The following is a 43,183-nucleotide window of genomic DNA, read 5'->3' as shown; positions in this document are numbered from 1 at the left end:
CCCGGTTCGACTGGCTTACCGATTCCGACCCCCCGGGGGGGTTGCTGTCCCGCTGAGCGTGTGTGGTATATCGTATTGCGGGCTGCCGGGCTGTAAAAACAAGGCGGCGCGCCCCGCGACGGCCGGGGGCGCTGCCCCCGGACCCCCGAGGTATTTAGCACAAAGAAGAAGGGGAGGAAGAATTGGTGGGATGAAGGGAAATTTACATTTAAATACAATGCTATTTCATGCATTTTCTATGTGGAATCTAGGATTGAGATCGCAGTCATAGCTGGATTCGTTACGCTGCCGTTTCGACGGCCGCGACGATCTCATCGATGATCTCGTGCAGGAGAGCTTCGTCCTCTGCCTCGGCCATGACCCTGATCAGCGGTTCGGTTCCCGATTTTCGGATCAGCACACGACCTGAACTGCCCAGCCGCGCCTCGACCTCTGAAATGACCGAGCGTACGGCGGCGGCGGCCAGCGGATCCGTGCCGGCGGCATAGCGGACATTTTTCAGCATTTGCGGCACCGGATCGAATTGGGACACCAACTGGCTGGCGGATTCGCCGCTGTCGGACATGGCAGCCAGAAATTGCAGCCCCGCGATCAGCCCGTCGCCAGTGGTCGCGTAATCGGTCATAACGATATGTCCCGACTGCTCGCCGCCCAGATTATAGCCGCCTTCACGCATCCGTTCGACCACATAGCGATCGCCCACACGGGTGCGTTCAAGCCGCAGGCCAAGCCCGTCAAGATAGTGCTCCAATCCCAGATTGGACATCACCGTTGCGACCAGGGCATGTCCTTTCAGGCGGCCCTGCTGCGCCCAGCGCGAGGCAAGAAGCGCCATGATCTGATCGCCATCGGCCAGATTGCCTTTTTCGTCGATGATCTGCACCCGGTCCGCGTCGCCATCCAGCGTGATCCCCAGATCCGCGCCATGTTCGAGAACCGCCCTGGCGCAGGTTTCGGGATGGGTGCTTCCGACTTTGTCATTGATGTTGAAGCCATTCGGCTCGACGCCAAGCGGAATCACGTCGGCGCCCAGTTCCCACAGGACCTCGGGCGCGGCGCGATAGGCGGCGCCATGGGCGCAGTCGACGACCACTTTCAGCCCGTTCAGCCGCTGTCCGCCGGGAAAGGTCGTCTTGGCATATTCGACGTAACGCCCACGCCCGTCATCGATCCGCTTGGCGCGGCCGATATTCGCGGGCTGCGCGGGCGTGATCTCGCCCGAGACGATATTCTGAATTTCGTCTTCCGCGTGATCGGAGAGCTTGAAACCGTCCGGGCCGAAGAACTTGATGCCATTATCCTCGGCCGGATTATGACTGGCCGAGATCATGATGCCCAGATCGGCCCGCATCGAGCGGGTCAGGTAGCCCACTGCAGGCGTCGGCACCGGCCCCAGAAGAAGGACATTCATCCCTGTCGAGGTCAGCCCGGCGGTCAGGGCATTTTCCAGCATATATCCCGAAAGCCGCGTATCCTTGCCGATGACCACCCGGTGCCCGTTGCGCCCGTCCCGTCGAAAGAACCTGCCTGCCGCCGCGCCAAGGCGCAGGGCCATTTCCGCGGTCATCGGGTGGGTATTGGCGCGCCCGCGCACACCATCGGTTCCGAACAGCTTTTCGCTCATGTCTCTGCCTCTGTGTTTTGCCCCACCGCTTGCCACAGGCGCAGGCCCTGTGCAATCTCGGCGACGTCATGGACGCGGTGCATCTGAACCCCCTGCGCGATTGCGGCCAATGTCAGTGCCAATGTGCCCGGCATTCTGTCCGCCGGCCGTTCGGCCCCACCAATCGCGCCGATGAAACGCTTGCGCGACAGGCCCAGCAATATCGGGCTGCCCAGACCGTGAAACAGCGAAATCCGTCTTAGCAGGGCAAGATTATGGTCCTGGGTCTTTCCAAAGCCGATTCCGGGATCGACGAAAATACGGTTTCGCGGTATCCCGGCGGCCTCGGCACGGGCCAACCTTGCTTCCAAGGCGTCATAGACGTCCAGCAAGACATCGTCATATCGCGGATCGTCCTGCATGGTTTCAGGCCGCCCCTGTGCATGCATCAGACAAACCGGACAGCCGCTTTCCGAGATCACGGAGGCAAGCACGGGATCGAAATCAAATCCCGAGACATCGTTGACCATCGACGCGCCGGCCCCGAGCGCGGCGGCGGCAACCCCGGATTTGCGCGTATCCACGGATATGGGGATTCGCGCGGATAATTCCCGGATGGCAGGGGCGACACGTGCGATTTCATCTTCAACGGGGATTTCCTGTGCGCCGGGGCGGGTCGATTCTCCTCCGATATCAAGGATATCCGCACCCGCCGCGATCAGGGCGTTACCCTGATGAATCGGGTCGTAGCTGCCGCCATCCGAAAAGCTGTCCGGCGTCGCATTGACGATTCCCATCAGGCGGGGGCGGTCGAAACTCATCCCCATCATCGGCGGGCGGGCGGTGGTCAGCGTTTCAAGGATATCCGCCGGAACCTGATCGCAAATTTCCGGAGCCCGGCCACGTTCAAGCCGTTCGAGTTGCGAGAAACCGACCGGACCTCCGGCCAAGGGCCAGCGCCCGCCGGTATTCAGGGGGATTGGACGATAATAGATGCGCCGGGTTTCCATGATTTTCAGACTTGCTGGCCCGACCCGGAAGCACGGCGCAGCGGGACAGGGAAACCGGCAGGAGGTTCGGGCAGGGGCGTGTCGTCGGGCAATGTCACCAGGACGGCTTCCGCGCCAAGCCGGTTGGCCAGCCAACCCGCCAGATGCACTGGATCGGCCTCGATTTCCGGGATATCCGCCGCCAGCCTTGCCGGCGCCCAAACGACCGGACGCGCGGATCTGATCGCGTCATCCAGTTCGGTTCTGCTTTCTGCGACCTCAAGCCCAAGCCGGCCCGACAGGGCCCAGGCCGCCTGATCCAATGCCAGCATGGCAATTCGCCGCCTGTTCTGGCCTTCGGGAAGGGGAAGGCCGGGCGCATCGGGAACCAGGATAACCGCGCCGTCCGGGAAATCGCCCGATCCTTTCCACAGCACCACCGAAACCGGCAATTCTGCCTGCCCTGCGGTCATCCTGCCAACGGTTCGACAGATCGTGACGCCCAATGCGCCGGGAATCCGGTCCAGTTTTTCGACCGAAACTTCGATCCGGGCGGCGCGGGGATGCGCCAGCACTTCGGCGGCGATCTTTTCGGCCAGGGTCTCGACAAGGTTGTAACGCTGATCGGCCAATGCGGCGGCGACCGCCTGGGTCAGCACGTCATAAGACAGAACGCTGTCCACCTGATCGTCGCGACTTGTCGTCTGGTCGTGAAGTTCCACGGTGATATTGAAGCGCAGCCGCTGGGGCTCGCCCCGTTCGGACTGGAAGGCTCCGATATCGGCAAGAACGACATGGTCGCGAAGATGTATGCGGTCACAGGTTTCCATGATCGCCATTCACCCTAAATCCGCCTCCGGCGCAAGCCAGAGTTGCGTTGCGCGTCAGTTCGAGGCGATCAGTTGCTTGGGCGAATAAAAGATATGGCGACCGATTCTGGCGGTCTGGAAAAAGCGATGGGACCAGTTCGGCCGGACCGATGTGCTATGAAAATAGGTCGCGCCGTTGGTCAGCCCGCGCGGCGAGCCGTCAAGCGCCTCTTCCGCGACGGCAAGAACCCGGCGATAAGTGCTTTTGTTGCGGATCGTTTTGCGGCCGCCGATCGTATAGCTGAATTGGCTGGGCTGATTCACGACATCGCAAACACTCGACGGGAAGTTTTTGCTTTCGACGCGGTTCAGGATCACTTCCGCCACAGCGGCCTGACCGTCCCGGCCTTCGCCACGCGCTTCGAAATACAATGCTTCCGCAAGGCATTCCAGATCGGCGGAACTATAGGACGGGCCGGGCGTCGGCGGGTATATTTCTTCCGGCCCGCCCTCGATGGCGACAGGCTCGGCATCGGTATAAAGCAGCGGTCTGGGACGCGGCATATCCATTGGATTGGAAATGCTGCCGAACGGATCCACCTCTGCTGTAAACAGCGAGGCGCGGGATACCGAGGTCTTGATTCCGGAAACTGATTGCTCGGCCGAGAATAGCGAGGCATTTCCTTCAGAGGCAACGACGGGCGCGGCAGGCAGGGCGACAGCAACAGTTACACAAACCCCCATAAGCCGTTGAAGCAGCTTTGGCATTGTTAGTCCTGAATTTTATTGGCCCGGTGGGTGGGCAGAACGGGCAAACGACCGAGAGCAGACGGCCATTCAAATCAGAAATTGAATAGGCTTTTGGTTGTTGACAAATCCATATCACATACCCGTTAACGCCAAATATCCGATGCTGCAGCGCGGAAGCGGCGGAAAATCGCTGGAAAATACGTGGTAAACAGCTAGAATCAGCCATTCCCCGGCCCAAAAATGGCCGAATCGGAACTATTTTTGCGGCCCGGATGCCCGAATCGATTCGAAATCAAACGAATCGGTTTGCTTCTTCGCCCGGGGACAGCGAATCGAGGCTTGCGCAGCCGCCAGCCGGGCGATCGGTACCCGGAATGAAGAGCAGGAGATGTAATCGAAACCGGCTTCGTGACAGAAAGCGATGGATTCCGGGTTCCCGCCATGTTCGCCGCAGACGGCGACAGTGATATCGGGGCATTTGCGTCGGGCGCGCTCGGCGCCGATCAGCAGAAGCTCGCCCACGCCGTCCTGATCGAGAATGTGGAACGGGTCTTCGGAATAAACCTGCTGCTGAACATAAATGCCCATGAAACGACCGGCATCGTCGCGGGACAGGCCATAGGTCATCTGGGTCAGATCGTTGGTCCCAAAGGACAGAAAGGCCGAATGCGCAGCGATATCGCCGGCCCGCAGCGCAGCCCGGGGTGTCTCGACCATGACGCCCAGACGATAGGCGAAATTGGCGTGCCGGTCATTCCGGACGGCGGCGGCAACCGCATCGACGCGATTCTGGACCAGTTCCACCTCGCGCATCGCCGAGACAAGCGGGATCATGATCTCGGGAATGACGACGGCTCCCTTGCGGCTTGCGTCTATCGTTGCCTCGAAAATGGCACGCGCCTGCATTTCGTAGATCTCGGGAACGGCGATCCCAAGGCGCACTCCGCGCATTCCGAGCATGGGGTTGAATTCCTTCAGGGATTCAACCCGACGGACCACGGTCGCAAGCGGCAGATCAAGCGTTTCAGCAAGTTCCCGCAACCCGGTCCGGTCATGTGGCAAAAATTCATGCAATGGGGGATCGAACAGACGAATCGTCACGGGAAGCCCCGCCATGATCTCGAAAAGATCGGTGAAATCCTTGCGCTGCATCGGCAGGATCCGCTCGAGCGCGAGTTTCCGATCCTCGGGATTGTCGGCGAAGATCATCTCGCGCATTGCGGGCAGGCGTTCCGAATCGAAAAACATATGCTCGGTCCGGCACAGCCCGATGCCGCGAGCCTCGAACTTGCGGGCCGTGCGGGCATCTTCCGGCGTGTCGGCATTGGCGCGAACATCCATGTCGCTGACCGCATCCGCCCATTCGAGCAACTGGTTGAAGGCGTCGTCCAATGCCGGTTCCAGCATCGGAGGAGCCCCGGCCAGAACATCGCCGGACGTGCCGTCAATGGTGATCTCATCGCCTTCGTTCAGGACAAAGCTGCCAGTGGTCACGCTGCGATTGCGCAGATCGATATTCAGGGCCGAGGCACCAACGATGCAGGGCAGGCCAAGCCCGCGTGCAAGCACGGCGGCATGGCTGGTCATACCGCCCCGTTCGGTCAGGACCGCGACAGAGGCATGCATCCCGCGAATATCTTCCGGCAGGGTTTCACGGCGAACCAGAACGCAGGACTCTCCGCGTGCGGCGAAAGCCTGTGCGACCTCGGCGGACAGCACTATCTTGCCAGTCGCCGCGCCCGGGCTGGCATTGATCCCGCGGGTGATCACGTCGCGTTTGCCATGAGGGTCGATCTGGTGATGCAGAAGATCGGTCAATGCCCGCGGCTCGACCCGCATCACCGCCTCTTCGGGGGGAATGATGCCGTCACGGGCAAGCGCCACCGCAATCCGCACCCCCGCACGTGAGCTTCGGGGTACCCGCATCGCATCGATCAGCGAAATCTGACCATTCGTCACCATGAACTCGATCTGCATCTCTTCACGCAACCTCTCGCGGGCGGCGACGCCGAAGCGAACAAGATCGGCAAAAATTTCCGGTGCCGTCTCTTCAAGAGATGTGCCGCGCTCATCGCGGGTCAGAAACAGCGTTTCAGCCCCGGCGCCGACGGTTTCACCGTGTTTCTGGCCGCGAAAACGGCCGGTGACCCGGGGCTGGCCGGTTACAGAATCGGTGAACTGGATCGTGCCCGATCCGCATAAACCCGGCCCCAGGGCCAGCCGCATCTGTTGGACCACAAGGCCCAGGGGCGCGTCAGCGGGCGCGCCTTTGGCCTGTCGCAAAAGCCGTGCGGTCGGGCCGTCCCATGCGCGCGACATGGACCGCAGCACCCCGGCAAGCTGACGTTCGGGCTTTTGCGGGAAGGGCTCGTCCATCTCGTCGCGGTAGTTCCGCAGGGCCTCGGCCAGCGCATTCGCGCCCGACTGCGAGAACATGTCCGGATCGAGACGGGCGATATTGATGGCGTAGCTCTGCACGAAAGACAAATAGATCGCATCGGCATTGTCCTGACCGATCCGTTTGGCCAGCCGGTCATGTGTCTCATCGTTTATGCCGACATTCAGGACGGTTCCCGGTCCGCCCCATTCCGGGTTCATCGCCGAGGGCCGGACGCTCACCAGCCCGTCTTCCTGAGCAAACAGCGTGTTCAGCGGTTCGAGATCGACAGCTTGCCCCGAGGCGATCATCTGCACGACCGTATGGGGCAGGGCAAAACTGGCGGGGACCGGCAACTCCATCCGGATCAGCCTTTGCAGGCATTTCGCGCGCCAGCCGTGGCGGGCGCGATCGATCTTTGCCGATGGCGTGATCCGGGTCAGAATTGTCGTGGTCGGGTTATCCATGGTAGCCGAAGATAGGCGTCAGGGCCGTCTTGCCGCAAGTGCGAAAAGCGGGCAGGGGGCCGCTTTGCTTCATCCCGATGCTGAAATGCCGGAACGCAGATGGACCGAATGCAATTCGGCCCGCAATCCCGCCGGAAAAAGACTAGTCTGCCGCCGCGTAAAGCGCGGCGACACCCGGCAGATCCTTGCCTTCCATCCATTCAAGAAACGCGCCGCCCGCGGTCGAGATGAAGGTGAAATCCCCGGCGACTCCGGCCTGGTTCAATGCCGCCACGGTATCGCCGCCACCGGCGACGGAAACCAGCTTGCCCTCGCGCGTTGCCTCGGCCGCCGCCTGCGCAGCGGCGTTGGTCGCCCGATCGAAAGGCGCGATCTCGAAGGCGCCCAGCGGGCCGTTCCAGACCAATGTGCGGCAATTGGCGAAGATCTCGCGGATCGCGTTGACGGTTTCAGGCCCCGCATCAAGGATCATCGCATCCACAGGACATTGATCCACCGGCAGAACCTCGCTTTCGGCTCCGGCCTTGAACTCCCGTGCGACGACGATATCGGTGGGCAGATGGATCGTGCAGCCCCCGGACTCGGCTTTTTCCAGAATGGCGCGGGCAGTGTCCGCCATATCACGCTCGGCCAGTGATTTGCCGACCTCGACGCCTTTGGCAACAAGGAATGTATTGGCCATGCCCCCGCCGATGATCAGGTGATCAACCTTCTCGATCAGGTTCATCAGCAAATCCAGCTTGGTCGAGACCTTGGCGCCCCCGACCACGGCGGCGACAGGACGCTGAGGATTGCCAAGTGCCGCGTCAAGCGCCTTGAGTTCGGCCTCCATCAGGCGTCCCGCTCCGGCCTCGAGAAGCCGTGCAAGCCCTTCGGTCGAGGCATGGGCGCGGTGCGAGGCCGAGAATGCGTCATTGATATAGGCCCCGCCCAGCGCGGCCAGAGATGCCGCGAAGATCTGGTCGTTCTTTTCTTCGCCTTCGTGAAAGCGGGTATTCTCAAGCAGCGCGACATCGCCCGGCTCCAGCGCCGCGACGACCCGTTTTGCCGGCCCGCCGATACAATCATCCGCGAAAGCCACTTTTTGTCCCAGCGCTGCCTCAAGTGCCGGAACGATCTGTTTCAGGCTCATGCTTTCCACGGGTTTGCCCTTGGGGCGGCCGAAATGGGCCATCAGGACAGGAATGCCGCCTTTGGCCTGGATATCCTTGACGGTCGGGACGATCTTGTCGATTCGGGTGGTGTCCGTGACCCGGCCCTGATCTACTGGCACATTCAGGTCCACGCGGATCAGCACAGCTTTTCCGTTCAGATCCATATCGTCGATGGTTTTGAATTCGGCCATGTCGGGTCCTTTTCGCAAGCTGTGAGGCGTCATGGCGCTTGTCACGCATGATCGCGTTCGCGTCAACAGGTCCAAAGTCTGACGGGATTGTCAGTGAATGCCACGTTGCTCTCGGGCCGACATCCGCCTAGACCTAGTTCCAGACAGCTAAAGGAGCACCCAATGGCCGATATCAAGGATCCCGAGAACACTATCATCATCGAGCTGAAGGACGGCCCCGTGGTGATCGAACTGCTGCCCGACGTGGCGCCCAAGCATAGCGAACGGATGAAGGAACTCGCGCGCGCCGGCAAATACGACAATGTCGCGTTTCACCGGGTGATCGACGGTTTCATGGCGCAGACCGGCGATGTCGCACATGCGAATATGGAAAGCGACTGGAATCCCGGCCGCGCGGGCACCGGCGGCTCGGATCTGCCGGATCTGCCGGCGGAATTCTCGAAGCTGCCGCATGATCGCGGAACGTTAGGAGCCGCGCGTTCAGCCAATCCCAACAGTGCCAACAGCCAGTTTTTCATCAATTTCGGCGACAATCATTTCCTGAACGGTCAATACACGGTCTATGGCCGAGTGATTGAGGGCATGGAGCATGTCGACAAGATCACCCGTGGCGAGCCGCCTGCGCAACCCGACCGCATGATCTCGGTGAAGGTGGCTGCCGATGCGTGAGTTCCTGCTTGTTCCCGCCGCGCTTGCCCTGACCGCAAGCGCCGCCATGGCCGAGGGATTGCCCGGCGTCAGCGACGGTCCGGGCCCGAATATGGTGATTACGGTGGCCGCCGCGGATGGCACCGAGAAAGGCACCATCACGCTGGATTTGTATGAGGACAAGGCTCCGAACCATGTGGCGCGGCTGATCGAACTGGCCGAGTCCGGAGCCTATGACGGGGTGGTGTTTCATCGCGTCATCGATGGTTTCATGGCCCAGACCGGCGATGTCGAATTCGGCAAGCAGGACGGCGACACTGCGCGTGCGGGGATGGGGGGATCGGATTTGCCCGATCTCAAGGCCGAATTCGGTGACGTGTCCTTCCAGCAGGGAACCGTGGGCATGGCGCGCTCGCAAAACCCTGACAGCGCCAATAGCCAGTTCTTCATAGATCTCGCCCCGGCGACCTTCCTTGATGGCGAATATACCGCCGTGGGTCAGCTGGTCGATGGCTGGGATGTGCTGAACGATATCAAGAAGGGCGATCCCGATGCGAATGGGGCTGTGGACGACCCCGATTACATGCTGAGCGTCACGATCGAGAAATAACCGGGAAAGACGCAGGCCGGAGGTTCTCTCTGGCCGTTGTCCCGGCCATTCCGGCGGGAAACTGGCCGTTTTTCGCCCGCCGGAATGGATCGAAAAACTGTTAGCGAAAACAAGATTGTCAGTGCTGCTCTGCATGTTATGCAGCCCGCAATCAGGATAGGAGCATTTGATAATGATGACCGATACGGTGCGTCGCATTCTTTCGAATTACGAAGGTGAAACTCCGGGCGTAAAGGCGCAGCTCGCGCGGATGCTGATGACCGGTAAGCTTGCCGGAACCGGCAAGATGATCATTCTTCCCGTCGATCAGGGCTTCGAGCACGGACCGGCCCGGTCATTCGCGCCTAATCCGGGCGGATATGATCCGCATTACCATTATCAGCTTGCAATCGATGCGGGGCTGAACGCCTTTGCCGCGCCGCTGGGCATGATCGAAGCCGGGGCCGATACTTTCGCGGGCCAGATTCCGACCATTCTCAAGGTCAACAGCGCCAACAGCCTGATGTCAAATACCGCGGGCAAGAATCAGGCTCTGACGGCAAGCGTGGATGACGCGCTTCGGCTTGGCTGTGCGGCGATCGGATTCACGATCTATCCGGGCTCGGACATGGCGCTGGATATGTTCGAGGAAATCAAGGAAATGCGCCGGGAGGCCGCCGCCAAAGGCGTGGCGACCGTGATCTGGTCCTATCCGCGCGGCGAGGCGATCTCGAAAGACGGAGAGACGGCGATCGATATCGCGGCCTATGCGGCGCAGATGGCCGCGTTGCTGGGGGCGCATATCATCAAGATCAAGCTGTCCACCGATCATCTGGAACTGGGCGAGGCCAAAAAGGTCTATGAAGCGCAGAAGATCGATATCTCGACCCAGGCCAAGCGGGTCGAGCATTGCATGCAATCGGCCTTTGCCGGTCGCCGGATTGTCGTCTTCTCGGGCGGCGCGGCGAAAGGGGCCGATGCGGTTTACGACGATGCCCGGGCCATTCGTGACGGCGGCGGCAACGGATCGATCATCGGCCGCAACAGCTTCCAGAGATCGCGCGAGGACGCGCTGGATATGCTTCAGAAGCTGGTCGATATCTACAAGGGTGCCTGAGACGGCGACCCGGCTGTTCCGCCCTTCTCGGGGTGCGGCAGCGCTTATGCCTGACGGCACGAAATAAGGGGGCGCTTGCGCCCCCTCTTGCATTTTCGGCGCAGTTTTCAGCCCCGAGGATGTTTCGTGAAGAGAAGCTGCGCTTCAGCTGCGCAAACCGGTTTCTTTCAGAAGTCCTTTGCGCTTGGCCTCGTAATAATATCCGCGCGCATACCACATTACGGCCTTGTCGTGATTGCCATTGGCGACCAGATAGGCGCCGCGCAGGTATTTTACCGCATATTTCAGATTGGTGTCGGCATCGAGAAGCCCACTGGCCGGGCCGCGATAGCCCATCGTGCGTGCCGTTTGAGGCAGGATCTGCATCAGCCCGTAATAGGGGCCGTTCCGGGCCCCGGGCCGATGCCGGGATTCGCGGATGATGACGCGGTGAACGAGTGACGGAGGCACCCGGTAATATGCCGCCCAATAATTGATGCGCGAGCGGAGATAGGGCGTTTCATTGGGGTAAAGCCCCGAATGATCCCGCGTTTCGGTTTTCTGCCTTGCATTGCCTCCACAACCCGCCAATGCAAGACCGGCAAGGATCACGCCACGCCGGCCTATGCGCCGATAGGGCGCATCAGACATGAATTGCCCCGTCACCACAGGCCAGAGCGGCTTCACGAACAGCTTCGGAGGTTGTCGGATGGGCGTGGCAGGTCAGTGCGATATCTTCCGCCGAGGCGCCGAATTCCATGGCAACGCAGATTTCGTGAATCATCTCTCCGGCATTCGGGCCGATGATATGGCAACCCAGAATGCGATCGGTTTCGGCGTCGGCGATCAGCTTCACGAAACCTTCGGGCTGCATCATCGCTTTGGCCCGGGCGTTGCCCATGAAGGGGAATTTTCCGATCTTGATCTTGCGTCCTGTTTCCTTCGCCGCTTCCTCGGTCAGGCCGACATTGGCCACTTCGGGCGTGGTGTAGATCACGCCGGGGATGACGTCGTAATTCACATGACCATGTTTGCCCGCGATGATTTCGGCGACCGCCATGCCCTCATCCTCGGCCTTATGGGCCAGCATCGGGCCGGGAACGCAATCGCCAATGGCATAGATGCCTTTGACATTGGTTGTCCAATGCTCATCGATCTTGACGAAACCGCGATCGGTCAACTCGATACCCAGATTGTCCAGCCCCAGCCCTTCGATATGCGGGCGGCGGCCAGTGGCGACAAGGACGCAATCGGCCTCCAGTACATGTTCGTTGTCGTCCTTTTTCAACGCATAGGTGAGCCGGGTCTTGCCCTTGAGCGCCTCGGCCCCTTTGACCGCAGCGCCGAGGATGAATTTGAGCCCCTGTTTGGACAGGATTTTCTGGAACTGTTTCTGCACTTCGCCATCCATGCCGGGTGTGATGACATCGAGATATTCGACCACCGTCACCTCGGCGCCAAGCCGGGCATAGACCGAACCAAGCTCAAGCCCGATCACGCCAGCGCCGATCACCACCATGGATTTCGGGATCTTGGGCAGCGACAAGGCGCCGGTCGAATCGACGATAAGCCCCGCATCGTTATCGACCTCGACCCCTTTCAGAGGCGCGGGGCTGGAACCGGTCGCGATGACGATATTCTTCGCGTCATGCACCGTATCGCCGACCTTGACGCGGCCAGCCGACTCGATGCTGGCCCAGCCCTTCAGCCAGTCGATCTTGTTCTTCTTGAACAGGAATTCGATTCCCTTGGTATTGGTGCCGACCGTCTCGGATTTGTAGCCCTGCATCTTCGTCCAGTCGACTTTGATCCTGGCGCCGGTAAGGCCCATCTTGTCGAAATTCTCATGACTCTCATGCAGCATATGGCTTGCATGCAGCAAAGCTTTCGAAGGAATGCAGCCAACATTCAGGCAGGTGCCGCCAAGTGTCTCGCGCCCCTCGACACAGGCGACCTTGAGCCCCAGTTGAGCGGCGCGGATCGCGCAGACATAACCGCCGGGACCGGCACCGATCACGATCAGATCATAGGTGGACATGGCACACTCCTTTTATCATTCGGGTCGGGCGGTTCCCTGACCGTATAAATTCGGGGCACCGCATCAATCCGGTGCCTTCACTATCATCGGCCGGGTCGCCACGCATCCGAATGATCGCGCAATCGGCAATTCGTGGCTTCGGAGACCGGCTGGCATATGCGGCAAATATTCGTTTACACCGTCTCGACAAAGTGGAAATCCGTGGCCGTGACGCCTGCCTGGCTGTTGAACACATCTGCAGCGCCGTTCAGATAGGCACGCGCGGCCGCAGCATCAGCGACGTCGTATAAAGCCCATATATTCGAGTTGTCTTCCCGCCATAATTGCAGCAGCGACAGGCTGTTATGCCCGCGATCCTCCGCATCCGCGTCGAACGCGGACTTGAACCTGTCGTAGCCGGAACTGATCCGGTAATGCGCAAGCAATTGCATGATGTCATTCTCCTGTCATGGCAACGCGGATGACATGTCGGTCCGCATCCGTAATCTCGAACAGACCACGCCGTGTCAGCATTCCCCAGTTTCCCCGCATGAAATCCAGTTTTTCGCTGAGATCGGAGATCTGGACTTCCTTGGCTTTCATCCAGTCGATATCACGACGAAAAACCGTTTTCCCGGTTTCCATCGGAACCTGATAGGGCTCGGCATCGGTGACGCGGCCGATTGCAGTGAATTTCTTGAGCGGTTTTCTGTCGGACAAGGTGGCACGCGGCGAATAAAAGATCAGCCAGTCGCCGGGATTGAAACGCAGGAGGGGCCCCAGCTTACCCTGTTCCATCATGACAAAACCGCCGCTGACGCCCTGACGGACATCGTCACGACTGACAACGCCGATCCAGTTCCGAATCTGTTCGGGTTGAACCAGTGCGGCCTGTTTTGGAGTGGCGTCTGCCGTCGTTTCAGTCATGAAAACCTCTGCGCCGGGACGGTTATCCCGCCCCGGTCCTTTCGCGTTCTAGAGATCCATCAGCAGTCTGCGCGGATCCTCCAATGCTTCCTTGACCCGGACAAGGAAGGTCACCGCACCCTTGCCGTCAACGATGCGGTGGTCATAGGACAGCGCGAGATACATCATCGGCCGGATCACGATCTCGCCGCCGACAACCATCGGACGCTCCTGAATCTTGTGCATTCCCAGAATACCCGATTGCGGCGGGTTCAGGATGGGCGAGGACATCAGTGAACCGTAAACACCACCATTCGAGATAGTGAAGGTGCCGCCCTGCATCTCGGCCATCGACAGCTTGCCATCGCGGGCCTTGACGCCCAACGCGCCGATTTCCTTCTCGATCTCGGCAAAGCTTTTCTGGTCGGCGTCGCGCAGGACAGGAACCACCAGCCCCGAGGGAGTGCCAACCGCCACGCCCATATTGACGTAGTTCTTGTACACGACCTCGGTGCCGTCGATCTCGGCGTTGACTTCGGGCACTTCCTTAAGCGCATGGCAGCAGGCCTTGGTGAAGAAGGACATGAAGCCCAGCTTGACCTTGTGCTTCTTTTCGAAGGCTTCCTTGTATTCGTTGCGAAGCTGCATGATGCCGGACATATCGGCTTCGTTATAGGTGGTCAGCATCGCGGCGGTATTCTGCGCGTCTTTCAGGCGGCGCGCGATCGTCTGGCGCAGACGGGTCATCTTGACCCGTTCCTCGCGGGCGGCATCCTGTGCCGGGCGTGCTGCTGCCGGGACCGCTGCTGCGGCAGCGGTGGATGCGCCTGCAACATCCTGTTTCATGACCCGGCCATCACGACCCGAACCTTGAACCTGATCCCGGCTGATGCCCTTTTCGGCCATCGCCTTTTTGGCCGCCGGAGCATCTTCGACATCCTTGCCCGAGCCGGTCGTGCTACCGGTGAAAACGTCCGCAGGGGCAGGGGCAGGGGCTGAGGCCGCGCTGCCTGCACCTTCGGTAATCACCGCCAGCTTGGCCTTTGCGTCGACAACTGTCCCTTCGGGTGCAAGGATCTCGGCCAGAACACCGGCAGAGGGGGCGGGAACTTCCACCGAAACCTTATCGGTTTCGAGTTCACATAGCATTTCATCTGCCGCGACGCTGTCGCCAACCTGTTTGAACCAGGTGGCGACGGTGGCCTCGCTGACGCTTTCGCCCAGTGCGGGCACCATGACATCGATTGCGGCACCGCCTCCGGCAGGTGTTGCATCCGGCGCGTCCGTATCGGTTTCTGTCGTATCTGCCTTTGCCGCCTGCGGCTTGGGCGCATCGGCTTTCGGAGCATCACCGGCTGCCCCTTCGGTGATCTGCGCCAGCAAGGCGTCGGGGCTTACGGTCGTACCCTCTGCCGCGACGATTTCCGACAGAACACCTGCGGCAGGGCTTGGCACCTCGACCGTCACCTTGTCGGTTTCCAATTCGCACAGCATTTCATCGACCGCGACGGTATCGCCGGGCTTCTTGAACCAGGTGGCGATGGTTGCCTCGGTAACGGATTCTCCCAATGCGGGGACGCGAACTTCGGTGGTCATCGGATTATCCTTCGATATTGAGCGCTTCGTTCACCAGCGCTTCTTGTTCAGCTTTGTGGCGCGAGGCAAGCCCGGTTGCGGGCGAGGCAGCTGCATTGCGTCCGACGTAACGGGCACGGTTGTGCTTGGCTCCCAGACGCTCAAGCACCCATTCGATGTAAGGCTCGATGAATGACCAGCCGCCCTGATTCTTGGGCTCTTCCTGGCACCAGACCATCTCGGCCTGTTTGAAACGACCCAGTTCCTTGACCATCGCCTGCGCGGGGAAAGGGTAGAACTGTTCAAGTCGCAGCAGGTAGACATCCGTAATCCCCGCCTCATCCCGTGCCTTGAGCAGATCGTAATAAACCTTGCCCGAGCAAAGGACGACGCGGCGGATCTTGTCATCCGCAGCAAGTGTGGTCGGAGAATTGCCGCGTTCCGCATCATCCCAAAGAACGCGGTGGAAGGTCGAGCCGGTCTGGAACTCCTCGGCCTTGCTGATCGCCAGCGGATGGCGCAGCAGCGATTTTGGCGTCATCAGCACCAGCGGCTTCCGGAAATCGCGATGGATCTGGCGGCGCAGGATGTGGAAGTAATTGGCCGGGGTCGTACAATTGGCAACGATCCAGTTGTCTTCGGCGCACATTTGCAGGAAACGCTCAAGCCGGGCAGAGCTGTGCTCGGGACCCTGACCTTCGAAACCATGCGGCAACAGCATCACAAGGCCGGACATCCGCAGCCACTTCTTCTCGCCCGATGAAATGAACTGGTCGAACATGATCTGCGCGCCGTTGGCAAAATCACCGAATTGCGCTTCCCACAAGACCAGCGCATTCGGTTCGGCCAGCGAATAACCGTATTCAAAGCCCAGAACCGCATATTCCGACAGCATCGAGTCGATGACTTCGTAACTGGCCTGACCTTTTTCGATATGGTTCAGCGGGTAATAACGCTCTTCGGCGGTCTGGTCGATGATGGCCGAATGGCGCTGGCTGAACGTCCCCCGTGAACTGTCCTGACCCGACAGCCGCACGGCATGCCCTTCGGTCAGCAGTGAACCGAATGCCAGCGCCTCGCCGGTCGCCCAATCGAAACCCTCGCCGGTTGCGAACATCTTCTTCTTGGATTCCAGCAGCCTGCCGACGGTCTTGTGCAAGTTTATCTTGTCGGGGATCGTGGTCAGTGCCTTGCCGATCCGGGTCATCAACTCGGGTGCGATACCTGTCTGGCCGGGGACATACTCGGCCCCCTCCCGCTCCATGCCGGACCATTTTCCGTCCAGCCAGTCGGCCTTGTTCGGCTTGTAATTCTTGCCGATTTCGAACTCTTCGTTCAAATGCGCCTGGAAGGTGGCCTTCATATCGTCGATTTCGCCTTCGGGGATCAGCCCGTCAGCCACCAGCCGCTCGGTATAAAGCTGCAAGGTCGTCTTGTGAGACTTGATCTTGGTATACATGGCCGGGTTGGTGAACATGGGCTCATCGCCCTCGTTATGGCCAAAGCGGCGATAGCAGATGATGTCGATCACCACGTCCTTGTGGAATTTCTGCCGGAACTCGGTCGCCACGCGCGCGGCATGAACCACGGCTTCGGGATCGTCGCCATTCACATGGAAGATCGGCGCCTCGACCATCATCGCGATATCGGTGGGATAGGGCGATGTGCGGCTGAAATGCGGAGCGGTGGTGAACCCGATCTGGTTATTTACCACGATATGCATGGTGCCGCCGGTCTTGTGACCGCGGATTCCGGAAAGTTGCAGACATTCCGCGACCACGCCCTGACCCGCGAATGCCGCATCGCCATGCAGCAGGATCGGCAGAACCGCCGTCCGGTCAGGCCCGTCGGAAAGCTGATCGCTTTTCGCCCGCGCCTTACCCAGAACAACCGGGTTCACCGCTTCGAGATGGCTGGGATTGGCGGTCAGTGACAGATGCACCTTGTTGCCGTCGAATTCACGATCCGCCGAGGCGCCCAGATGGTATTTCACATCGCCGGAACCGTCCACCGCCTCGGGTTTGAAGCTGCCGCCCTGAAACTCGTGGAAGATCGCGCGGAACGGTTTGCTTAGCACATTGGCCAGCACCGACAGGCGACCACGATGAGGCATGCCGATGACGATCTCTTTCACGCCAAGCGCACCGCCGCGTTTGATGATCTGTTCCATCGCCGGGATAAGCGTTTCACCGCCATCCAGACCGAAGCGCTTGGTGCCCATATACTTGACATGAAGGAATTTTTCGAAACCTTCGGCCTCGACAAGCTTGTTCAGGATGGCGCGGCGGCCGACCTTGGTGAACTGGATTTCCTTGCCATAGCCCTCGATCCGTTCTTTCAGCCAGGCAGCTTCCTCGGGGTCGGAAATATGCATGTATTGCAGCGCGAATGTGCCGCAATAGGTGCGCTTCATCAATTCCGCAATCTGGCGAACCGAGGCGATTTCAAGACCCAGCACATTGTCGATGAAGATCGGCCGGTCAAGATCACCAGGACCGAAACCATAGGTAGCTGCTTTCAATTCGCCATGATCGGGAATGTCGCGCAGGCCCAAAGGATCCAGATCGGCATGCAGATGGCCGCGGATCCGATAGGCGCGGATCAGCATGAGCGCGCGGATGGAATCCAGCACTGCCTGCTGCATTTGCGCGGCCGAAAGATCGATGCCTTTCTCGGTGGCTTTCTGGGCGATCTTCTTCGCGGCGGCATCGGCTTCGGGTTTTGTCGCCTCGGGCCATTCGCCGGTCAGAGCCGAGATATTCTCGTCCGTGGCGGCCGGGGGCCAGTCCGTCCGCGCCCAGGACGCACCCTTTGCCTCACGAAGGGCGTCGTCCTGAGGGTCGCCAAGTGCCTGAAAAAACGCGCCCCAGGCTTGATCCACCGCTGCGGGATCCTTGGCCCACTGGCCGTAAAGCTGTTCCATATAGGCCGCGTTATGGCCCTGAAGAAACGAGGAATCGTGAAAATCTGAGTTTTTGGGCTGATCGGTCATGGCTTATCCCCGGTTCAGGGCTGGGAGGGTTTCAGACACAGTAGATATCGATAATTGCAGCGCCGTAATCGGCATAGGGGTCAATGCGGGGAATATTCTCGATCCGCTGGACCGAGCGGCTTTCCAGATTGCAAAGCGCCCGCGCAGCAGCCTGGCCGGCAGAGGCGGGTGCACGGGCGGGATGGTAAATCAGCCGCCAGCCATAATCCCGGCGGGCGACAGTTCGGACGGATTCCGGGGGCAGAGTGCTTGCCTCGTGCAGATTGGTTCTGGCCGGGATGCCGCCCGGAAGAATCAGCTCCTCCGATTTGCCGGCGCCACAAGCGGATAGCGCCAGTACCGTCGCGAATGACAGTGGCGCGATGGAACCGGAGCAGCTTCCAGCCCGCATTGCGGCGGAACTGATTGGCTGGGCATTTGCATCCTGTTCTTCCACGTCGTCCCCTCGCGCGGTACTTACGCCCCGTCCCCATACTTAAGTCGAGGGTCGGGACTGTCAATTCATCAACGCGTTAGCGTCCAATGGCCTTCAAAACCGCTTCGCCGAGTCCCGCAGGACTGTCGGCAACCACGACGCCGGCCTTCTTCATGGCTTCGATCTTGGATTCGGCATCGCCTTTGCCGCCCGAAACGATGGCGCCGGCATGGCCCATGCGGCGACCCGGAGGCGCAGTACGTCCGGCAATGAAACCGGCGACCGGCTTCCATTTGCCTTTCTTCTTCTGATCGGCCAGAAACTCGGCGGCTTCTTCCTCGGCAGAACCACCGATTTCGCCGATCATGATGATCGACTCGGTTTCGGGATCGTCAAGGAACATGGCCAGCACGTCGATATGCTCCAGCCCCTTGATCGGGTCACCGCCGATTCCCACGGCGCTTGACTGACCCAGACCGACATCAGAGGTTTGCTTGACGGCCTCATAGGTCAGGGTGCCGGAACGGGATACGACCCCGACCGAGCCCCGTTTGAAGATATTGCCGGGCATGATGCCGATCTTGCATTCATCGGGCGTCATGATGCCGGGGCAGTTCGGGCCGATCAGAAGGGAGTTACTGCCCTGAAGCGCGCGTTTGACGCGCAACATGTCCAGAACGGGAATGCCCTCGGTGATGGCGACGATCAGCGGCACTTCCGCGTCGATGGCCTCAAGGATCGAGTCGGCGGCAAAGGGCGGCGGCACATAGATCGCAGAGGCGGTCGCGCCGGTCTCCGCGACGGCTTCATGCACCGAATTGAAAACGGGCAGGTCCAGATGTTCGGTTCCGCCCTTGCCGGGGGTCACGCCGCCGACCATCCGGGTGCCATAGGCGATCGCCTGTTCGGTATGGAATGTCCCCTGCGAGCCGGTCAGGCCCTGGCAGATGACTTTGGTGTTCTTGTCTACGAGAATGGCCATGTTTGGCTCCTGCGATTCAAGGTTACTGTGAGATCGTGTTGGGTGTCATGGGGTCAGGTGGCGTATTTCGACACGCCGGTTTCTATCCCTTCACCGCCTTCACGATCTTTTCAGCTCCATCCTTCAGATCATCTGCAGAGGTGACATTCAGCCCGCTTTCGCTGATGATCTGCTTGCCCTTGTCGACATTCGTTCCCTCCAGCCGGACAACCAGCGGAACCTGCAATCCGACCTCTTTCACCGCAGCCACGATACCCTCGGCGATGATGTCGCAGCGCATGATGCCGCCAAAGATATTGACCAGAATGCCTTTGACATTGGGATCCGAGGTGATGATCTTGAAGGCTTCGGTCACCTTCTCCTTGGTTGCGCCGCCGCCGACATCAAGGAAATTCGCGGGTTCTGCCCCGTAAAGCTTGATGATATCCATTGTCGCCATGGCCAGTCCCGCGCCATTCACCATGCACCCTATCTCGCCATCAAGGGCGATATAGTTCAGGTCGAATTTCGAAGCGGCGAGTTCTTTGGGGTCTTCCTCTGTCTCGTCGCGCAGGGCCAGGATATCTGATTGGCGATACAGGGCATTATTGTCGAAGCCCATCTTGGCGTCGAGGCATTTCAGATTGCCGTCGGTCGTGACGATCAGCGGATTGATCTCAAGCATCTCCATGTCCTTTTCGATGAACATGCGATAGAGATTGCGGATCAATGCGACGCATTGCTTGACCTGCGCGCCCTTGAGGTCAAGGGCGAACGCCACGCGGCGGCCATGAAAGTCCGACAGCCCCGATGCGGGATCCACGCTGAAGCTGACGATTTTTTCCGGGGTCTTGGCCGCCACTTCCTCGATATCCATACCGCCTTCGGTCGAGGCAACGAAACTGATGCGCGAACTGCCGCGATCGACCAGCAAAGCAAGATATAGCTCGCGTTCGATATCAGAGCCATCTTCGATATAGATGCGGTTGACCTGCTTCCCCGACGGGCCGGTCTGATGGGTAATCAGGGTGCGGCCCAGCATCTGACGGGTCAGTTCTTCCGCTTCGGCCACCGATTTCGCAAGACGGACGCCGCCTTTTTCGCCGGCCTCGGCCTCTTTGAAGCTGCCTTTGCCGCGGCCACCCGCATGAATCTGCGCTTTCACGACCCAAAGGGGGCCATCCAGTTCACCTGCTGCGGATTTCGCTTCGTCCGCCTTCACGACGACGCGACCGTCACTGACCGGCGCACCGTATTGGCGCAGCAACGCCTTGGCCTGATATTCATGTATATTCATTGCGACCCCCTTGTCGGTTCAGCAGAGTTGCGGCAAGTCTTGACACAGCTTTCCTGCCGGATGAACCGTTTTTCTGGGAAAAATGGGTAAAACTGCATATATCATCGCTTTTGTGATCACCGGTTGAATGCGTGTGATCACAAATTTTGAAAATGCATCTTTTCAGCGGGCCCGCGGTTCGAGCCGTCGGGGCAATCAGTTGAAAAGAACCATGTACAGCCCGGCGCGCCCGCTGAACATTTCCGTGAAATCTTCCCAGGAGCCGCGATCCACCATCTCGCCCGGGCGCGTATAGGGCAGGGCGGCGCTGCCCTGAATCCAGGAAACCAGATCCACCGGTTTCGGATCGTCAATCCACTTTTGCAGATCGATCCCGTAACCGGGCGCGAACCGCCAGAACGGGATGAGCCTTTCACCCCGCAGCACCAACTCGGCATCGTCCAGCACCGCCAGCCATGCCTGACCGGCGCCCTTGGGAACGTCAAAGCCAAGCGCGGCCTGCTGATTGTCATTCGGGATCCATTCGCGGGAATTATCGGTCTCTTCGGCGGCCTTGGCCCAGAAATTCCGGTTGGCTTCAATCATCCGGACAAGATGTTGCTGCGCTTCCTCGATTTTTGCCTTTTCGGGCTGATTGCGCAGGGTGTGAATCACCACCGCGACCATGTCCACGATCGGGCCAAGCTCCATGGCGTCGGGTGACATGTACTCACCGGCCCCATCGCCCGAGGGCGTCGAGAATTGCTGATGCAATGCTTCGGCCAGTTCGATATTCTGTGCCAATGCCGGCTCGGGATCGAATGCCAGCAGCAGTGTGCATACAGCTTCGATCAGATGTGTGTAGGCACGCAGCCATTCGCTATCGGCCGCATCGAAGCGAACCTCGCCGTCGACACCCTCGGGCATAGGGATCATCACGAGTTCAAACAGACCTTCGGACGGGCCGCGATCGCCACTCCCGTCGACATCGAACCACAAATCCGGCAGGCGAAGGATAAGGGCACCCTCTGCCTCGGGCAGCACGTCGCGGGTCGAACGCATCGCGTTGACGATCTCATCCGCAATCCGGTTCAGGAAATCCGGCTGCATCGGCTCGGGCGACGGGTTCGGTGGCTCCAGCTCCGTGCCCAACACCGGAGCAGGAAAGATCGAAGATGTCGCCCCGATCCGCCAACGTTCCTGATAGGCTTTTTCGATCCCCGCCAGAAATCGCACCGCGGCAAGCGCCATGTTCCGATCCGCCGATACAGGCGCGGATTCAAGTTCCGCCATGGTGGCCGCCAAACCTTGTTCGGCGATCAGGCCGCTGGTCGTCGTATCATCCGCAAAGGCGGGCATGGCAGATAGTAATAATACGGCAAGGATGCGGCGCATGACATGATCTCGCAAATGAAAACGGCACGTCGATCGTGGCGTGCCGTTCCGAATTGCGCAAGGCCGCGCGTTATGCCAGTGAGTTGTCGATACCCTTACAGGCATCAACCAGACCTTTGACCGCGTCGACCGATTTGTCGAACATGGCCTGTTCGTCCTTGTCCAGCTTGATGTCGATGACCTTCTCGATGCCATTCGCACCGATCACAGTCGGCACGCCGACATAAAGCCCCCTGAGCCCGAATGCACCGTCCACATAGGCCGCGCAGGGCAGAACCCGCTTCTGATCCTTGAGATAGGCCTCGGCCATCTCGATGCCGCTGGTGGCGGGAGCATAAAAGGCGCTGCCGGTTTTCAAAAGGCCGACAATCTCGGCGCCGCCGTCACGGGTCCGCTGAATGATGGCGTCCAGTTTTTCCTGCGTGGTCCAGCCCATCTTGACCAGATCGGGCAGCGGGATGCCGGCAACGGTCGAGTAACGGGCAAGCGGAACCATCGTGTCGCCATGACCGCCCAGAACGAAAGCACTGACATCGCGCATCGAGACGCCGAATTCCAGCGACAGGAAGTGACGGAAACGCGCCGAGTCCAGAACGCCCGCCATACCGCAGACCTTATTATAAGGCAGGCCGCTGAATTGGCGCAGCGCCCAGACCATCGCGTCCAGCGGATTGGTGATGCAGATGACGAAAGCGTCAGGGGCATGGGCCTTGATTCCTTCGCCCACGGCTTTCATGACCTTGAGGTTGATACCCAGAAGATCGTCACGGCTCATGCCCGGCTTGCGCGGAACGCCCGCCGTCACGATGCAGACATCCGCACCGGCGATATCGGCATAGTCATTGGTGCCATTCAGATTGGCATCAAATCCTTCGGCGGGGCCGGATTCCGCGATGTCCAGCGCTTTGCCCTGGGGCGCCCCTTCGGCAATATCGAACAGGACGACATCGCCCAGTTCCTTCATGGCAGCCAGATGTGCCAATGTGCCGCCGATCTGTCCCGCACCGATAAGTGCGATTTTGGGTCGGGCCATGATTAACCTCCGAAATGGTGGGTGAATATTGCGGGGTGGTTAGAACCTCCCGAAGCGAATCGCAAGCCTTACACAGCGCGATGCGGCGATGCCTTGCCTTTCCCGGACGATAATATCGATATGTTGAGTTTTGGTTACGACAAGGAATTCGTGCCGGAATCCCGGCACGTCTTACAGCTGTTCCGGTGGGCGCCTATCGGGTAATGCCGCATTGCAGCGAAAAACTCCTTGCCATTTGTGATGCCTCGAGGCAGTTTCGCGCAAGAAAATTGCCCGGAGAATTTTATGGCTCGTGCTTACCGTTCCGTTCTTTACATGCCTGCGGCGAATCCCCGGGCAATGGAGAAAGCGCAGCAATTGCCCGCTGACGCGATCATCTTCGATCTTGAGGACGCGGTCGCGCCCGCCGCGAAAATCGCCGCCAGAGAACAACTGGTCGCCGCGCTTGAAGCGAATGATTACGGTCCGCGCCTGCTGATTTTGCGCATTAACGGTCTGGATACGGAATGGGGATCCGAGGATATGCGGCTTTGCGCCGGGCCGCTGGCGGGAAAGATCCATGCGGTGCTGATTCCCAAGGTCAACGGAACCGCAGATCTGGATCGGGTGGCAGAGATTATTCCGGACATGCCGCTTTGGGCGATGATGGAAACGCCTCTGGGCATGTTGAACGCCTCCGATATCGCGACGCATCCACGACTGGAAGGGATGGTCATGGGCACCAATGATCTGGCGAAGGAAACCGGCAGCCGCTTCCGCGCCGACCGCCTTCCGATGCAGGCAGGGCTGGGGCTTTGCCTGCTGGCGGCGAAGGCACATGGCCGGATTATTCTGGACGGTGTTTTCAATGCCATTCAGGATGAAGACGGTCTACGCTTCGAATGCGAGCAGGGCCGCGATATGGGCTTCGACGGCAAGACCCTGATCCATCCAGCCCAACTGGCCATCGCAAATGATTCATTTGCCCCGACAGCCGAGGAAATCGATCTCGCCCGCCGCCAGATCGAAGGATTCGAGCAGGCTTTGACCGAAGGCAAGGCCGTGGCCGTCGTTGATGGCAAGATCGTCGAGAACCTGCATGTCGAAACCGCCCGCAAGACGCTTGACCGCGCCGAGGCGATTGCAGCCATGGCGGGATGATGACAAAGTGAATGGGATTTACATCCAGCGAAAGGAAGCCAGATGCTGATCCTGATTCTTGGCGTAGCCCTGTTCTGGGGCGCACATCTGTTCCCACGCCTTGCCCCCGAACAACGAACCGCCATGGGCAAAAGGGGCAGGGGGCTGATCGCCGGCCTGCTATTTCTGTCGGTGATCCTGATGGTCTGGGGCTATAAGCTTTCGGACGGGCCCTATTGGTGGGGCCGCAGCGCGGCATTGGTGGGGATCAACAACCTGATGGTTCTGGTCGCCTTCTACCTGTTTGCCGCAGCGGGCATGAAAACACGCGTCACCGCATATATACGACACCCGCAACTCGTCGGATTCTCGCTTTGGGCGGCGGCGCATTTGCTGGTGAATGGTGATTTGCCGTCTTTCATCCTGTTCGGCGGGCTGCTGCTTTGGGCGCTTGCTGAAATTGCGGTCATCAACCGCGCCTCGGAATGGGTGCCCAATACCGGACCCTTTCCGGTTCGCAAGGAAATCATGGCCGTTGTCGGTGCAATCGTCGTGATGGCCGTCGTCGCGATCATTCACGGCTGGATTGGACCCCAGCCCTATGGAGGTTGATATGAGCAGGATCTACCGCTTGCTGACCGAAGACGATACGTCGGCTTTTTGCCACAAGGTCAGTGCGGCTTTGGCCGGGGGTTGGCAATTGCACGGCAGCCCTTCGATCTCTTTCGATGCAGGGCGGGGCGTGATGCGCTGCGCTCAGGCCGTCACCAAGGAAATCGAGGCCGAATATCACCCCGAAATGAAACTGGGACAGCAATGACAAAGACAAATCCGGGCCGTTTTTTTGAAGATTATCAGCTTGGTCAGGTGATCCGCCACGCCGTTCCGCGCACGGTCTCGGGCGGCGAACGGGCGCTGTATCATGCGCTTTATCCGGCGCGGCATGCGCTTGCCTCTTCGGATGAATTCGCACGGGCTTGCGGGCTTTCCGCTGCGCCGCTTGACGACCTGATCACCTTTCACATCGTTTTCGGCAAGACGGTCCCGGATATCAGTCTGAATGCCATCGCCAATCTGGGCTATGCAGAGGGGCGCTGGCTGCGGCCCGTCTGGCCAGGCGATACGATCCTCTCGGAATCCGAGGTGATCGGCCTGAAACAGAACTCGAACGGCAAATCCGGTGTGGTCTGGGTGCGCACACGCGGGCTGAACCAGTCGGGCGAGGCGGTGCTGGAATATGTCCGCTGGGTGATGGTGCGCAAACGCGACATTGCCGCACCGGCCCGAGAGACAGTGGTGCCAAAGCTTTCGAAAGCCGTCGAGCCTGCCGGTCTGGTCGTTCCGGATGGTTTGGATTTCACCAGATATGATTTTGATCTTGCCGGAGAAAATCACAGATATGCTGATTATGAAATCGGCGAGAAGATCGATCATGTCGACGGTGTGACCATCGAAGAGGCCGAGCATATGCTGGCCACACGCCTGTGGCAGAATACAGCCAAGGTCCATTTCGACGCGACCAATCGCGAGGACGGCAAAAGGCTGATCTATGGCGGCCATGTCATCAGCATGGCGCGCACGCTGAGTTTCAACGGGTTGGCGAATGCCCAGATGATGGTCGCGTTGAATGGCGGCGCTCATGCCAATCCCTGTTTCGCGGGGGATACGGTTCGTGCGTGGTCCGAGGTTCTGGACAAGTCCGAAACATCCGCACCGGGCGTCGGCGCGGTCCGGCTGCGGCTTGTGGCGACCAAGGGCGACAGTAGCGGTTTCGTCCTGAGAGGTGAGGACGGGAAGTATCTGCCCGAGGTGCTGCTGGATCTGGATTACTGGGTCTTGATGCCGCGCTGAGTCGCCGTCTTTGCTTCTATCCGATGAATATGCTGACAGAATAGCTTGGGAAGCGATGTTGTGATCACGCAGCGGCATTGTGTGATCACAAAGCGCAAATTCCGTTAAAATTAGGACCAAGGGCTGGCATATGCAGGTGACAGATGGCAAGAAAGAAGCCAGACACATTGCCAATTGCCAGCCCGAGCGGCCAGCCAAGCGCCTGCGACGGGACAAGTTCGAACCGACAGAGGAGGCCCGTATCATGGCCGATGTGAACCGAGGTAACAGGCCGCTATCTCCGCATCTTCAGGTCTACAAATTGCCGATCATGGCGGTGACCTCGATTTTGACGCGGGTGACCGGGCATGCATTGGTTGCCGGTATCCTGCTTCTGGTCTGGTGGCTGGTCGCCGCCATTAGCGGAGAAGGCGCCTTTGCGGTGGCGAACTGGGTCATGACCTCTTGGCTGGGCTTTCTGATCATGCTCGGGTCGGTCTGGGCGCTATGGTATCACACGCTCGCCGGAATCCGGCATTTGTTCTATGACGCGGGCCATCTGCTTGAACTGGACATGGCCCGGAAAGCGTCCTGGGCGATTGTCATCGGCTCGGGCGTGCTGACTCTGTTAACCCTGTTGATTTTCTTCATTTAAGGAGGGAGAGGATGCGTTACATCACCCCCCGCAAGGCCGCCATGGGGCTGGGATCGGCCCATTCCGGCACCTCTGATCATTGGGCCATGACAGTCAGTGCATGGGCGCTGCTTATCCTGACCCCGCTGTTCCTGATCACCGTCGGCTCGGCGCTTGGCCTGCCGCGCGACGAGGTGATCGCGCATTTCGGGCGTCCGTGGCCGGGTATTATCACGGCGCTGTTCGTCGTGGTGGGGATGGTCCATTTCATAAAAGGTACCCGGATCATGATTGACGATTATTTCCAGCATGCCGCGCGCAAGGCGGCGATCATCTTTTCCGTGATCTTCGGCTGGGCCGTTATCGCGGCGGCCATCTTTGCCCTTGCGAAGATGGCGCTTGTCTCGATCGGGAACTGAGGGAAATCATGACTGCATACGAAATTCAGACGCATGAATATGACGTGGTCGTGGTTGGCGCGGGCGGCGCCGGGTTGCGCGCGACGCTTGGCATGGCCGAACAGGGGCTGCGCACGGCCTGCGTGACCAAGGTCTTCCCGACCCGCTCGCATACGGTGGCCGCACAGGGTGGTATCGCCGCATCGCTGTCCAATATGGGGCCGGACAACTGGCAGTGGCATATGTATGACACGGTCAAGGGCAGTGACTGGCTGGGCGATACCGACGCGATGGAATATCTTGCGCGGGAAGCCCCGAAGGCGGTTTACGAACTCGACCATTACGGCGTGCCGTTCTCGCGCACCGAGGAAGGCAAGATCTATCAGCGTCCCTTTGGCGGCCACACGACCGAATTCGGTGAAGGTCCCCCGGTACAGCGCACCTGCGCCGCCGCCGACCGGACCGGCCACGCCATCCTGCACACGCTTTACGGCCAGTCGCTGAAGCATAATGCCGAGTTTTTCATCGAGTATTTCGCGCTTGATCTGATCATTACCGATGGCCATTGTACCGGCGTGATCTGCTGGCGGCTGGATGACGGAACCATCCATGTCTTCAATGCCAAGATGGTGGTGCTGGCGACGGGCGGTTATGGCCGCGCCTATTTCAGTGCGACATCCGCGCATACCTGCACCGGCGACGGTGGCGGAATGGTGGCACGGGCCGGGTTGCCCTTGCAGGACATGGAATTCGTACAGTTCCATCCGACCGGCATCTATGGCTCGGGCTGCCTGATCACCGAAGGCGCGCGGGGCGAAGGCGGTTACCTGACCAATAGCGAGGGTGAGCGCTTCATGGAGCGTTACGCGCCCACCTACAAGGATCTGGCATCGCGTGATGTCGTCAGCCGCTGCATGACGCTGGAGATTCGCGAGGGCCGAGGCGTCGGGGACCAAAAAGACCATATCTTCCTGAACCTGATGCATCTGCCGCCTGAAACCCTGGCCGAACGGCTACCCGGCATTAGCGAATCGGCAAAGATTTTCGCCGGCGTCGACCTGACCCGCGCACCGATCCCGGTTTTGCCGACGGTGCATTACAATATGGGTGGTGTCCCCACCAATTACTGGGGCGAGGTTCTGAACCCGACCGAATCCGATCCGGATGCGATCTTCCCCGGCCTGATGGCCGTGGGCGAAGCGGGATGCGCCTCGGTGCATGGCGCGAACCGGCTTGGTTCGAACTCGCTGATCGATCTGGTTGTGTTCGGCCGCGCCGCGGCGATCCGCGCCGGACAGGTGGTCGACCGGGAATCGGCAATTCCGGCAATGAATGACGAACAGGTGGGCAAGGCGCTTGACCGTTTTGACGCGATCCGCAACGCCTCTGGCGCGGTGCCGACCGCCGCGCTGCGCGATGAGATGCAGCGGACCATGCAGGCCGATGCGGCGGTGTTCCGTACCGATAAGACACTTGCCGAAGGCGTTGAAAAAATGACTGGAATCGCCGCCAAACTCGACGATCTGCATGTCACTGACCGGGGCCTGATCTGGAACACGGATCTGATGGAAACGCTTGAACTGACCAATCTGATGCCGAATGCGCTTGCCACGATCCACGGGGCCGAGGCGCGCAAAGAAAGCCGTGGCGCCCATGCACATGAGGATTATCCCGAGCGGGATGACGCCAATTGGCGCAAGCATTCTCTTGCATGGGTCGATGGAAACAAGGTTAAACTAGCATATCGCCCCGTCCATCTGGAGCCTTTGACCAAGGAAGAGGAAGGCGGGATCAACCTGAAAAAGATTGCTCCAAAGAAAAGGGTTTACTGATGCGTTTCATGTCTTTTACCGGAATTGGTGTTGCTGCGCTTGTCCTTGCTGGCTGTGCGGTGACGACTCCGATGCCTGGAACCACTCCGACGTCCCCCGCAACTCCGGCGACGCCCACCACGCTTGACGCCGCCTCGCGGCAGATTGCGCGCAACGTCATCAATTCCGAGATGGAAAAACGCCTGCCCGGCGCAAATGTAGCACCCTATACCGATTGCGTCGTCAATAACGCGACCACCGCTGAATTGATCGATATTGCACAGGCGTCGCGTGCCGGGGCCGGTGGAACGGCAAACAGCGTTGCGTCGATCGTATCGCGTCCCGAGACCACGCAATGTATCTCGAGCGCGGCGCAAACGGCCTGATGATACCGGGGCGACACGCATGCGGATTGATGCTCCTGCTTGCGGCAGGGCTGTCCGCATGCGGCCCCGTTCCTGTCGAACAGGCAGAGAGAAGCTGCATGCGTTCCGCCGAACTCGCCAGCCGGCCACGCGGTGAAGTCGCTATTGGCGCCATCGGCGGCGGGGGCGGGGGAACCCGTGCCCTTGGCCGTGTCGAACTGGAGGTTTCGTCGGATTATATAATGGGCCGTGACCCTTCGGATGTGTTCAACCGTTGTGTATCGCGCAAATCCGGCCAACTTCCGACACGATCACTGGCCGATCAGCCGGGCTGGCGCGGATAGGAAATATGGCAAAACTACGGAAAGCGACAGGGCCAGCAGGCAAGCGCCGTCTGATCGTGCATTGCGGCGTTCAGAAAACCGGCAGCACGTCGATTCAGCGGTATCTGATGCAGAATGCGGATTTACTCGCCGGTGATCTGATCGTGCGCACTCCTGCCGAAGGATCACCGATGCGGCCGCTGGGCCGTGCGGCTATTGATTTCAGCTTTCATCCCGATTCAAGTGACTCCAGGCAGACATTGAAGGTTGCGCTGGATGATGTGCTTGAAACATTGCCCGCGGATTCCCGGCCGGTCTTGCTCAGCCATGAAAATCTTGCGGGCGCGATGCCTGGAAATGGCGGTGAAACACGGCTTTTCCCCGCCTTGCCCCTGATACTCGCCATCGTCAAGCAGCATGCCACGGAATTCAACGTCGATTTCGTTTACTATACGCGCCGCATGTCAACCTGGCGGCCAAGCGTCTGGGCGCAGGCAGTGCGGACCGATGGCTATACCCGGACCGAAAAGGATTTCATGGCCGAAACCTCTGATCTGCCCGGATGGAAGGATCTGTCGGACAGGCTGACTGCATCGGTTGGCGCCGATTGCGTGACCCGCTTCAGGCTGGAGGATGAAACCGATCCCCTTCGTCCGGGCCTGCAATTGCTTCGTCATGCGGGCCTGAGCGATGACAGCTTGAATGCATTGCAAGCTTTACATGCCCCCTCCATGTCACGCCTGAATGGATCGGCGACTGAATTCATACGGCATATCAATGCGCTGAATATAAATCCTCATGCTCGACGGAAGGTGATCAACCTGATCGTGAACGAGCAGAATCTGTTCAATTCTGACCACCGGTCCGAAGGCACTCTTTGAAAGGAGCAACCCATGGTCCAGTTCACCCTGCCCAAGAACAGCCAGATCCGCGTTGGCAAGACCTGGCCCCGCCCGGAAGGCGCGACGAATGTGAAGAAGTTCCAGATTTACCGCTGGGATCCCGACACGGGGGAGAATCCGCGGCTGGATACCTATTTCGTCGATCTGGACAAATGCGGGCCGATGGTGCTGGACGCTCTGATCAAGATCAAGAACGAGATCGATCCGACCCTGTCTTTCCGGCGCTCTTGCCGGGAGGGGATTTGCGGTTCATGCGCGATGACGATCGGCGGTGGCAATCATCTTGCCTGCATTTATGGCATCGATGAAATCAGGGGCGATATAGCGATCTATCCGATGCCGCATATGCCGGTGGTCAAGGATCTGATTCCCGATCTCACGCATTTCTATGCGCAGCACGCCAGTGTGAATCCCTATCTGATCACCAAATCGCCCACGCCGGGGAAGGAATGGAAACAATCCATCGAAGATCGCAAGAAGCTGGACGGGTTGTATGAGTGCATCCTGTGCGCTTCATGCTCGACCGCATGTCCGAGCTACTGGTGGAATGGCGATCGCTATCTGGGACCCGCCGCCTTGCTGCATGCCTATCGCTGGATCATCGATTCCCGTGACGAGGCAACGGGCGAACGGCTGGATGAGCTTGAGGATCCGTTCAAGCTGTATCGCTGCCACACGATCATGAACTGCACGAATACCTGCCCCAAGGGGCTGAATCCGGCCAAAGCCATCGCGTCGATCAAGCATATGATGGTCGATCGGATGATCTGAATGGGGGTTCCCAACGCTTTGTTCGGGAATAACCGGGGATGAGAATCCGCTAACCGGCCCAGTTGATGGGCCGGTTTCCCTGTTTGATCAGCCAGTCATTTATGCGGCTGAAGGGATGGCTGCCGAAGAAACCGCGGCGGGCAGAAAGCGGCGAGGGATGTGCCGTGGAGATAGTCAAATCCTGATCCCGGGGCAGATCGCCGACTGCTTTTTGTGCGTGCCCTCCCCATAACAGGAACGCAAGCGCGGCATGGCCTTGCGCCTCGATAATAGCCTGTCGCGCCAGTTTCTGCCAACCCCACCGGGAATGGGCGCCCGCCGATCCGGCAGGGACCGACAGCGAGGTGTTCAACAGCAGAACACCCTGCCGCGCCCAATGCGTCAGATCACCGTTCGCGGGCATGCCGCCGATATCGTCCTGCATTTCAGCAAAGATATTCCGCAAGGAGCGGGGCAGGGAGATATCCGGCGCAACCGAAAAAGCAAACCCGTTGGCATGGCCTGGGGTGGGATAGGGGTCTTGCCCAAGGATCACCACCCGCACCTGTTCAGGGCGCAGGGCTTCCAACGCCGCGAATAGAAGCTCTGGCCCCGGCAGCCAGTCATCCATATGCGCAAGCCGGTCACGAATGACCGGCCATTCCTGCGTGAAAAAGGGCAGGTGGGCCCAGGCGGAAGGAGGTTTCACGCTTCGGGCGGGCCGGTGATTTCGGCCAGACGGGTCAATCGCGCTTTCGCCGCGCCGCTGTCAATGGACTGGGCGGCAAGCGATACCCCCTCGGCCAGATCATGCGCCTTGCCTACGATGAGCAGCGCCGCAGCGGCATTCAGCAGCACCGCGTCACGATAGGCGCTTGCCTCGCCATTCAGCAGTGCGCGGAAGGCGGCTGCGTTATCGGCAGGCTCTCCGCCAAGGATCTTTTCGAACGGATGGCGTGGAAGGCCGGCATCGTCGGGCGTGATGGTGAACTCGGTGACTTCACCGTTTTTCAATTGTGCGACATGGGTTTCGCCGGCGATACTGATTTCGTCGGTGCCGTCGCTGCCATGCACCAGCCAGGCCATATCCGAACCAAGGTCACGAAGCACCTCGGCCATTGGGCGCAGCCATTCGGTGCTGAACGCGCCGGTCAACTGATAGCGGACAGATGCCGGATTGGTCAGCGGTCCCAGCAGGTTGAATATTGTTCGCGTGCCCAGTTCCGCGCGCGGCGGCCCCACATGCCGCATCGCAGGATGATGCATGGTCGCCATCATGAAACAGATCCCCGCCTGATCCAGTGCACGTTGTGCGGTGACCGGGCCGCCCATGACATTGATCCCCATATGGGTCAGGGCATCCGCTGCGCCGGATTTCGAGGACAGGTTGCGATTGCCATGTTTGGCGACCGGCACGTCCGCGCCCGCGACGACGAAAGCGGTCGCGGTCGAGATGTTCAGCGTGCCCTTGCCGTCGCCGCCGGTGCCCACGATGTCGATTGCTCCTTGTGGCGCATTGACCCGGTTCATCCGCGCACGCATGGCGCGCGATGCCGCAGCGATTTCCTCGACGGTTTCGCCCCGGACCCGCAGCGCCATCAGCAGCCCGCCGATCTGGGCCGGGGTGGCGTCGCCGTCGAACAATGCGGAAAAGGCAGCCTCGGCTTCGGGGCCGGTCAGGGGACGCGTGGCAGCGATGCCGATCAAAGGGCGGATATCGGTCATGCGGCTTTTTTTCCGGGACGGCAGCGGGCTAGGAAGTTCCGGATCATTTCATGGCCATGTTCCGAGGCGATCGATTCCGGGTGGAACTGCACGCCTTCAATGGGCAAATCCTCGTGAACCAGTCCCATGATCGTTCCGTCATCCGAGGTTGCGGTGACGCGCAGGCAATTGGGCAGGCTGCCGGGCTCTACCGTCAGTGAGTGATAGCGGGTCGCTTTCAGCGGCGAGGGAAGATCGCGGAAAACGCCGGTACCGTCATGGCTGATATCGTCCACCTTGCCATGCAGGATACGGTTCGCGCGCACGACCTTGCCTCCGAATGCTTCGCCGATGGCCTGATGGCCAAGACAGACGCCGAAAAGCGGTATTTGCCGTTCGGCCGCGGCGCGGATCAGATCAATGCAGATTCCCGCCTGAGCCGGATCGCACGGCCCGGGAGAGATCACGATACCGTCAGGGTTCATCGCCAAAGCCTGTGGCACGTCAAGCGCGTCATTGCGCCGGACCGTGACCTCAGCACCGGATTCGCCCAGATAATGCACGAGGTTCCAGGTGAAGCTGTCGTAATTGTCGATCAGAAGGATCATTGTCTTGCCTTGGCTTCGGAGCGGTTTCCCCCCGCATCGGGGTCCGTTATAGATGTGCCGATATGCGTCGGAGGGTCAAGCCCGGCAGGAGGATGAAAAGGCGAATGGCAGGCGGATTCTGGAAAGGTTTGCTGCATGGTGCGGCCGTCAGCGTGGTCGGGCTGGGGGCTTTGTCCCTGCTGCCCCCTGTGCCTCATAAGGACAAAGCGCCGGAATCTGACGCGGGCAGGGGTGCTGGACTATCCGAATCGGCTCCGAGTCCTGCCCGGCAGAACCCGGAAGCGGAAATCGAGGCGGTGGCGCCCGATGACGAAACCGGTGAAGCAAGCGAAACTGCTGAACAACCGGATTCCGTTCCCGTAGATCAGGCAGATACCCCTGACGAAGGCGATGACGGCGGCGCGCCCCGGGCGGCAACGGTGGAGTTGCCTTCCGGTTCGGAATTCGGGCGCGGCAGTGATGCGGCGCCACAACCGCCTGCGGCTCTGCCGCCACATGCGGCCCGGGATCGTCCGTCGCCACTTGCGGCCACGGCACCTGCTGACGAACCTGCAACGGCCCGCGAACTGCCCGCCGATTTGCAACCCGATGCGGGGATACCGGCGCAATCTGAATTGCCTGAACCCGAAGCCGCGCCGGAATTCGGTTTACCGGAAGCGCAGCCCGCCCCATCCGGAGGAGAGGCACCGGGCCTAGCCGGGCTGGAGGCACCGGACAGCTTGCCCGAAACCGCGCCGCCGCAATTGGAAGAACCGCAGATCGAAGAACAGGATGGGCCTGCCGATCAGGATCAGTCTTCCGATATAGCCGGGCAGGATGCGGGGCAGGAAAATGCGATGCCTGCTCTGCCCGCGCCATCGCTGGATCTGTCGACGCCGCCGGACCTGTCGGAGCTTCGCGCTTTGGAACGGGATTAGGATGAAACCGATCAATCCGCATCTCCTCGCGACATTCGCACCACCCGTGATGCAGGCACGTCGCTGGCTGACGGGCATTACCTTTCCTTCGGATCGTCCATTGATCAATGTCAGTCAGGCAGCCCCGGTGGAGCCTCCGCCCAAGGGTCTGCGCGAGGCAATTGCCGATGCCGCATTGAATGAGACGACTGCGCATCTTTACGGACCGGTCATGGGCAATCCCGAATTGCGGGATGCGGTAGCGATGGAATTTTCACGCAGTTACGGCGGCGCGGTCACAGCCGATCAGGTGGCGATTACGCAGGGCTGCAATCAGGCATTCTGCGCCGCGATCAGTTCGCTGGCGCGAGCCGGGGACGAGGTGATCCTGCCGGTGCCGTGGTACTTCAACCACAAGATGTGGCTGGACATGCAGGGAATCGCAGTGCGCCCGTTATCTTGCGGGCCGGATATGCTGCCCGATCCCGCTGCTGCGGAAAGGCTGATCGGCCCGAACTGCCGGGCCATCGTGCTGGTGACGCCGAATAATCCATCGGGCGCGGAATATCCGGCTGCGCTGGTCGGGAGATTTTACGAACTTGCGAAACGGCACGGACTGGCCCTGATTCTGGACGAAACCTATCGCGATTTCGACAGCCGCAGCGGCGCGCCTCATGATCTGCTGACCCGGTCCGGATGGGACGAGACGGTGATCCAGCTCTATTCTTTTTCCAAGGCTTATCGACTGACGGGGCATCGTGTGGGCGCCGTGATCACCTCGGCGGAACGCTTGGGCGAGATCGAGAAGTTTCTGGATACGGTGGCAATCTCGGCCTCGCAGCTTGGCCAGATCGGCGCATTATGGGGAATGCGAAATCTTGGAGATTGGCTGGCGCAGGAGCGGATCGAGATCCTTGATCGCAGAAATGCGACGAAGCAGGCGATCCTTGGCCTGCAGGGCTGGAAGTTGAAATCAGCGGGGGCGTATTTTGCCTGGGTCGAACATCCCTATGCGGAATCTTCCGCTGATCTGGCGCCGCGCATGGTGGCCGAACTTGGCGTTCTGGCGCTGCCGGGAACGATGTTCATGCCGGAATCGGACCCCTATGGCGCACGGCATTTTCGTCTTGCCTTTGCCAATATCGACAGCGCCGGAATAGCCGAGCTTGCAGCAAGGCTTGAAAACTTCACCCCCTGAAGGCTTGTGGCCGGGGCATGCGCGTCATAAAGACGGCATGATACGATCTACAGGGAAAGCTGCCGTATGACGAACCTGCGCGCCAAGGGAAAATCGACCATCGTCTGGATTCTGATGGGCCTTCTGATTCTCGGATTGGGTGGTTTCGGCGTCACAAGCTTTACCAGCGGCTCAAGCGATATCGGCTCGGTCGGGAAAACCAAGGTCGATGGGGAAGACTATGGCCGCGCGATGCGTTCGGAACTGAACAACTATTCGCAGCAGGCCGGAGAGCGGTTGACGATGGAGCAGGCTCAGGCGATGGGTCTGCAGCAATCCATCCAGTCGCAACTATTCACCGCCGCCGCGTTACAGGAAGAGGCGCGCCGCATCGGCGTTTCGGTCGGGGATCAGCGTGTCGTGCAAAGCATCAGCGATGCTCCTGCCTTTCAGGGACCGAATGGCAGTTTCGACCGCACCGCCTATTCACAGATCCTTGCCCGCGAAGGTTTAACCGAATCCGAGTTCGAACAGAGAATCCGCGAGGACGAGGCGCGAATGCTGCTGCACCGTGCCGTCAGCGGTGGTGTTGCCTCACCCGCCACCATGGTCGAGCAGACCGTGGAATGGCTTTTGCAGACGCGCGATATCAGTTGGTACGAAGTCACCGAGGCGGAACTGACCACGCCTGTTTCCGAACCGGATGAAGAGACCCTGAAAGCATGGCATAGTGCAAATGCCGAACGGTTTACCGCGCCGGAAAAGCGCAAGCTCAGCTATATCTGGTTGACGCCGGAAATGCTGGTTGATGAGGTCGATCTGGACGAACAGGCGCTGCGTGACGCTTATGAGGAACGGATTAATCAATATCGCCAGCCCGAGCGCAGGATGGTTGGACGACTTGTTTTCCCCTCGGCGGAAGATGCGCAATCCGCCAAGGACAGGCTGGATGCCGGCGAATTATCCTTTGACGATCTGGTGGCGGAACGTGGCCTGACACTGGAGGATATCGATCTGGGTGAAGTGACCCGAAGCGATATGGGGCAGGCGGGTGATGCGGTTTTTGCAATGGAGCAACCCGGTGTGATCGGCCCGCTTCAGACGGATCTGGGGGCAGCGCTGTTTTCGATGAACGGAATTTTGGAAGCGGTCGATGTTTCCTTCGAAGAGGCGAAAGAGGAACTGGGCAGCGAAGCGGCTGTGGATCGTGCCGCACGCATGATCGAGAGCCAGATGAGTGAATACGAGGATATGCTTGCCAGCGGCGCAACATTGGAAGATGTCGCCGAGGAAACGCCGATGGAGTTCGGAACGCTGGATTGGTCCTCTGACATGGAACCGGAAGAGCAAAGCATCGCCGGCTATAATTCTTTCCGGGATATCGCCGAAGAAATCGGCGAGGACGAATTTCCTGCGATTGAACGGCTGGAGGATGGCGGCATCTTCGCGTTGCGGCTCGATGAGATTACACCGCCGACATTGATCCCATTCGAGGAAATCCGTGACCGGGTCGCCGAGGACTGGCGGCGCGAGGAACTCAAGCGTTTGTTGCTGGCGCGGGCGGAGGAGGTTCGTCTTGGGGCCGTCGCACTGGACAATATCGTTGATCGGAATGCGGAAAATGGGGATGATGTTCCTGCGGCCGAAACCCCTGCGGATGAGCCCGCATCACCAGAGCAAGCCGAACCGGCGGTCGAGCCGGTAGGCACGCCTTTGGATTGGACGACACAAACCGGGCTGACACGTGACGGCTGGATCGAGGGATTGCCGCATGAGATCGTTTCCCAGGCATTCACCATTGCCAAGCCCGGCGATATCGAGATCGCTGATGCCGGCGGCCGGGTGTTCCTGTTCCGGCTGGACGAGATAGGTGCAGCAGATCAGAAAAGCGAGGAGGCGACGCGCATCGCGGAATCGGTAAAACAGCGTATTTCCCAATCGCTGCAGAACGATATTTTCAGCTATTATACCCAGGCTGTGCAAAAAAATGCCGGAATCAGCGTGAATCAAGCAGCGATCGATGCCATCAACGCGCAGGTTCAGTGATGGATATGACGCCCGGTTTTGCGGAGTTTGAAGCTGGCTGGGCCGAAGGGCGTAACCAGCTTGTCACGATTCGCCTCGCGGCAGATCTGGATACCCCGGTCAGCCTGATGCTGAAACTCGCGGAAGCCGCACCAATGAGCTTCATGCTTGAATCCGTGACCGGAGGCGAGGTTCGCGGGCGTTACTCGATCATCGGCATGAAACCGGATCTGATTTGGGAATGCCGCGACGGTCAGGCACGGATCAATCGGCAGGCACGTTTCTCGGATGAATATCTGCCTGATGACCGGCCCGCGCTGGACAGTCTGCGCGCCCTGATCGCGGAAAGCCGGCTGGAGCATATGCCCGACGGGGTACCGGCAGCAGCGGCGGGGCTGTTTGGCTATCTTGGTTACGACATGATCCGGCTGGTCGAGCATCTGCCAGATGTGAATCCCGATCCGCTGGATTTGCCCGATGCAATGCTGATGCGCCCCTCGATCGTGGCCGTTCTGGATGGGGTCAAGGGCGAGGTTACGCTTTGCGCCCCGGCCTGGCATGTCCCCGGTGAAAATGCGCGCGCCGCTTATGCCCGTGCCGCCGAGCGGGTGATGGATGCGTTGCGTGCGCTTGACCGCCAACCTTCCGAGCCGCGCGCTTTGGGCCATGACGCGGAGATTGGCGAGCCGGTTTCCAATTTTGCCAAACCCGATTATCTGGCGGCGGTAGAGCGGGCGCGGGAATATATCCGCGCGGGCGATATCTTTCAGGTCGTTCCGTCGCAGCGCTGGCGGATGGATTTTCCCTTGCCGCCTTTTGCCCTGTATCGCAGCCTGCGGCGTACCAATCCGTCCCCCTTCATGTTCTTTCTGAACATGGGCGGTTTCCAGATCATCGGGGCGAGTCCGGAAATCCTTGTCCGTCTGCGCGACGGTGAGGTCACGATCCGCCCGATCGCCGGAACCCGTCCGCGCGGAGCGGATGAAACCGAAGATCGTGCGCTTGAAGCCGATTTGCTTAGTGATCAGAAGGAATTGGCGGAACATCTGATGCTGCTGGATCTGGGGCGTAACGATGTCGGGCGGGTGGCCAGAACGGGAACGGTGCGCCCGACAGAGCAATTCGTGATCGAACGCTACAGCCATGTGATGCATATCGTCTCGAATGTCGTGGGTGAATTGCGTGACGGCGAGGATGCTCTGTCCGCCCTGTTAGCGGGGCTGCCGGCGGGGACCGTATCAGGAGCGCCCAAGGTTCGCGCGATGGAGATCATCGATGAGCTGGAGCCCGAGAAACGGGGCGTCTATGGCGGTTCGGTCGGTTATTTCGCGGGGAATGGCGAGATGGATATGTGCATTGCGCTGCGGACTGGCCTGGTCAAAGACGGTGCATTGTATATTCAGGCAGGCGGTGGTGTCGTTTACGATAGCGACCCCGAAGCCGAATTCCAGGAAACCGTCAATAAAAGCAAAGCCCTGCAACGTGCAGCCGAAGGTGCGGCCCGTTTCGTTCGGGGGAATGGCTGAACCGTCGGGCAAGGGCGGTTAATTTATGGGTTGCCTGATCTGGCAGGCGAGAAATTACAGATAAATATCTATAATTTATATGCAAAAGGCGGCCCAGGTGGGCCGCCTTCCGTCTGCTTTACAGATAGCTTCCGTCAGTTGGTAGCCGGAGTTTCTTCGCCTTCGGCAGGTGCCGCGTCATCCATGGGATCGGTTTCGGGCATGGCGGAGTCGCTCTCCATGTCGTCGGCGGGCGCCGCGGCGTCATCCGCAGCAGGTTCCTCCATCGCGCCGTCATCCGGGGCAGCAGCGTCATCAGGCGCGGTGGCATCATCCGCTGGAGCGTCGGTAGCCGCATCGTCGGCGGGTGCCTCCATCGTCGTGTCATCAGCAGGCGCATCCATCGTGTCGCCTGCTGCCGGATCGGCTGCGGGTTCCTCGGAAACTGCGCCCGGATCCGCCGGTACCGCTGCGGGATCTGCCGCAGGATCAGCTGCCGGATCTCCGGCCATGCCGCCTTCAGCACCAGCATCCGGTGCAGGAGCCTGCTCGCGGAACACATAGGCCGGCGCGACATTGGCTTCTTCCTTGGTCAGATCACTGGTGATCTCACGCGCATCGGCGTTTACCGTAAGCTGTTCCCACGGAACGGCGATCTGCTTTTGGCCGATCCCAAGAAAGCCCCCAACCCCGATGATTGCGGCGATCATCTGACCGGATTCACCATCGACAATCAGGTCGTTGATACTGCCGATATCTGACCCATCCGGCGAGGTCACCGTGGCATCCGTAACCCAATCCAGACGCAACTCGTTAGACGCTTGTTCCTGCACCACCTTGCCGCTTTCGGCGACTTGAGCCTTGAGAGCCTCTTCTTCAGCTGCGGCGGCTTCAGCTTCGGCAGCGGCGGCATCGGCGCCGGGATCGGCTGCGGGTGCCGCAGGATCGGCGGTAGGCGCTGTGTCCTGCGCGAAGGCCGGAGTCAAAGCCAGAGGCAGTATGATTGCGGTCGTCATAAGAAACTTTTGCACGTCATTTCTCCTTTCTACCCAACGCGTTGCGCCATAACATTCGGGCGGCGCGTTTCGAGAACCCAATGATCTGTGCCCGGCTACAGTTCCGGTTTGCATGACCTGTCGGCAATAATTCGCTTATTTTTAAGGTGAAAGATTTCGACTGGGAAAAATGAAAGGATAAATTACTTTTTAATTTACAGCTTATTACAGAAGCTATTTCACGGGGCGCGGCGGCAGACCCACCCGGACAACTGTCAGCCTGCCTGCCATTCCGGTTTCAGTCCTCGCCGCGATAGGGCTGCACATATTGCAGCGCCATATCCCAGGGAAAGAAGATCCAGGTGTCCTGACTGACCTCGGTTACATAGGTCTGCACAACGCCTTTGCCCTTGGGTTTGGCGTATACCGTGCCGAAATGCGCCTTTGGATACATCTCGCGAACAAGTTCCAGCGTACGGCCGGAATCGACAAGATCGTCGATGACCAATATTCCGTCGCCATCTCCCATCAGCTCTTTGTCGGGATGTTTCAGCACCTGAATCCCGCCCTGTTCCTGCCTGAGATAGGATTTGACGCTGATGGTGTCGATGGTGCGGATATCCAGTTCCCGCGCCACAATCATGGCCGGAACCAGCCCGCCACGGGTCACGGCCACAACGGCGCGCCAATCCGTTCCGTCAAGCCGCCAGGCAAGGGCGCGTGCGTCGCGGTGCAACTGATCCCAGCTCACGTGGAAACCCTTTTCGTGGGGCAAGCGGTCCATTCTCGTTCTCCTTGATTGTCGTCGGTTCCGGTCTGTGCATCTTTACGGGTTCCGGATAAACCGGATTCGTACCGTATAATATCCTTGCGACGTGAAAGGCAAAGCTATCTGCCATGTGGCGTCCGGCCCGTCTTGTGCGTATCGCGGCATCGTGCCAGACCGTCCACGAAAGGATTTTATGCCATGAGCGAATTACCCGTCCTCCGCCTGCGCCCGAAATCGAAGCCGCAGGCGATCCGTCACGGCTTCCCCTGGGTCTTTGCCGATGAGGCGGTGCTGGACCGGCGTACGCGGAACCTGGAGCCGGGCGGCTTTGCCGTGCTGGAGGATGCCGAGCGGCGGCCGATGGCGTTGGTGACAGTGAATCCGCATTCGAAAATCGTGGCGCGGGTTATGGATGCCGATCCTGCTGCGCAGATCGATGGCGATTGGTTGCGGGCGCGCCTGCGCCGGGCATTGCAGATGCGGGAACGGCTTTACGACGCCCCTTTCTACCGGTTGATCCATGCCGAGGCGGACGGGCTTCCCGGGTTGATCGTGGATAGATTCGGGGATGCGGCCGTCATGCAGCCCAATGCGGCATGGGCGGACAGGATGGCGGCGGATCTAGCCGATGCCATCGCCGATATTGCGGGTGTTACATCGGTGATCCTGAACGGGCAGGGGCGGGCCCGGTCGCTGGAAGGGCTGGAAGAGCGGATGGAGGTTTTGCTGGGCACGGCCCCCGACGCTCCTGTTCCGGTCAGGATGAACGGCGCGACTTATCTGGCGGACCTGATGGGCGGCCAGAAGACCGGGTTATTTTATGACCAGCGTCCGAACCAGGCCTTTGCGCAGAAACTGGCGCAGGGCGCAGAGATGCTGGACGTGTTCAGCCATGTCGGCGGATTTGGGCTGGCGGCTTTGGCTGCGGGCGCGGCGCGGGCCACTTGTATCGATGGCAGCGCGACGGCATTGGAACTGGCCGTGGGCGGCGCCGGGCTGATGGATATGGGTGACCGGTTGGAGATCATGCAATCGGATGCTTTCAAAGCCATGGAGCAGATGGCCGAAGAGGGACGCCGCTTTGATCTGGTGGTCTGCGATCCCCCTGCATTCGCACCCTCGAAATCGGCGTTGGACGCTGGGCTGCGGGCCTATGAACGGGTGGCGAAGCTGGCCGCGCCTTTGGTCGCCCCGGGTGGTTATTTGGTTCTGTGCAGTTGCAGCCATGCTGCCGACCTGACCCAGTTCCGCAATGTGAGTGCCCGGGGTATCGGTCGAGGCGGGCGGCGCGGGGTATTGATCCATGCCGGACAGGCGGGCCCCGATCACCCGATTTTGCCGCAATTGGCCGAGACCGGCTACCTGAAGGCGCTGTTTTTCCGGCTGGACGGATGAAAGCCGTTCTGGACGCGAATATCCTGTTCCCGACGATTCTGCGCGAGATCCTGATCGATCTTGCCGGGCCGGGCCTGTATCAGCCGCTATGGTCTGAACGGATACTTGCGGAATGGCGGCATGCTGCTGCCCGCTTGAGTGCCGAGCAGGAACAGATCGCCGGGGCCGAGATCGCATTGCTGCAAGCTCGTTTTCCCGCATCCGCGATGCCGGATGACGGAAACCGCGTCATTGATCTGGAACTACCCGATCCCGCCGATCGCCATGTGATCGAGGCCGCGCTGGCAGGTGGGGCATCCCTGATCGTGACGGCCAATCTGCGGGATTTTCCGCGCAGAATGATGGAACGGCTTGACTTACGGGCGATTCATCCCGACGCGTTCCTGCTGGATTTGCATACCGCCGATCCAGCCGCGGTTGCCTTGACTGTTCAGTCCGTGCGCGACAAGGCCGCAAGAATGGGTGGGGATATGACGATTGCAGAAATGCTTAAACGCAGCCGTTTACCGCGATTGAGTCGCGCTCTGAAAGGTTGAAAAACATTGCTGTTATCGCTAACAAGAGATATGGCATCTGCCGGTGACAAGGAGGATAGCATGGTTTCGCGCGTCATTCCGGTCGAGGATTTCGACCTCGTGATTTTCGGTGCTACCGGTGATCTGTCGCATCGCAAGATATTCCCGGGTCTGTTCCGCCGCTTTGTGGCGGGCCAGATACCCGAAACGTCGCGGATT

43 protein-coding genes (1 of these 43 running past the window's edge) are annotated in these 43,183 nt (G+C 59.9%); 21 read left to right on the top strand and 22 right to left on the bottom strand.

Annotated elements, in window-relative coordinates; genetic code table 11:
* Positions 1 to 280 precede the first annotated feature (280 nt).
* The 6 genes from glmM to Q0601_RS17010 all read right to left on the bottom strand — a co-directional run bounded on the left by glmM (position 281) and on the right by Q0601_RS17010 (position 8,340).
* A complete protein-coding gene (glmM, locus tag Q0601_RS17035) occupies positions 281 to 1,624 on the bottom strand; it encodes a phosphoglucosamine mutase (protein ID WP_305291077.1) in 1,344 nt (447 codons plus the stop codon).
* Positions 1,621 to 2,613 (bottom strand): dihydropteroate synthase, encoded by a 993-nt coding sequence (gene folP, locus Q0601_RS17030; protein ID WP_305291076.1) that lies wholly within the window; start codon positions 2,611 to 2,613, stop codon positions 1,621 to 1,623. The genes glmM and folP overlap by 4 nt, the downstream gene beginning before the upstream one ends.
* A 5-nt stretch (positions 2,614 to 2,618) precedes the next feature.
* Entirely contained in the window at positions 2,619 to 3,431 is an 813-nt protein-coding gene (locus Q0601_RS17025; protein ID WP_305291075.1) for a dihydroneopterin aldolase, read from the bottom strand.
* 45 nt (positions 3,432 to 3,476) lie between these two features.
* Positions 3,477 to 4,169 (bottom strand): cell wall hydrolase, encoded by a 693-nt coding sequence (locus Q0601_RS17020; RefSeq protein ID WP_305291073.1) that lies wholly within the window; start codon positions 4,167 to 4,169, stop codon positions 3,477 to 3,479.
* 237 nt (positions 4,170 to 4,406) lie between these two features.
* The gene (locus tag Q0601_RS17015) at positions 4,407 to 6,995 is read right to left on the bottom strand and encodes a putative PEP-binding protein (RefSeq protein ID WP_305291072.1); all 2,589 of its coding nucleotides are present in this window, start codon (positions 6,993 to 6,995) and stop codon (positions 4,407 to 4,409) included.
* 142 nt (positions 6,996 to 7,137) lie between these two features.
* Positions 7,138 to 8,340 (bottom strand): phosphoglycerate kinase, encoded by a 1,203-nt coding sequence (locus Q0601_RS17010; protein WP_305291071.1) that lies wholly within the window; start codon positions 8,338 to 8,340, stop codon positions 7,138 to 7,140.
* 162 nt (positions 8,341 to 8,502) lie between these two features.
* On the opposite strand from Q0601_RS17010, the gene Q0601_RS17005 reads away from it, so the two are divergent.
* From Q0601_RS17005 to Q0601_RS16995, 3 genes are all read left to right on the top strand, one after another.
* Positions 8,503 to 9,009, top strand: coding sequence for a peptidylprolyl isomerase (locus Q0601_RS17005; protein ID WP_305291070.1), 507 nt, complete (start codon positions 8,503 to 8,505; stop codon positions 9,007 to 9,009).
* Entirely contained in the window at positions 9,002 to 9,598 is a 597-nt protein-coding gene (locus Q0601_RS17000; RefSeq protein WP_305291069.1) for a peptidylprolyl isomerase, read from the top strand. Before Q0601_RS17005 ends, Q0601_RS17000 begins: the two co-directional genes overlap by 8 nt.
* A 172-nt stretch (positions 9,599 to 9,770) precedes the next feature.
* Positions 9,771 to 10,694, top strand: a complete 924-nt coding sequence (locus Q0601_RS16995; RefSeq protein ID WP_305291068.1) for a class I fructose-bisphosphate aldolase — start codon at positions 9,771 to 9,773, stop codon at positions 10,692 to 10,694.
* Positions 10,695 to 10,838: 144 nt separating this feature from the next.
* Here the strand turns inward: Q0601_RS16995 and Q0601_RS16990 are convergent, their stop codons facing one another.
* The 11 genes from Q0601_RS16990 to mdh form a co-directional block, all read right to left on the bottom strand.
* Positions 10,839 to 11,324, bottom strand: coding sequence for a lytic transglycosylase domain-containing protein (locus Q0601_RS16990; protein ID WP_305291067.1), 486 nt, complete (start codon positions 11,322 to 11,324; stop codon positions 10,839 to 10,841).
* Positions 11,317 to 12,711 (bottom strand): dihydrolipoyl dehydrogenase, encoded by a 1,395-nt coding sequence (lpdA, locus tag Q0601_RS16985; RefSeq protein ID WP_305291066.1) that lies wholly within the window; start codon positions 12,709 to 12,711, stop codon positions 11,317 to 11,319. The genes Q0601_RS16990 and lpdA overlap by 8 nt, the downstream gene beginning before the upstream one ends.
* A 173-nt stretch (positions 12,712 to 12,884) precedes the next feature.
* On the bottom strand, positions 12,885 to 13,142 hold the full coding sequence (locus Q0601_RS16980) for a hypothetical protein (RefSeq protein WP_305291065.1): 258 nt from the start codon (positions 13,140 to 13,142) through the stop codon (positions 12,885 to 12,887).
* A gap of 4 nt (positions 13,143 to 13,146) precedes the next feature.
* Positions 13,147 to 13,617 carry an EVE domain-containing protein gene (locus Q0601_RS16975; protein ID WP_305291064.1) on the bottom strand — a complete coding sequence of 157 codons (471 nt, stop codon included), beginning with the start codon at positions 13,615 to 13,617 and terminating at the stop codon, positions 13,147 to 13,149.
* A gap of 48 nt (positions 13,618 to 13,665) precedes the next feature.
* Positions 13,666 to 15,192: a 2-oxoglutarate dehydrogenase complex dihydrolipoyllysine-residue succinyltransferase gene (odhB, locus tag Q0601_RS16970; protein WP_305291063.1), complete on the bottom strand. Its 1,527-nt coding sequence runs from the start codon at positions 15,190 to 15,192 to the stop codon at positions 13,666 to 13,668.
* Between the two features lie 4 nt (positions 15,193 to 15,196).
* Complete coding sequence (locus tag Q0601_RS16965) at positions 15,197 to 18,163, bottom strand: 2-oxoglutarate dehydrogenase E1 component (protein WP_305291061.1); 2,967 nt, start codon at positions 18,161 to 18,163, stop codon at positions 15,197 to 15,199.
* 31 nt (positions 18,164 to 18,194) lie between these two features.
* On the bottom strand, positions 18,195 to 18,599 hold the full coding sequence (locus Q0601_RS16960; protein ID WP_305291060.1) for a hypothetical protein: 405 nt from the start codon (positions 18,597 to 18,599) through the stop codon (positions 18,195 to 18,197).
* A 76-nt stretch (positions 18,600 to 18,675) separates the two neighbouring features.
* Positions 18,676 to 19,560, bottom strand: coding sequence for a succinate--CoA ligase subunit alpha (gene sucD, locus Q0601_RS16955; protein ID WP_305291058.1), 885 nt, complete (start codon positions 19,558 to 19,560; stop codon positions 18,676 to 18,678).
* A gap of 82 nt (positions 19,561 to 19,642) precedes the next feature.
* Positions 19,643 to 20,836 (bottom strand): ADP-forming succinate--CoA ligase subunit beta, encoded by a 1,194-nt coding sequence (sucC, locus tag Q0601_RS16950; protein WP_305291057.1) that lies wholly within the window; start codon positions 20,834 to 20,836, stop codon positions 19,643 to 19,645.
* A gap of 195 nt (positions 20,837 to 21,031) precedes the next feature.
* The gene (locus Q0601_RS16945) at positions 21,032 to 22,210 is read right to left on the bottom strand and encodes a hypothetical protein (protein WP_305291056.1); all 1,179 of its coding nucleotides are present in this window, start codon (positions 22,208 to 22,210) and stop codon (positions 21,032 to 21,034) included.
* Positions 22,211 to 22,280: 70 nt separating this feature from the next.
* Positions 22,281 to 23,243, bottom strand: a complete 963-nt coding sequence (mdh, locus tag Q0601_RS16940; RefSeq protein WP_305291055.1) for a malate dehydrogenase — start codon at positions 23,241 to 23,243, stop codon at positions 22,281 to 22,283.
* Between the two features lie 285 nt (positions 23,244 to 23,528).
* Between mdh and Q0601_RS16935 the strand changes: the two genes are divergently transcribed.
* The 11 genes from Q0601_RS16935 (at position 23,529) to Q0601_RS16885 (ending at position 31,396) form a co-directional block, all read left to right on the top strand.
* Positions 23,529 to 24,383, top strand: coding sequence for an HpcH/HpaI aldolase/citrate lyase family protein (locus Q0601_RS16935; RefSeq protein ID WP_305291054.1), 855 nt, complete (start codon positions 23,529 to 23,531; stop codon positions 24,381 to 24,383).
* Between the two features lie 42 nt (positions 24,384 to 24,425).
* Positions 24,426 to 24,974 (top strand): NnrU family protein, encoded by a 549-nt coding sequence (locus Q0601_RS16930; protein ID WP_305291053.1) that lies wholly within the window; start codon positions 24,426 to 24,428, stop codon positions 24,972 to 24,974.
* A 1-nt stretch (position 24,975) separates the two neighbouring features.
* Complete coding sequence (locus tag Q0601_RS16925; protein WP_305291052.1) at positions 24,976 to 25,182, top strand: DUF1737 domain-containing protein; 207 nt, start codon at positions 24,976 to 24,978, stop codon at positions 25,180 to 25,182.
* Positions 25,179 to 26,213 (top strand): MaoC family dehydratase, encoded by a 1,035-nt coding sequence (locus tag Q0601_RS16920; RefSeq protein WP_305291051.1) that lies wholly within the window; start codon positions 25,179 to 25,181, stop codon positions 26,211 to 26,213. Before Q0601_RS16925 ends, Q0601_RS16920 begins: the two co-directional genes overlap by 4 nt.
* 244 nt (positions 26,214 to 26,457) lie before the next feature.
* Positions 26,458 to 26,847, top strand: coding sequence for a succinate dehydrogenase, cytochrome b556 subunit (gene sdhC / locus Q0601_RS16915; protein ID WP_305291083.1), 390 nt, complete (start codon positions 26,458 to 26,460; stop codon positions 26,845 to 26,847).
* 11 nt (positions 26,848 to 26,858) lie between these two features.
* Complete coding sequence (locus Q0601_RS16910; protein WP_305291050.1) at positions 26,859 to 27,245, top strand: succinate dehydrogenase, hydrophobic membrane anchor protein; 387 nt, start codon at positions 26,859 to 26,861, stop codon at positions 27,243 to 27,245.
* A gap of 8 nt (positions 27,246 to 27,253) precedes the next feature.
* Positions 27,254 to 29,056 carry a succinate dehydrogenase flavoprotein subunit gene (gene sdhA, locus Q0601_RS16905; RefSeq protein ID WP_305291049.1) on the top strand — a complete coding sequence of 601 codons (1,803 nt, stop codon included), beginning with the start codon at positions 27,254 to 27,256 and terminating at the stop codon, positions 29,054 to 29,056.
* Complete coding sequence (locus Q0601_RS16900) at positions 29,056 to 29,421, top strand: hypothetical protein (RefSeq protein ID WP_305291048.1); 366 nt, start codon at positions 29,056 to 29,058, stop codon at positions 29,419 to 29,421. Before sdhA ends, Q0601_RS16900 begins: the two co-directional genes overlap by 1 nt.
* Positions 29,422 to 29,519: 98 nt before the next feature.
* Positions 29,520 to 29,744, top strand: a complete 225-nt coding sequence (locus tag Q0601_RS16895; protein WP_232845029.1) for a hypothetical protein — start codon at positions 29,520 to 29,522, stop codon at positions 29,742 to 29,744.
* 5 nt (positions 29,745 to 29,749) lie between these two features.
* The gene (locus tag Q0601_RS16890) at positions 29,750 to 30,604 is read left to right on the top strand and encodes a hypothetical protein (protein WP_305291047.1); all 855 of its coding nucleotides are present in this window, start codon (positions 29,750 to 29,752) and stop codon (positions 30,602 to 30,604) included.
* Positions 30,605 to 30,616: 12 nt separating this feature from the next.
* Positions 30,617 to 31,396, top strand: coding sequence for a succinate dehydrogenase iron-sulfur subunit (locus Q0601_RS16885; RefSeq protein ID WP_305291046.1), 780 nt, complete (start codon positions 30,617 to 30,619; stop codon positions 31,394 to 31,396).
* 49 nt (positions 31,397 to 31,445) lie between these two features.
* On the opposite strand, the gene Q0601_RS16880 is transcribed toward Q0601_RS16885, so the two are convergent.
* The 3 genes from Q0601_RS16880 to Q0601_RS16870 are packed head-to-tail and all read right to left on the bottom strand — an operon-like array spanning position 31,446 to position 33,687.
* A complete protein-coding gene (locus Q0601_RS16880) occupies positions 31,446 to 32,084 on the bottom strand; it encodes a uracil-DNA glycosylase (RefSeq protein ID WP_305291045.1) in 639 nt (212 codons plus the stop codon).
* Positions 32,081 to 33,100, bottom strand: a complete 1,020-nt coding sequence (gene trpD, locus Q0601_RS16875; protein WP_305291044.1) for an anthranilate phosphoribosyltransferase — start codon at positions 33,098 to 33,100, stop codon at positions 32,081 to 32,083. The genes Q0601_RS16880 and trpD overlap by 4 nt, the downstream gene beginning before the upstream one ends.
* Entirely contained in the window at positions 33,097 to 33,687 is a 591-nt protein-coding gene (locus Q0601_RS16870) for an anthranilate synthase component II (protein WP_305291043.1), read from the bottom strand. Before Q0601_RS16870 ends, trpD begins: the two co-directional genes overlap by 4 nt.
* 104 nt (positions 33,688 to 33,791) lie before the next feature.
* On the opposite strand from Q0601_RS16870, the gene Q0601_RS16865 reads away from it, so the two are divergent.
* The 4 genes from Q0601_RS16865 to trpE all read left to right on the top strand — a co-directional run bounded on the left by Q0601_RS16865 (position 33,792) and on the right by trpE (position 39,311).
* Positions 33,792 to 34,604 (top strand): hypothetical protein, encoded by an 813-nt coding sequence (locus Q0601_RS16865; RefSeq protein ID WP_305291042.1) that lies wholly within the window; start codon positions 33,792 to 33,794, stop codon positions 34,602 to 34,604.
* Between the two features lies 1 nt (position 34,605).
* Positions 34,606 to 35,781, top strand: a complete 1,176-nt coding sequence (locus Q0601_RS16860) for an aminotransferase (RefSeq protein WP_305291041.1) — start codon at positions 34,606 to 34,608, stop codon at positions 35,779 to 35,781.
* A gap of 66 nt (positions 35,782 to 35,847) precedes the next feature.
* Positions 35,848 to 37,806 (top strand): peptidylprolyl isomerase, encoded by a 1,959-nt coding sequence (locus Q0601_RS16855; RefSeq protein ID WP_305291040.1) that lies wholly within the window; start codon positions 35,848 to 35,850, stop codon positions 37,804 to 37,806.
* Positions 37,806 to 39,311, top strand: a complete 1,506-nt coding sequence (gene trpE, locus Q0601_RS16850; protein ID WP_305291039.1) for an anthranilate synthase component I — start codon at positions 37,806 to 37,808, stop codon at positions 39,309 to 39,311. The genes Q0601_RS16855 and trpE overlap by 1 nt, the downstream gene beginning before the upstream one ends.
* Before the next feature lie 134 nt (positions 39,312 to 39,445).
* On the opposite strand, the gene Q0601_RS16845 is transcribed toward trpE, so the two are convergent.
* Together Q0601_RS16845 and gpt are read right to left on the bottom strand one after the other, a co-directional pair.
* On the bottom strand, positions 39,446 to 40,321 hold the full coding sequence (locus Q0601_RS16845) for a PRC-barrel domain-containing protein (RefSeq protein ID WP_305291038.1): 876 nt from the start codon (positions 40,319 to 40,321) through the stop codon (positions 39,446 to 39,448).
* A gap of 262 nt (positions 40,322 to 40,583) precedes the next feature.
* Positions 40,584 to 41,069, bottom strand: a complete 486-nt coding sequence (gene gpt, locus Q0601_RS16840; protein WP_119750433.1) for a xanthine phosphoribosyltransferase — start codon at positions 41,067 to 41,069, stop codon at positions 40,584 to 40,586.
* Positions 41,070 to 41,252: 183 nt separating this feature from the next.
* On the opposite strand from gpt, the gene Q0601_RS16835 reads away from it, so the two are divergent.
* The 3 genes in view from Q0601_RS16835 to zwf are tightly spaced (at most 60 nt apart) and all read left to right on the top strand, a layout consistent with a single transcriptional unit that may run on beyond the window.
* Positions 41,253 to 42,449 carry an RSP_2647 family RNA methyltransferase gene (locus Q0601_RS16835; RefSeq protein ID WP_305291037.1) on the top strand — a complete coding sequence of 399 codons (1,197 nt, stop codon included), beginning with the start codon at positions 41,253 to 41,255 and terminating at the stop codon, positions 42,447 to 42,449.
* On the top strand, positions 42,446 to 42,985 hold the full coding sequence (locus tag Q0601_RS16830; RefSeq protein WP_305291036.1) for an RSP_2648 family PIN domain-containing protein: 540 nt from the start codon (positions 42,446 to 42,448) through the stop codon (positions 42,983 to 42,985). The genes Q0601_RS16835 and Q0601_RS16830 overlap by 4 nt, the downstream gene beginning before the upstream one ends.
* Before the next feature lie 60 nt (positions 42,986 to 43,045).
* Positions 43,046 to 43,183 carry the 5' end (the start) of a glucose-6-phosphate dehydrogenase gene (zwf, locus tag Q0601_RS16825; protein ID WP_305291035.1) on the top strand. 1,314 nt of this gene lie beyond the right edge of the window, so only the first 138 of its 1,452 coding nucleotides appear in the window; the start codon lies at positions 43,046 to 43,048; its stop codon lies beyond the right edge, outside the window.

The organism is Paracoccus wurundjeri (genome assembly GCF_030678915.1).
GTDB classification, from domain to species: domain Bacteria; phylum Pseudomonadota; class Alphaproteobacteria; order Rhodobacterales; family Rhodobacteraceae; genus Paracoccus; species Paracoccus onubensis_A.
This window is presented reverse-complemented; position numbering and strand designations above follow the sequence as displayed.

What these genes read in the sequence shown, in the direction of transcription:
- Q0601_RS17010 (WP_305291071.1), bottom strand. Translation starts at nt 8,340, where the DNA reads ATGGCCGAATTCAAAACCATCGACGATATGGATCTGAACGGAAAAGCT.
- Q0601_RS16895 (WP_232845029.1), top strand. Translation starts at nt 29,520, where the DNA reads ATGCGTTCCGCCGAACTCGCCAGCCGGCCACGCGGTGAAGTCGCTATT.
- Q0601_RS16860 (WP_305291041.1), top strand. Translation starts at nt 34,606, where the DNA reads ATGAAACCGATCAATCCGCATCTCCTCGCGACATTCGCACCACCCGTG.
- Q0601_RS16925 (WP_305291052.1), top strand. Translation starts at nt 24,976, where the DNA reads ATGAGCAGGATCTACCGCTTGCTGACCGAAGACGATACGTCGGCTTTT.
- Q0601_RS16830 (WP_305291036.1), top strand. Translation starts at nt 42,446, where the DNA reads ATGAAAGCCGTTCTGGACGCGAATATCCTGTTCCCGACGATTCTGCGC.
- Q0601_RS16990 (WP_305291067.1), bottom strand. Translation starts at nt 11,324, where the DNA reads ATGTCTGATGCGCCCTATCGGCGCATAGGCCGGCGTGGCGTGATCCTT.
- Q0601_RS16945 (WP_305291056.1), bottom strand. Translation starts at nt 22,210, where the DNA reads ATGCGCCGCATCCTTGCCGTATTATTACTATCTGCCATGCCCGCCTTT.
- sdhA (WP_305291049.1), top strand. Translation starts at nt 27,254, where the DNA reads ATGACTGCATACGAAATTCAGACGCATGAATATGACGTGGTCGTGGTT.
- sucC (WP_305291057.1), bottom strand. Translation starts at nt 20,836, where the DNA reads ATGAATATACATGAATATCAGGCCAAGGCGTTGCTGCGCCAATACGGT.
- Q0601_RS16975 (WP_305291064.1), bottom strand. Translation starts at nt 13,617, where the DNA reads ATGACTGAAACGACGGCAGACGCCACTCCAAAACAGGCCGCACTGGTT.
- Q0601_RS17025 (WP_305291075.1), bottom strand. Translation starts at nt 3,431, where the DNA reads ATGGCGATCATGGAAACCTGTGACCGCATACATCTTCGCGACCATGTC.
- Q0601_RS16965 (WP_305291061.1), bottom strand. Translation starts at nt 18,163, where the DNA reads ATGACCGATCAGCCCAAAAACTCAGATTTTCACGATTCCTCGTTTCTT.
- sdhC (WP_305291083.1), top strand. Translation starts at nt 26,458, where the DNA reads ATGGCCGATGTGAACCGAGGTAACAGGCCGCTATCTCCGCATCTTCAG.
- Q0601_RS16835 (WP_305291037.1), top strand. Translation starts at nt 41,253, where the DNA reads ATGAGCGAATTACCCGTCCTCCGCCTGCGCCCGAAATCGAAGCCGCAG.
- gpt (WP_119750433.1), bottom strand. Translation starts at nt 41,069, where the DNA reads ATGGACCGCTTGCCCCACGAAAAGGGTTTCCACGTGAGCTGGGATCAG.
- Q0601_RS17005 (WP_305291070.1), top strand. Translation starts at nt 8,503, where the DNA reads ATGGCCGATATCAAGGATCCCGAGAACACTATCATCATCGAGCTGAAG.
- Q0601_RS17015 (WP_305291072.1), bottom strand. Translation starts at nt 6,995, where the DNA reads ATGGATAACCCGACCACGACAATTCTGACCCGGATCACGCCATCGGCA.
- Q0601_RS16935 (WP_305291054.1), top strand. Translation starts at nt 23,529, where the DNA reads ATGGCTCGTGCTTACCGTTCCGTTCTTTACATGCCTGCGGCGAATCCC.
- Q0601_RS16910 (WP_305291050.1), top strand. Translation starts at nt 26,859, where the DNA reads ATGCGTTACATCACCCCCCGCAAGGCCGCCATGGGGCTGGGATCGGCC.
- Q0601_RS16920 (WP_305291051.1), top strand. Translation starts at nt 25,179, where the DNA reads ATGACAAAGACAAATCCGGGCCGTTTTTTTGAAGATTATCAGCTTGGT.
- Q0601_RS16885 (WP_305291046.1), top strand. Translation starts at nt 30,617, where the DNA reads ATGGTCCAGTTCACCCTGCCCAAGAACAGCCAGATCCGCGTTGGCAAG.
- trpE (WP_305291039.1), top strand. Translation starts at nt 37,806, where the DNA reads ATGGATATGACGCCCGGTTTTGCGGAGTTTGAAGCTGGCTGGGCCGAA.
- Q0601_RS16865 (WP_305291042.1), top strand. Translation starts at nt 33,792, where the DNA reads ATGGCAGGCGGATTCTGGAAAGGTTTGCTGCATGGTGCGGCCGTCAGC.
- Q0601_RS16980 (WP_305291065.1), bottom strand. Translation starts at nt 13,142, where the DNA reads ATGCAATTGCTTGCGCATTACCGGATCAGTTCCGGCTACGACAGGTTC.
- Q0601_RS16855 (WP_305291040.1), top strand. Translation starts at nt 35,848, where the DNA reads ATGACGAACCTGCGCGCCAAGGGAAAATCGACCATCGTCTGGATTCTG.
- Q0601_RS16900 (WP_305291048.1), top strand. Translation starts at nt 29,056, where the DNA reads ATGCGTTTCATGTCTTTTACCGGAATTGGTGTTGCTGCGCTTGTCCTT.
- odhB (WP_305291063.1), bottom strand. Translation starts at nt 15,192, where the DNA reads ATGACCACCGAAGTTCGCGTCCCCGCATTGGGAGAATCCGTTACCGAG.
- Q0601_RS17000 (WP_305291069.1), top strand. Translation starts at nt 9,002, where the DNA reads ATGCGTGAGTTCCTGCTTGTTCCCGCCGCGCTTGCCCTGACCGCAAGC.
- sucD (WP_305291058.1), bottom strand. Translation starts at nt 19,560, where the DNA reads ATGGCCATTCTCGTAGACAAGAACACCAAAGTCATCTGCCAGGGCCTG.
- Q0601_RS16995 (WP_305291068.1), top strand. Translation starts at nt 9,771, where the DNA reads ATGATGACCGATACGGTGCGTCGCATTCTTTCGAATTACGAAGGTGAA.
- Q0601_RS16930 (WP_305291053.1), top strand. Translation starts at nt 24,426, where the DNA reads ATGCTGATCCTGATTCTTGGCGTAGCCCTGTTCTGGGGCGCACATCTG.
- trpD (WP_305291044.1), bottom strand. Translation starts at nt 33,100, where the DNA reads ATGACCGATATCCGCCCTTTGATCGGCATCGCTGCCACGCGTCCCCTG.
- mdh (WP_305291055.1), bottom strand. Translation starts at nt 23,243, where the DNA reads ATGGCCCGACCCAAAATCGCACTTATCGGTGCGGGACAGATCGGCGGC.
- lpdA (WP_305291066.1), bottom strand. Translation starts at nt 12,711, where the DNA reads ATGTCCACCTATGATCTGATCGTGATCGGTGCCGGTCCCGGCGGTTAT.
- Q0601_RS16890 (WP_305291047.1), top strand. Translation starts at nt 29,750, where the DNA reads ATGGCAAAACTACGGAAAGCGACAGGGCCAGCAGGCAAGCGCCGTCTG.
- folP (WP_305291076.1), bottom strand. Translation starts at nt 2,613, where the DNA reads ATGGAAACCCGGCGCATCTATTATCGTCCAATCCCCCTGAATACCGGC.
- Q0601_RS17020 (WP_305291073.1), bottom strand. Translation starts at nt 4,169, where the DNA reads ATGCCAAAGCTGCTTCAACGGCTTATGGGGGTTTGTGTAACTGTTGCT.
- glmM (WP_305291077.1), bottom strand. Translation starts at nt 1,624, where the DNA reads ATGAGCGAAAAGCTGTTCGGAACCGATGGTGTGCGCGGGCGCGCCAAT.
- Q0601_RS16870 (WP_305291043.1), bottom strand. Translation starts at nt 33,687, where the DNA reads ATGATCCTTCTGATCGACAATTACGACAGCTTCACCTGGAACCTCGTG.